This window comes from Anaerococcus sp. AGMB09787 (assembly GCF_022808955.1).
GTDB lineage: Bacteria > Bacillota > Clostridia > Tissierellales > Peptoniphilaceae > Anaerococcus.
The window spans coordinates 1-57,671 of record NZ_JAKZEY010000053.1; the positions used below are offsets into that span (position 1 = coordinate 1).

General features: G+C 30.6%; 58 protein-coding genes and 4 pseudogenes (1 of these 62 running past the window's edge). 12 read left to right on the plus strand and 50 right to left on the minus strand.

The window, feature by feature from the left end; genetic code table 11:
* The 12 genes from MUN42_RS09325 to MUN42_RS09380 form a co-directional block, all read right to left on the minus strand.
* The coding region (locus MUN42_RS09325; RefSeq protein WP_243344583.1) for a phage replisome organizer N-terminal domain-containing protein at positions 1-345 on the minus strand (345 nt) is incomplete at its 3' end.
* 11 nt (positions 346-356) lie between these two features.
* The gene (locus tag MUN42_RS09330) at positions 357-1,259 is read right to left on the minus strand and encodes a recombinase RecT (RefSeq protein WP_243344584.1); all 903 of its coding nucleotides are present in this window, start codon (positions 1,257-1,259) and stop codon (positions 357-359) included.
* Complete coding sequence (locus MUN42_RS09335) at positions 1,252-2,184, minus strand: lambda-exonuclease family protein (RefSeq protein ID WP_243344585.1); 933 nt, start codon at positions 2,182-2,184, stop codon at positions 1,252-1,254. The genes MUN42_RS09330 and MUN42_RS09335 overlap by 8 nt, the downstream gene beginning before the upstream one ends.
* Complete coding sequence (locus MUN42_RS09340) at positions 2,181-2,438, minus strand: hypothetical protein (RefSeq protein WP_243344586.1); 258 nt, start codon at positions 2,436-2,438, stop codon at positions 2,181-2,183. The genes MUN42_RS09335 and MUN42_RS09340 overlap by 4 nt, the downstream gene beginning before the upstream one ends.
* Positions 2,435-2,620 carry a hypothetical protein gene (locus MUN42_RS09345; RefSeq protein WP_243344587.1) on the minus strand — a complete coding sequence of 62 codons (186 nt, stop codon included), beginning with the start codon at positions 2,618-2,620 and terminating at the stop codon, positions 2,435-2,437. Before MUN42_RS09345 ends, MUN42_RS09340 begins: the two co-directional genes overlap by 4 nt.
* 83 nt (positions 2,621-2,703) lie before the next feature.
* Positions 2,704-2,868: a hypothetical protein gene (locus MUN42_RS09350; RefSeq protein ID WP_243344588.1), complete on the minus strand. Its 165-nt coding sequence runs from the start codon at positions 2,866-2,868 to the stop codon at positions 2,704-2,706.
* Between the two features lie 9 nt (positions 2,869-2,877).
* Entirely contained in the window at positions 2,878-3,069 is a 192-nt protein-coding gene (locus MUN42_RS09355; RefSeq protein WP_243344589.1) for a hypothetical protein, read from the minus strand.
* Positions 3,070-3,119: 50 nt separating this feature from the next.
* Complete coding sequence (locus MUN42_RS09360) at positions 3,120-3,281, minus strand: hypothetical protein (RefSeq protein ID WP_243344590.1); 162 nt, start codon at positions 3,279-3,281, stop codon at positions 3,120-3,122.
* Positions 3,271-3,795, minus strand: coding sequence for a hypothetical protein (locus tag MUN42_RS09365; RefSeq protein ID WP_243344591.1), 525 nt, complete (start codon positions 3,793-3,795; stop codon positions 3,271-3,273). Before MUN42_RS09365 ends, MUN42_RS09360 begins: the two co-directional genes overlap by 11 nt.
* A gap of 3 nt (positions 3,796-3,798) precedes the next feature.
* On the minus strand, positions 3,799-4,677 hold the full coding sequence (locus MUN42_RS09370; protein WP_243344592.1) for a DUF3102 domain-containing protein: 879 nt from the start codon (positions 4,675-4,677) through the stop codon (positions 3,799-3,801).
* A gap of 64 nt (positions 4,678-4,741) precedes the next feature.
* Positions 4,742-4,957 (minus strand): helix-turn-helix transcriptional regulator, encoded by a 216-nt coding sequence (locus MUN42_RS09375; RefSeq protein ID WP_347708773.1) that lies wholly within the window; start codon positions 4,955-4,957, stop codon positions 4,742-4,744.
* A 5-nt stretch (positions 4,958-4,962) separates the two neighbouring features.
* The gene (locus tag MUN42_RS09380) at positions 4,963-5,148 is read right to left on the minus strand and encodes a helix-turn-helix transcriptional regulator (protein ID WP_243344594.1); all 186 of its coding nucleotides are present in this window, start codon (positions 5,146-5,148) and stop codon (positions 4,963-4,965) included.
* A 74-nt stretch (positions 5,149-5,222) separates the two neighbouring features.
* Between MUN42_RS09380 and MUN42_RS09385 the strand changes: the two genes are divergently transcribed.
* The gene (locus tag MUN42_RS09385) at positions 5,223-5,456 is read left to right on the plus strand and encodes a DUF2188 domain-containing protein (protein ID WP_243344596.1); all 234 of its coding nucleotides are present in this window, start codon (positions 5,223-5,225) and stop codon (positions 5,454-5,456) included.
* Here the strand turns inward: MUN42_RS09385 and MUN42_RS09390 are convergent.
* Positions 5,453-5,671, minus strand: a complete 219-nt coding sequence (locus MUN42_RS09390; RefSeq protein ID WP_243344598.1) for a hypothetical protein — start codon at positions 5,669-5,671, stop codon at positions 5,453-5,455. The genes MUN42_RS09385 and MUN42_RS09390 overlap by 4 nt on opposite strands.
* On the minus strand, positions 5,652-5,861 hold the full coding sequence (locus MUN42_RS09395; protein WP_243344599.1) for a helix-turn-helix transcriptional regulator: 210 nt from the start codon (positions 5,859-5,861) through the stop codon (positions 5,652-5,654). Before MUN42_RS09395 ends, MUN42_RS09390 begins: the two co-directional genes overlap by 20 nt.
* A 61-nt stretch (positions 5,862-5,922) precedes the next feature.
* Here MUN42_RS09395 and MUN42_RS09400 point away from each other — a divergent pair, with 61 nt between their 5' ends.
* Positions 5,923-6,144: a hypothetical protein gene (locus MUN42_RS09400; RefSeq protein ID WP_243344601.1), complete on the plus strand. Its 222-nt coding sequence runs from the start codon at positions 5,923-5,925 to the stop codon at positions 6,142-6,144.
* Here MUN42_RS09400 and MUN42_RS09405 read toward each other — a convergent pair.
* Both MUN42_RS09405 and MUN42_RS09820 read right to left on the minus strand, forming a co-directional pair.
* The gene (locus MUN42_RS09405; protein ID WP_243344602.1) at positions 6,113-6,442 is read right to left on the minus strand and encodes a hypothetical protein; all 330 of its coding nucleotides are present in this window, start codon (positions 6,440-6,442) and stop codon (positions 6,113-6,115) included. The two genes, MUN42_RS09400 and MUN42_RS09405, sit on opposite strands and share 32 nt — an antisense overlap.
* Positions 6,443-6,591: 149 nt before the next feature.
* Complete coding sequence (locus MUN42_RS09820) at positions 6,592-6,714, minus strand: hypothetical protein (RefSeq protein ID WP_279323827.1); 123 nt, start codon at positions 6,712-6,714, stop codon at positions 6,592-6,594.
* 187 nt (positions 6,715-6,901) lie between these two features.
* On the opposite strand from MUN42_RS09820, the gene MUN42_RS09410 reads away from it, so the two are divergent.
* The 3 genes from MUN42_RS09410 (at position 6,902) to MUN42_RS09420 (ending at position 10,125) form a co-directional block, all read left to right on the plus strand.
* Positions 6,902-7,510, plus strand: coding sequence for an XRE family transcriptional regulator (locus MUN42_RS09410; protein WP_243344603.1), 609 nt, complete (start codon positions 6,902-6,904; stop codon positions 7,508-7,510).
* A gap of 77 nt (positions 7,511-7,587) precedes the next feature.
* On the plus strand, positions 7,588-8,907 hold the full coding sequence (locus MUN42_RS09415; RefSeq protein ID WP_243344604.1) for a DUF4041 domain-containing protein: 1,320 nt from the start codon (positions 7,588-7,590) through the stop codon (positions 8,905-8,907).
* A 507-nt stretch (positions 8,908-9,414) separates the two neighbouring features.
* Positions 9,415-10,125 carry a hypothetical protein gene (locus MUN42_RS09420; RefSeq protein ID WP_243344605.1) on the plus strand — a complete coding sequence of 237 codons (711 nt, stop codon included), beginning with the start codon at positions 9,415-9,417 and terminating at the stop codon, positions 10,123-10,125.
* 271 nt (positions 10,126-10,396) lie between these two features.
* Here the strand turns inward: MUN42_RS09420 and MUN42_RS09425 are convergent.
* From MUN42_RS09425 to MUN42_RS09485, 13 genes and pseudogenes are all read right to left on the minus strand, one after another.
* A pseudogene (locus tag MUN42_RS09425) lies at positions 10,397-10,570 on the minus strand (replication initiator protein A); the annotation flags it as partial.
* A 176-nt stretch (positions 10,571-10,746) separates the two neighbouring features.
* Positions 10,747-11,478, minus strand: a complete 732-nt coding sequence (erm, locus tag MUN42_RS09430) for a 23S ribosomal RNA methyltransferase Erm (RefSeq protein ID WP_166083556.1) — start codon at positions 11,476-11,478, stop codon at positions 10,747-10,749.
* Between the two features lie 116 nt (positions 11,479-11,594).
* Positions 11,595-12,068: a PcfB family protein gene (locus MUN42_RS09435; protein ID WP_243344606.1), complete on the minus strand. Its 474-nt coding sequence runs from the start codon at positions 12,066-12,068 to the stop codon at positions 11,595-11,597.
* A 397-nt stretch (positions 12,069-12,465) separates the two neighbouring features.
* Positions 12,466-14,421 carry a tetracycline resistance ribosomal protection protein Tet(T) gene (gene tet(T) / locus MUN42_RS09440; RefSeq protein ID WP_176269832.1) on the minus strand — a complete coding sequence of 652 codons (1,956 nt, stop codon included), beginning with the start codon at positions 14,419-14,421 and terminating at the stop codon, positions 12,466-12,468.
* Positions 14,422-14,833: 412 nt separating this feature from the next.
* Positions 14,834-16,231, minus strand: a pseudogene (locus MUN42_RS09445) (ISLre2 family transposase).
* Between the two features lie 212 nt (positions 16,232-16,443).
* Positions 16,444-16,863: a hypothetical protein gene (locus tag MUN42_RS09450; RefSeq protein ID WP_070578714.1), complete on the minus strand. Its 420-nt coding sequence runs from the start codon at positions 16,861-16,863 to the stop codon at positions 16,444-16,446.
* Entirely contained in the window at positions 16,850-17,068 is a 219-nt protein-coding gene (locus MUN42_RS09455) for a helix-turn-helix transcriptional regulator (protein ID WP_070578711.1), read from the minus strand. The genes MUN42_RS09450 and MUN42_RS09455 overlap by 14 nt, the downstream gene beginning before the upstream one ends.
* Positions 17,069-17,194: 126 nt before the next feature.
* Complete coding sequence (locus MUN42_RS09460) at positions 17,195-18,688, minus strand: recombinase family protein (RefSeq protein WP_222378472.1); 1,494 nt, start codon at positions 18,686-18,688, stop codon at positions 17,195-17,197.
* Complete coding sequence (locus MUN42_RS09465; RefSeq protein WP_222378474.1) at positions 18,681-20,351, minus strand: recombinase family protein; 1,671 nt, start codon at positions 20,349-20,351, stop codon at positions 18,681-18,683. Before MUN42_RS09465 ends, MUN42_RS09460 begins: the two co-directional genes overlap by 8 nt.
* Entirely contained in the window at positions 20,351-22,021 is a 1,671-nt protein-coding gene (locus MUN42_RS09470) for a recombinase family protein (protein ID WP_222378476.1), read from the minus strand. Before MUN42_RS09470 ends, MUN42_RS09465 begins: the two co-directional genes overlap by 1 nt.
* A gap of 100 nt (positions 22,022-22,121) precedes the next feature.
* The gene (locus tag MUN42_RS09475) at positions 22,122-22,277 is read right to left on the minus strand and encodes a hypothetical protein (protein WP_165628744.1); all 156 of its coding nucleotides are present in this window, start codon (positions 22,275-22,277) and stop codon (positions 22,122-22,124) included.
* A gap of 542 nt (positions 22,278-22,819) precedes the next feature.
* Positions 22,820-23,230, minus strand: a complete 411-nt coding sequence (locus MUN42_RS09480; protein ID WP_222378478.1) for a sigma-70 family RNA polymerase sigma factor — start codon at positions 23,228-23,230, stop codon at positions 22,820-22,822.
* A 269-nt stretch (positions 23,231-23,499) separates the two neighbouring features.
* On the minus strand, positions 23,500-24,021 hold the full coding sequence (locus tag MUN42_RS09485) for a hypothetical protein (protein ID WP_243344607.1): 522 nt from the start codon (positions 24,019-24,021) through the stop codon (positions 23,500-23,502).
* 188 nt (positions 24,022-24,209) lie between these two features.
* Here MUN42_RS09485 and MUN42_RS09490 point away from each other — a divergent pair, with 188 nt between their 5' ends.
* From MUN42_RS09490 to MUN42_RS09515, 6 genes are all read left to right on the plus strand, one after another.
* Positions 24,210-24,611 carry a helix-turn-helix transcriptional regulator gene (locus tag MUN42_RS09490; protein WP_222378480.1) on the plus strand — a complete coding sequence of 134 codons (402 nt, stop codon included), beginning with the start codon at positions 24,210-24,212 and terminating at the stop codon, positions 24,609-24,611.
* 8 nt (positions 24,612-24,619) lie between these two features.
* A complete protein-coding gene (locus MUN42_RS09495; protein WP_041160392.1) occupies positions 24,620-25,168 on the plus strand; it encodes an ImmA/IrrE family metallo-endopeptidase in 549 nt (182 codons plus the stop codon).
* 8 nt (positions 25,169-25,176) lie between these two features.
* Positions 25,177-25,659, plus strand: coding sequence for a hypothetical protein (locus tag MUN42_RS09500; RefSeq protein WP_039121414.1), 483 nt, complete (start codon positions 25,177-25,179; stop codon positions 25,657-25,659).
* Positions 25,652-26,734, plus strand: coding sequence for a virulence RhuM family protein (locus tag MUN42_RS09505; protein WP_243344609.1), 1,083 nt, complete (start codon positions 25,652-25,654; stop codon positions 26,732-26,734). The genes MUN42_RS09500 and MUN42_RS09505 overlap by 8 nt, the downstream gene beginning before the upstream one ends.
* Before the next feature lie 177 nt (positions 26,735-26,911).
* Positions 26,912-27,268: a plasmid mobilization relaxosome protein MobC gene (gene mobC / locus MUN42_RS09510; RefSeq protein ID WP_000013363.1), complete on the plus strand. Its 357-nt coding sequence runs from the start codon at positions 26,912-26,914 to the stop codon at positions 27,266-27,268.
* Position 27,269: 1 nt separating this feature from the next.
* The gene (locus tag MUN42_RS09515) at positions 27,270-28,601 is read left to right on the plus strand and encodes a relaxase/mobilization nuclease domain-containing protein (RefSeq protein ID WP_243344610.1); all 1,332 of its coding nucleotides are present in this window, start codon (positions 27,270-27,272) and stop codon (positions 28,599-28,601) included.
* Between the two features lie 18 nt (positions 28,602-28,619).
* On the opposite strand, the gene MUN42_RS09870 is transcribed toward MUN42_RS09515, so the two are convergent.
* Positions 28,620-29,051 carry an abortive infection family protein gene (locus tag MUN42_RS09870; protein ID WP_222378520.1) on the minus strand — a complete coding sequence of 144 codons (432 nt, stop codon included), beginning with the start codon at positions 29,049-29,051 and terminating at the stop codon, positions 28,620-28,622.
* On the opposite strand from MUN42_RS09870, the pseudogene MUN42_RS09875 reads away from it, so the two are divergent.
* Positions 28,999-29,846, plus strand: a pseudogene (locus MUN42_RS09875) (endonuclease); the annotation flags it as partial. The gene MUN42_RS09870 and the pseudogene MUN42_RS09875 sit on opposite strands and share 53 nt — an antisense overlap.
* Positions 29,847-29,863: 17 nt before the next feature.
* Here the strand turns inward: MUN42_RS09875 and MUN42_RS09535 are convergent.
* The 20 genes and pseudogenes from MUN42_RS09535 to MUN42_RS09625 all read right to left on the minus strand — a co-directional run.
* Positions 29,864-30,466, minus strand: coding sequence for an ABC transporter permease (locus tag MUN42_RS09535; RefSeq protein ID WP_243344613.1), 603 nt, complete (start codon positions 30,464-30,466; stop codon positions 29,864-29,866).
* Positions 30,467-30,670: 204 nt separating this feature from the next.
* Positions 30,671-31,528 carry an aminoglycoside nucleotidyltransferase ANT(6)-Ib gene (locus tag MUN42_RS09540; protein WP_003454325.1) on the minus strand — a complete coding sequence of 286 codons (858 nt, stop codon included), beginning with the start codon at positions 31,526-31,528 and terminating at the stop codon, positions 30,671-30,673.
* Between the two features lie 314 nt (positions 31,529-31,842).
* Positions 31,843-33,765 carry a tetracycline resistance ribosomal protection protein Tet(44) gene (tet(44), locus tag MUN42_RS09545; protein WP_024388620.1) on the minus strand — a complete coding sequence of 641 codons (1,923 nt, stop codon included), beginning with the start codon at positions 33,763-33,765 and terminating at the stop codon, positions 31,843-31,845.
* Positions 33,766-33,814: 49 nt separating this feature from the next.
* On the minus strand, positions 33,815-34,267 hold the full coding sequence (locus MUN42_RS09550; RefSeq protein ID WP_347708774.1) for a PadR family transcriptional regulator: 453 nt from the start codon (positions 34,265-34,267) through the stop codon (positions 33,815-33,817).
* A gap of 86 nt (positions 34,268-34,353) precedes the next feature.
* On the minus strand, positions 34,354-34,665 hold the full coding sequence (locus MUN42_RS09880) for a VOC family protein (protein ID WP_222378521.1): 312 nt from the start codon (positions 34,663-34,665) through the stop codon (positions 34,354-34,356).
* A gap of 12 nt (positions 34,666-34,677) precedes the next feature.
* A pseudogene (locus MUN42_RS09555) lies at positions 34,678-36,177 on the minus strand (hypothetical protein); the annotation flags it as partial.
* 300 nt (positions 36,178-36,477) lie between these two features.
* Positions 36,478-37,134: a DNA-binding protein gene (locus tag MUN42_RS09560; protein ID WP_222378490.1), complete on the minus strand. Its 657-nt coding sequence runs from the start codon at positions 37,132-37,134 to the stop codon at positions 36,478-36,480.
* A 43-nt stretch (positions 37,135-37,177) separates the two neighbouring features.
* Positions 37,178-44,809 (minus strand): DEAD/DEAH box helicase family protein, encoded by a 7,632-nt coding sequence (locus MUN42_RS09565; RefSeq protein ID WP_243344615.1) that lies wholly within the window; start codon positions 44,807-44,809, stop codon positions 37,178-37,180.
* Entirely contained in the window at positions 44,796-45,761 is a 966-nt protein-coding gene (gene dcm / locus MUN42_RS09570) for a DNA (cytosine-5-)-methyltransferase (protein WP_222378494.1), read from the minus strand. Before dcm ends, MUN42_RS09565 begins: the two co-directional genes overlap by 14 nt.
* Positions 45,754-47,475, minus strand: coding sequence for a DNA topoisomerase 3 (locus MUN42_RS09575; protein WP_243344616.1), 1,722 nt, complete (start codon positions 47,473-47,475; stop codon positions 45,754-45,756). Before MUN42_RS09575 ends, dcm begins: the two co-directional genes overlap by 8 nt.
* An 88-nt stretch (positions 47,476-47,563) precedes the next feature.
* Complete coding sequence (locus tag MUN42_RS09580) at positions 47,564-48,547, minus strand: nucleotidyl transferase AbiEii/AbiGii toxin family protein (protein ID WP_222378498.1); 984 nt, start codon at positions 48,545-48,547, stop codon at positions 47,564-47,566.
* Complete coding sequence (locus tag MUN42_RS09585; protein WP_222378499.1) at positions 48,540-49,151, minus strand: DUF6088 family protein; 612 nt, start codon at positions 49,149-49,151, stop codon at positions 48,540-48,542. Before MUN42_RS09585 ends, MUN42_RS09580 begins: the two co-directional genes overlap by 8 nt.
* A 73-nt stretch (positions 49,152-49,224) precedes the next feature.
* Entirely contained in the window at positions 49,225-50,085 is an 861-nt protein-coding gene (locus MUN42_RS09590; RefSeq protein ID WP_222378501.1) for a CD1107 family mobile element protein, read from the minus strand.
* Positions 50,086-50,099: 14 nt separating this feature from the next.
* Entirely contained in the window at positions 50,100-51,683 is a 1,584-nt protein-coding gene (locus tag MUN42_RS09595; protein WP_243344618.1) for a stalk domain-containing protein, read from the minus strand.
* Positions 51,670-51,909, minus strand: coding sequence for a hypothetical protein (locus tag MUN42_RS09600; protein ID WP_001080402.1), 240 nt, complete (start codon positions 51,907-51,909; stop codon positions 51,670-51,672). The genes MUN42_RS09595 and MUN42_RS09600 overlap by 14 nt, the downstream gene beginning before the upstream one ends.
* A 14-nt stretch (positions 51,910-51,923) precedes the next feature.
* A complete protein-coding gene (locus tag MUN42_RS09605) occupies positions 51,924-54,503 on the minus strand; it encodes a C40 family peptidase (protein WP_243344619.1) in 2,580 nt (859 codons plus the stop codon).
* 7 nt (positions 54,504-54,510) lie between these two features.
* The gene (locus tag MUN42_RS09610; RefSeq protein ID WP_279323830.1) at positions 54,511-56,934 is read right to left on the minus strand and encodes a VirB4-like conjugal transfer ATPase, CD1110 family; all 2,424 of its coding nucleotides are present in this window, start codon (positions 56,932-56,934) and stop codon (positions 54,511-54,513) included.
* Entirely contained in the window at positions 56,825-57,235 is a 411-nt protein-coding gene (locus MUN42_RS09615) for a PrgI family protein (RefSeq protein ID WP_243344620.1), read from the minus strand. The genes MUN42_RS09610 and MUN42_RS09615 overlap by 110 nt, the downstream gene beginning before the upstream one ends.
* 1 nt (position 57,236) lies before the next feature.
* The gene (locus MUN42_RS09620; protein WP_243344621.1) at positions 57,237-57,527 is read right to left on the minus strand and encodes a hypothetical protein; all 291 of its coding nucleotides are present in this window, start codon (positions 57,525-57,527) and stop codon (positions 57,237-57,239) included.
* A gap of 9 nt (positions 57,528-57,536) precedes the next feature.
* On the minus strand, positions 57,537-57,671 hold the final stretch of the coding sequence (locus MUN42_RS09625) for a VirB6/TrbL-like conjugal transfer protein, CD1112 family (protein WP_019138740.1). The gene runs 729 nt beyond the window's last position; the window shows 135 of its 864 coding nt (coding positions 730-864); its start codon lies off the right edge, out of view; its stop codon occupies positions 57,537-57,539.

Genomic DNA, 57,671 nt, shown 5'->3' on the forward strand with positions numbered 1-57,671 from the left:
TTCTCTTATCTTATCCATTCCCTCAATATTCTGATGTTTCTCCCAATTAGCTATACTTATAAGCCCGTCTTGGCTAAGATTTATCATTTCGAATTTCTCAAAGGTTTGGAGAGCAAACCTGACAGTATTCAAAGGCTGATTGCATATGGTCGATATCATCTCATCTGTGTAGTTCATATGTTGACCTATATAAACTGCTCCGCCGTCATTAGTCTTGCCAGCTAGGCAAAGAAGCTGGATCCAAATTAAGATTATTGCATCACCTTCTGGCATTGACTTTATAAGTTTTATTTTTTCGTCATCAAAAATATTTACTGATAATTTTATCCAACTTATCCCTGCCAACTAGTAACCTCCTAACCTTCAACTGGCTTAAAGTCATCTCCGAAAAAATCATCTTGAGCAACCTCGGTTTTGTCCTTGATCTCTCCTGTTTCCTTGTCTACATTATCAGGTATATCTTTTTCATTTGAGGATACTTCCTCCGCTTCTACCTCATAGTCGACATCAAAAGTGATTGAGCCGTCATTAGTCTTGTTATACTTATTCATGCTTGTACCATCATAGCTGGTCGCTTGGACTAGGCTCTGACTCTCTGTCGCCTTTGGTGCATACTTCAAAACTTGGATTAAAGCCGACTTCTTTGCCATGGCATCAAAATTTGTTTGCCAAGGCTCATCATTAAAGGTTTTTGAGTAAGTTTGCCCATACTTGTAAGCATCTTCCTTAGACATATAAAAGACGTCTTGACCCCCGTCTTTGGTCTGATAAGTTGCATAGTAGCCTATTACATCTCCACTATCGCCACTTAGACAAGGCTCATGGTCGATCTCTCCAGTACCATAATTTATATGGAACTTCTCATTTTCCCTTACTTCCCTAGCGGTGATTCTTTTAAAAGCCCCTGTGTTATAAGCAAGCTTCAGTAAACCCTGATATCCGATTTGGAAGTTGACCTTGTTCTTGTAAGGGATTAGGTAGGACTCACCCAGAGGAGTGTTAAATTCCAATCCTAGCTGTGCAGAGTTCATTATCGCTGCTAACAATGATTCCCTAGTGCAGTTAAGCAACTTAGGTGTAGTATTTATCGCCGTTAGAGCAGTTCTTACAAACTTATCTACAGGCATATAAGCAGGTAGGGCATTCTCAATTTCTCCTTTCATAGCCATAAGCACTCCCCTTGCTGTATCGACTCTCTTTCTTTCTGGTGAAAGATTTCCTCTTGCTTTTTTCTTTAGTGCGTTTTTTGCATCAGTCATTTGCTACCTCCTTGATGACTAGTCTTCTGTACTCACTTTCATTGCTATATTCTTTGAATAGGTCTGGCTTTTCCTTCTTCAACCTCTTTGAATCAATTCTCCTAGATACTACAGGCTTATATGATACTGACATATATGGAGTCAACCCGTAGTCATTATCTCCTAGTTGTAACTTGATCCCTTGCTCAAATTCCTTATTTTGCTTCTCTAGGCTCTCTATAAGCTTCTTGGTCTCTAGATATGTCCTGTAGCTATCCTCTTCTACTTCAAGGCTTATCTCTTCTTCAATTCCACCCTTGTATCTCTCCTTTAAGGCACTATCAAATTCTTTTGTCCCATCTGGAGCAGGCATCTGACCCGCTAGGACGTAATTCTCCCAAAAATCTATCTCTTGGTCTTTGAGCATTTGGATAACTTCCTCATCTCTTGGAATTTCCCTTACTATAAATTCATTTGAAAAAATCAAGCAGGCTATATAGCACTTTTCAGCTCCAGTTACCATCATATAGTGGTGGCATTGCAACTCATAATTAACAGGAATCGCTCCATTCGCCCACTTATCTTTTGCAAAAGGGCTAGTAGTCTTACACTCAAGAATGGCATTTTCTCCTACGACATCTCTATCAATGTCAGCTAGCAGATAAGGGTATTCCTCATCAACCATCATAAAGTTATTACGTCTTACTTTCTTGCCAGTTTCTTCTGTAAACCTCCTAGCTACATAATCTTCTAAATCTCTTCCCTGCCTCAAAACTTCACTATCTTCATCTTTTGCAAGCTGCCCCGTCTTTTCAAAATACAGGCCTGCCCTACTCTTCCATGGATTAAGACCACAGGCTGCTGCTGCATCTGATCCTCCTATGCCCTTTTGCCTAAGTTTGAGCCAATCTTCCCTGCTGTACTTGCTGATATTAATCTTTTTCAAAATAACCCCCTATAATATTCACTTTTCAAAATCTCATCATCTAGCCTTGCCATCTCATCTAGTCTTTCTTGATAGGCTATATCTTCTGCATCTAGTTCTCCTTCTTCTATATCTTCAATCTCAACATTATCATCAGCATTTTCATTTAAAGCCTTTAAAGCTATATCAAGATCACCATCACAAGCCCTCTCTATCCACCTTAAAGGTATATCAGCCTCACAGTTGTACATAACTCTTGTATATTTTATCTTCATAGCCTTGTCATCCTTACTTTTCTTCTTTCTCTGCCCTCTATCTCAATTTCTATAAGCCTAAGCTTATCTTCCCTATCTGCTTCAGTTTGATTTGCATCTATCCACTTATCTATCAGATAAAGTTGGTCTAGAGTCAAACTTTGTAGATTATCAACAAATTTTTGTTGTCTTTCTATTTTCATTCCTCAATTCTCCTGGTATAATATAAACATAAAAAATATGTTTAATTCGTATAGTCGTTGCTAGTCGCAACGACTAAATTTTTTTATACATGTGCAAGTTCGTTGCCAGTTTCTACTACAAACTTCATAAATTCTTGCTTCTTCCTCTCCTTTTTTAACCTCTCCCAATCTTCGCTCCTCCTAGCGCAAGCCTCGCAAATTACCACTGGTCTAACCCTTTTACTTCTCCTATTTTTCTTATTTCTCATTTCTTCCTCCTAATTAAAAAGTTTCATTGCTCCATCTGACTCCAAAATTCTTTTAAGCCTTGCCTCGTCCACCCAGTAAGTCCACTGACTACTACCCTCTCTTTTAAAAGCTGTTATAAAATCAATTCTGCCATACCTAGCAGCATATCTAAGACTTTGAGCATCCCTGCCTATCAATTTCGCTGCCGTTTCTACATTCATTAACTCCTCCTACACTCCTAAAAATTTATTAACAAAGTAAATCTGACATTCTATTCATCTTTAGCATAAACATAAATTACATCATCATCTTCAATAGTCCCTACACCTTTTATATCTAAAGCATAGTCAGATCCATCAATTATTGCCATGCATATAACTTCATCATTTTCGTTATATTGTTCTAAAAGGCTTATTAAATCTTTAATTTGCATTATTCATCTCCTCTTTTTCTTTTTGAATTTGTTTGTATCTTGCATCAACCTCAGCCTTTGAAATATCTAAGGTACCGCTATCTAAAGCTTCTAGTATAGGTTCATATTGTCTTAACTTTGTAGAACAACCTGACCCATAACCAAAGTTGGCAAGATTTCTATAAGTCCAACTATAAGCAATGTGCATCTTGCTTCTATTTTTGTAATCTTCGCCTAATTCCTTCTTGATCATCTTAGCAACTTTTTTCTTAATAATGTTATCTTGCCAAGACTCTATCCTTTCGTTAAGCTTAGCCTCTTCATCTCTTTTCAAAAGATAGGCTATATTCCTGTCATGCTTAGATAAGCTTATTGCTTGTCTTTGCGACTCCAGGGCAATTTGATTTACCGTTTGAGCTGTACTATTTACAGTTATTGCCATCACCCTAACCAAATCTTCAGTCTTCATTACGTTAATGTCTTTGTCCATCATTGGATTATTTACTAGATTATTTGTTCTTTTTAATTCAGTCATTTTTTAAATCTCCTTTAAATGTTCTTCTATATTTTTATATAATTGTTCGCTAAACTCTCTTAAATACTTTGCTGAATCTAAAAATAGTTTTTTGTTATCTTTAGGTATATCATCTAAATATTCAGTCAAATATAAGAGGCCACCTACTTCTTGTATAAAACCCGCTATCTTATAATGAAAACCTGATACATCTTCAACGATTTTCTTATTAGCCTGTTCACTCTCAAGTTTGCTCATAGCAAGCTTTTCTTTTTCCTTAAGGCTCTGATTAATATCCATAAGCCTTGCTAATTTCTTATTTGCGTTTTCAAGCTGCACCTTTGTAAGTTCATAATCATCTGGCACAACCTCTTTTATCACTTCCTTTTCTATAATCTCAGGTTCGACTTTATTCATTTTTGCTAGTTCCAACTCAGCAGATAGCCTGTTTTTTTCTGTAGAGTATTTTTCTATCTGTCCGTCTTTAAACTCGAGTCCTGCCTTAGCAGCTTCTAACTCGTTTTCTGTTTCTTCCAAGCTCCTTTTATATTTTTTAATCTCAGCTTGAAGTTTCCTTGTAGTCATATCTTCTACATCGTGCTTTTCTATAAAGTCTTGGCGTTCTTCTTCATCTTTTATAGAAGTTAGGGCTAGGGCTTTTGTGAATGTTAAATTCCACAACGTTGTGGAATTTGGAAATTCATCATATATTTTTATTAGTTTTCTAGCTGTTTCTTGACTGTATCCTAAATTATCATCAATCCATGATTTCCACTCTCCATGCTCCACTTGTTCTTTAGCTTGACTTAGCCTTTTTCCAATCTCCCAATAAGAAACCACCGCTTGATTTTCAAAAAACCTAATCTCAGAAACAATCTGATTAAGACTTACTAATTCATTCATTCTTCCTCCTTAAAACTTTTAGTTTCTTTAATAAATTTATAACAACTTTAAGTGTTATTTATAGCTAAAAAAATATCTCATCTACTGTCTTATCAAATAACATTGAATATTTTGCTTTTACCTCATCACTAGGAGTTCTTCGTCCTTGCTCATACATTCCTATAGCTGAAATTGTAATTCCAAACATATCTGCTAATTGCTTTCTGGTCATTCCTCCTGATATTCGCATTCTTTTTAGTTTATTTCCTAATTTTTTATTAACCTTCTCAATAACAACCACCTCCTCTAATCTTCATACAACAACCACCAATCAAATTTGAAATACTCCCCTAACTTCTTAGCCTTATCAACTGGCAAGGCCCTAATCCCTCTTTCATAATTGCCTATAGCTCTATCATTAACCCCTATAATTTTGCCCATCTCTTTCTGACTTAATTTATGCTTATTTCTCAATTCTTTTAGTTTTTCCATGCTATATATAGTGCCCCCTCTTTTTATAACCACAACATGTGGTATAATGTTCAAAATATAGAAAGGAGGTAACTATGTCTGGGAAAAACCAACATATTGTTCCTAACAACGGTAAATGGCAAGTTAAAGGTGCTGGGAACAAGAAAGCTACAAAAACTTTTGACACTCAGAGAGAGGCCGAAAATTTTGGTAGACAAATAGCTAAGAATCAGCATTCGGAATTAATTACCCATAATAGACAAGGTCGTATTAGATCTAAAGACAGCTATGGGAATGACCCTAATCCACCAAAAGATAAAGAAAATTAATTTTCACTAAATTTAACTCTGACCCTATAACCTTCGCTAGGGCATAGAATTTCATTTATTCTAGCGATAACCTTAGGGTCTTTTTCATCAGTTTCAACAATTATTTCTTTAATATCATCTTTTAAATATCCAATTTCCTTATTATCAATATCTTTCTTCATTCCCCCTCCTTTCTTTCTAAATTCAAGGAATTTTTTAATATCTTTTGCTTTCATACAACAACCACCAGTCAAACTTGAAATACTTCCCTAACTTCTTAGCGTGCCTTACAGGCAGTTCCAACATTTCATACTCATACCTTTGATACGAATTAATCCTAATTCCTAAAACCTCCGCCATTTCTCTTTGCGTCTTTCCATTTATCAATCTAAGCTTCCTCAAACCACTACATATAGTGCTTTTCATTTTATAACCTCCAATATATGGTATAATATTAATATAGCTAAAAGAAAGGAGGTCTTTTTTTATGGATATCGATCTTAACCCAACATTTAAACGATCCGTTATGAAACTAGCCAATACTTATCGACCAGGCTTTTCTTTAGATAACAATAATTTTGAAAATGAAGAAGAATTATCTAAAGAATTTGCAAAACTAGTTTGCGATGATTTTTCCAAACAACTTTGTGCAATCTTTGAAAAAGATTTAGTTGAGCTCATTCGTCAAGAGTATTTATCTTCGCATTAAAACTATTTTCACCGAGCTTAAGACTCACCCTCTTAGGCTCTTTTTCCTTAATATCAAGACCAAAACTATCTTCTATCCTCTCCAATCGTTCAAAACCATTATCAAAAACTGCACTATCATTAACCTCTACAATCGAAAAGCCGTCCTCCACGTCCTTAATCCTCTTCTCCAAATCCTCTAAATAATCTCCATCTTCCAACTTATCCAACCTTGCAGATATGAAACTACAATAAGTTTCCAAATCACCTACATTATTTTCTAACTCAACTATTCTCTCTCTTAAAGTCTTTTCTTCCATCTTTCTCTCCTCCTTATCTAAACACCCCTACCAAACTAACCAATATCCCTACAATAGATAGACCCATTATAGTTTTAAGAGCAAGCTCGATTTTCTTCCTATCATCTTTCATATTTTCTTATGATGAGTATAGTTATGATATAGTAGGGCTAAGCCCTAACTATATCTATGATTTTGATGACTAACTCTATTAGTTTTTCTACCAAGCTGATTACCGCAGTTACTAGAGCTAACTTAATGAGTTGGTCATCTTTTTTATTGTCTTCACTCATCATTTCCTCCTTTCTTGTTTTGTTAATCATATTATAACACTTTAAGTGTTTAAGTCAAGTATATTTTTAATTTTTTTATTAAATAATTACTAATCGTTGTTTTTGGTATCTTTTAATCTACACAAAATGTGCTATAATAAAATAAAACAACACTTATTGTGTATCTATACTAAGAAAGGAGAACTGTATGAGTGTAGGTGTTAGATTGAAGCAGCTTAGAAAAAGTTCTGGAAAAACTCAAAGAGATTTAGCAAAATTATTGTATGTTACTGCTTCTAGTATAGGAATGTATGAAAGAGATGAAAGGACACCTAGTCCTGATGTGTTAAAAAAATATGCGGAAATTTTTGATGTCAGTACAGATTACATATTAGGAAATTCAAGGAATTTAAAGAAAGGAGAAGACTATGCAACAATCAACGTCTATGGCTCAATCCCTGCTGGCATCCCCATAGAAGCAATAGAAGACATATCCGATACAGAAGATATATCCTTTAAAGAGTACGACAGAAGCAAAGAATATCTAGGATTAAAAGTAGAGGGAGATTCCATGTATCCCAAATACCTAGATGGCGATACCGTAATTATAGAAAAAACCCCCGACTGCGAAAGTGGTACAGACGCCGCAGTCTACGTCAACGGCTACGAAGCAACCTTAAAAACAGTTATAAAAAACAATAATGGATCAATAACCCTAAAACCAATCAACCCAGAATACCCACCAAAAACATATGGACCAGATGATGAACCTATAAAAATATTAGGAATTGTAAAAGAAATTAGGAGAAAAATATAATACTTCTAACATGTTATTACATTAGTATAGGGAGACTAACTTTAATATAAAATGTAAAAATAAAAAGGAGAAAACAAATGGGAGTATTTGATTTTTTAAATGCAAAAAAATATAAGAAAGATGCAGAAGAGCTACAAAAAGAAATAGAAAGCATAAAAGAAGAATTGAAAGATGTTGATAAAAAAACATCTATAGAATTAAAGCAACATATTTTAGAGAAAGAAAAAGAGATTGAAGAATTAGATAAAAAAATTGAGCTAAAAAATCTTGAACTAAAAAATAAAGATGAAGATATTGAAAAAATTAAAAAAGTTATAAAAGAGAAAAGTAAAGAAATTTTATCTATAGATGAAACTATAGAGCTTCAGACTTATGGCATCTATACACCAAGATATAATCTTGTATCTTCAGAAGAGTATAAAAAAAGACTTGATAAGTTAAGAGATGCCCAAAAAAAACAAATAAAGGATAAAACAGCTGTTAACTTTTTTGACAAACGGACTGTTGACGGTTCTAAAGCTAAAGGTCGAAAAATGACAAATGATAATATTAAGCAAATACTTAGATCTTTTAACAATGAGTGTGAGGCTGCTATCAATAAGGTAAAAGTTAGCAATATAGAAACTGTAGAAAAAAGAATAAGAAATTCTTTTACACAACTCAATAAACTTAATGAATCTAATAGAGTATCTATAAAAACACAATATCTAAATCTAAAAATAGAAGAACTTTATTTATCTTTTGAATATGAGAAAAAAAAGGCAGAAGAAAAAGAAATTCTTAGGGAACAAAGAGAAAAAGAAAAAGAAGAAAAGAAATTACAAAAAGAAATACAAGATAAGAAAAAAATTATTGATAAAGATATTAAGCACTATAAAAATATGATTGATGAACTTAATGAAAAATTAAAATCTATGGAAGGTGAATTAGAAAGAAAAGATATAAATAATCAAATCCTAGATTTAAATACGAAAGTTCAAGAAAAAGAAGAAGAAAAGGAAGAAATGGACTATAGGTCTGCAAATGCGACTGCAGGTTATGTATATATAATTTCAAATGTAGGTTCATTTGGTGATGATGTCGTAAAAATTGGAGTAACAAGACGACTAGATCCGTATGAACGTATAGCAGAACTTTCTAGTGCCTCTGTACCATTTAGATTTGACATCCATGCTTTAATTTTTAGCTATCAAGCTTATGAGTTAGAAACGGCTTTGCATAACAAATTTAATAACAGAAGAGTTAATGCAATTAATCACAGAAAAGAATTTTTCAAAATACCAATAGAAGAAATAAAAGAAGCTTTAAATGAGTATAAAGATTTAACTATAGATTTTACCGAAGTTCCAGATGCAGAAGAATATAGACAAACTCTAAAACTTTATGAAAAAAATTAGAAGAATATTATGTATAAAATAAAATACCCGCAACCTCAAGACTAGATGACTTTATAAAAGGTATTCAGGCACAAGGCTTAATGTATAAAACAAAATAAGGAGGAAGCAAAAATGAAGTGTCCAAAATGTGGAAGTCAAAACGTAGAAAGCCAAATAGTAACAGGCGATGTATTTGAAAAAGAAAAAAACATGGCATAATCTGGTGGATTTTTATAGGATGGTGGTGGACTTTAATTAAATTATTTTTATTTGGCATTTGGTACATCGTCTACTGGATTTTAAAAAAGATTTTTAAACAACCTAAAAAAACAGGAATCTTCACCCAAGGAGCCCACATGTGCAAAGACTGCGGATATACATGGACAACTCCTGCAAAATAACCAAAAAAAAGCACTGGGAAACTCGACAATCCCAGTGCTAAAAAAATACTGTAGACTAGACATTAAACATTGAACAAAATAACTAGTCTACTATAAATGTACCATAGTTAAAAGAAAGGAGCAACAAATGGCAAAAAGAAGAAAATTACCCAACGGGTCTGGCTCCATAGAAAAAGTAGAAAAGAACTCAAATGGTAAAACTAGAGTCCTAAAGTATAGGGCAAGACTACCAGCTACTTATGATGAGTACGGGAAAAAACATCAAAAAGATATAGGCTTTTTTAAGACCTACAACGAAGCTAGGGAAGCTCTACTAAACTATAAAGAGCCTGAACCAGAGGTTACTTTTAAACAACTTTTTGAAAAATACCAAGAATCCAACGCATATAAAAAGCTTACGCCAAGCACTAAAAATAGATATAAGACATCTTTTACTTTCTTTGCACCACTACACAATAAAGATATCCATGATATAAAATACACCGACCTACAATATATCATAGATAAAGTAGAGGCAGATGGATATGACAAAACTTTAAGAAACGGCGAAGTTAAGCACATGACCTATAGCAAGTCCTCAATGGAAAGATTAAAGCATGTGGTAAGTAAAATTTATAGTATAGGAATCAAAAACAACCTTGTAAGCCTAGACTTATCAAAGTACCTAGAAGTAGGAGGCGACCCTATAAGACGTAAGAAAGAAATCTTTACAAGTGATGAAATAAAAGCCTTAGAAAAATCAATCCCTCATAATCCTAATGCTAGGCATATACTGATACTAATCTTTACAGTTATGAGGACAGGAGAGTATCTAAACCCTCTCGTGTCAAGGGTATGATAAATATTTTAATGATTTTTGATTTAAAAATTAAATTGTATTATATAATTGAATCTTTATATTATGCTATAAGTTCAGATTCAATTTTTTCGGTTAAGCTAGCTAGCTTATTAATAATATATGAGTAATCTTCACTGGTCCTTTTAATAAGATATATTGGTGGAGTTTTCATATTAAATTCTTGACCTAAAACTCCTGTTACATTAGGTGAATTTCTATGAGTCATTTGATTCCTGTAATCAGATAAATATCGATGATTGCCCTTCCAAGTTTCATCTACCCAGTTATTCTTATAAGATAAGGTACTCCTTGACAGATACATGGAATAAAGCACCTTAGCATCTATTGATAGGCTTTTAAACGTTTCATCTTCAATAAGAACTATAGGTAAGCGGATAAACCTAAAGCTTTCAGCGTCTCTCCCATAGAAATAATCAAAATCCATTCACTTCACCTCATCTCAATAAAAAAAGACATCTAAAACTTCTCTTAATTAGGCTGATCTTATTGCAATAACGGATGCCTACTTTTAAAACAACCGATTTATTAATAAATATTGAAAATTTTTAGGAAGAATAAAGCGTTCTCTTGTGAAATTAGAGAACGCTTTATTACTTTAATTTACTGAAACAATTTGTAACTATTAAAAATTGAGATAAATTGTTCAATGGAATAATCAGTCAAATTTGTAAGCTTAGCATATTGCTTTGCTCTTCTGAATTGATTATTCGTAAATAAAGATTTGTATTCTTTATTTACCCATTTATACACAAATTTTTTATAGAGCGGATAATCTTTTTTAGCAATTAAAGGGTGATGACGTTTCAAAACAATTAACACAGAATCGACCTTTGGCTTAGGATGAAAGTAGCTTCGTGGTAGATTTTTAATGATCTTAATATCCAATTCAACAGCCAGTAATAATCCTAAAGCACGTTGTAAATTTTTCAGTCGCTTGGCGAACCCTTTTTCAACGATTAAATAACTATATTTTGCATTACTTTCAAAAGCAATCTTCCATACAATATCTGTACTGATATTGTATGGTATATTTCCAAATATTTTATAGTCAGTGTTTTTCGGAAAATCGAACTGCAAGAAATCCATCGTCAATACTTTAGAATTATTTGATGTTTCAATCTTTTGTTGAGAAATCCTTGCTAACTTTTCATCAATTTCAATCGCTAAAACAGATTGACTGATTAAGTCCAATTCTCTAGTGAAATGACCTTTACCTGCTCCAATCTCAATGATTTTGTCCTGTCCTGTAATGTTCGTATTTTTTAGTATATTTTTGACATGATTTTTAGATGTAATAAAATTTTGAGTGTCCTTTGGGTTTTTCTGGTTCATTATAACCTTCTCCTTGCCATTTTTTTCATTATGAATGAGATAAAGTAATATCTACTACTGCGATACTAGTGCACATACTTGAAACCTCCTTACGTAACTGATTATATCATTTCTGTTTACTTTTTAGAATAAAGCTCTATATGTAATTTTTGCACTTTCACCTTAAACTTATTTAAAATATCCCTTGTTGAATTTCTCTTATTTTCTTTCTTTTCATATCTTTCTATAGCTTTTTTAAAGGCTAGATCCATAGCCTTAGTATCTTTTGCCTGGAAGAATACAGAGTATAGTCCTGCCTCCTTATTCTTCATTACAGAAAACCTTACTCCATATCGGTTAAGTTGTTTTTTAAGTTCCTTGACTTCACCTTTTTGTAGTTCAATATTTTCAAGCTGACCTTTTTTAACCATATCCTTAAGTCTCCTTGAATTAGTCTTCCTTTTCTCACTAAGATAGTCAGCAAGTGGTTGGCTTTTTTCAGCTGCATCTTCCATAATCTTTTTAATTGCCTTAAAGATTGCTTTTGCTGAATACTCTGCAACCTTAATCTCAATATTTATAGCCTTATTATTGACTTCGTCATTTACCATGCAGGTAACCTCCTTTCTAGGGAAATAAAAAAAACGGCCCAGACTTTTATATCTGAACCACTAAGATTTATTAAAAGATTTCATGTATTGTTATAATATTAATTATTAACTAGCTCCTCTTTAAATATTTTTGTTAAATGATTTAATGAGTAGTTTACACGATTTGGTTTAAGCCAATCATCTAAAAACATAATAAGCTCTTCCTAAGATCTTAAAGCATCCTCTGCTATAGCATATATATAAAACCTTATTTAGTATCCATAGTTATATACTACCACCATTTCTTGTTTTACGTATTGATGTTTATCCCATGGTTCATTTTTTTGTACATATGGTGAAAACCTTTATAGATATAGGTTTTATCCATATTTAACTGATAATTGCACTTAAGCTCCTTTCAAATTTCACTTTGTTTCTGAAATAAATATCTCAGTCCTTCTTTGCTACTATCATTATCATTATTTCTAATATCATTAGTTATAGACTCACCATTATATATATCATAACCATAAGGCTCAGTAATAAAAATACCTTTCCCATTTGAGTAGGAAAGCAATTCTGCTTGATATGACTTCGATGTATCAACAGGTATCTTTCCACTTAAAGTTGTCTCCTCTCCCTTGGCTATTATATCTTCAATAGAAGCCCTCATCTTTCTAAGATCACTCATAACCCTTCCGCAGAAATCATTTGGAACTTGAACTGTATATTTTAAATAAGGTTCTAATATTTCAGTTCCTGCTTTTCGAAGAGCTTCCCAAAATACATATGGTGTTAAATTCCTAAAGTCAGAGGGGGTACTTACCGGGCTATAGTATAATCCGTAGTCAAAAGTTACCTTTAAGTCTGTAACTTCCCATCCATAAAGCCCTTCTTTACAAGCCTTCTCTACAGCATCTTTTACTGCATTTTGAAATGAATTATTTAAATATCCATAGGACACCTCTGTCTTATATAATAATCCTGACCCTATTGGTAGTGGTTCTATTGACAGTCCAATAGATGCCCAATAAGGATTTGGTGGAACCTCTATATGGATTACTGCTTTAGAGTTTCTCTTAGGTCGTTCTTTATATATTGTTTTCAATTCACCAAATCTAGCATCTATTTTGTATCGGCTTTTAAGTAGTGATTCTATTACTTCCATTTGAATATTTCCAAATAGCTTCAATATGATTTCTCCAGTATCTCCGTTAATTTCACAATCGAGAAATGGGTCTTCTTCAGTTAATTCAAATAGTGCTTCTATCAGTTTGCTTCTTTTGCTTAAATCACAAGGTTTAATTGATGCTCTCAATGCCGGTTGGGCTATCTTTATATCTAAAATCCCGTCATATTTCTTACCAATATAATCACCTATCTTCAGAGAATTAGCATTAGAAATAATAGCAATATCCCCACTATTAACCTGATCTACCTTCACAATTTCACCATTCATAATTGATTCCAGACTTTTTATCTTGAAAGTTTCTTCTGTGCCATTTATATAAACATCTTGACGTGTCCTTATATTCCCACTGAATACTCTTAAGAAAGTCATCTTTCTAGATTTTTCATCCCTATCAATCTTATAAACATACGCTGATAAAAGGTCTTCAGTATTATAGCTCTTGGTAGGAAGATATTTAGTAATGGCAAATAATAGCTCGTCAATTCCAATATTTTTTAAAGCCGAACCATGAAATACAGGATAAAGATTGCAGTTATTAATCTCATCCAAAAATACATCATTATATTCTTTTTCTGCAATGACATCGCCATTTATATATTTTTCTGCTAGATAATCATTTATATCCAGTAACTTCTCTATTATTTGACTTTGAATTACTTTATCATCCCTTACATTTGTCAATTCAAAATCACCTTTATCTTTTATTTTAACTGATTGCATTATTGCAAGATTAGAAGTTAATTTCTCCTGTATTTGAGTGTATATCTCATCCAAACATACTCCCTTTCGATCTATTTTATTCACAAATATAAGTGTTGGTATATTTAATTTCACTAAAGTATTAAAAATCACTTTAGTTTGGACTTGAATTCCTTCTTTTGCTGAAATTACTAAAATAGCTCCATCTAACACTTTCAGAGTTCGCTCAACTTCGGCTATGAAATCCATGTGCCCAGGTGTATCTATGATATTTACCTTTGTATCATTGTAATTAAATGAAACTGTAGACGCCCGTATAGTTATTCCCCTATCTCTTTCAAGTTCCATCGAATCCGTTGTCGTTGTAGCATTATCAACTCTTCCAATTTTATTAATCGCCCCACTTTTATATAATAAACCTTCTGTAACAGTTGTTTTACCTGCATCAACATGTGCTAATATTCCTATATTAATAATTTTCATTTTATACCTCCATAATTATATAAAAAATCCCCTGTGATAAAATACTCTCTTCACAGGGGAACTTATTTTTTATATAACTGCTTAAAGTAAATATGACATATACAATTCGATATAGCATAATCGTGCTATATCTTTAATCTGGTCAATGCCTTATAATACATAAAAATATAAATTTATTATTATGAGAATATTTTTAAATAAAAGTACAATTAACAAGCCATACAAATATTAACTAGTATGGAAAATGTACTTGTTCTATTTTATTAATAGTTATTTAAAAATACTATGCCTCATATGATAAAACTCCTTTAATTAATACTACATATTATAATATTTGTTTTTATTATATTTGTCAAGGAAGATTTGATCCCTGATAGTGTCAAGTTTTTGTTGGTGAAGGAATCCCTTTAATTTATAGACTTTTTAAAAAGTCTGTGTTTAACCACTGTTTCAACCATTTACCTGAACTTTTGTTTAATATTTCTATGTTTGTTCCACCATAATTATTATTATATGATGATTTCTTTGGTTTTGATACTTTTTCGTCTAGTTTTATTATTCTTGTTTCTTTATGTTTTTCTTTTCTTTTTTTCAGGTAGTATTTTTCTAAGTCGCCTCCGTTGTCTTGATATACTCGCATTCTTGACATTTTGTCCATGCCTTCTTCGCTCCATCCTAAGGGGCGTGAGCTTAGTCTACTGGATAGTATATGACTTACTTGGCCTTCTGCACTTATTTTTATTTCTGGATTTTTTATTTTATTTTTTATTCCTTGCCATTGATTTCTTAGGTATTTGTATGCGTTTGTTAGCTGAAGTGTAGTTTCTGTTGATTATTCCATATTTTTAAGTGCTTCTTTATATTGATGGTGATTTGTTGTCTTTATTGCTTCTTCTAATTTTTCTATTTCTAAGATATCTCCTGTTTCTAATAGATATCTATCTGTTATTAGTTTTATATATTTTGATAGGTGGTAGCTGTCTATTATATATTTGCTTTTGGGTATTATTTTTATTCCTGTTTTTATCCAGCTTGCTCCGTCTCCACCTATATAGATGGTTTTTACTTTGTCTATATCATAAGCCTGGTCCAGGTAGTCTAATACGTCATACCATATTTCTTCGGGATCCATTGTTCCTGTAAAGCTTCTTTTTTTTATTGTTTTTCTTCGTTTTTTTGATTCTTTTTCTTTTCCTTCATAGACGCTGATTAGTTTAATTTCTTTATTGCCTTTTGTTTGGGTGGCTACGTGATCTTCGTCTGCTTCTATGTAGACTTCTTCTATTTCTTTTCTTTCTGGAATTTCTAGTTCTAGGTTGTCTATCTTTTCTGTTTCTTTTATTATATTTAGTACTGATTGTCTACTTATTTTGCCGTCTGTCAAGATGTTTACTGCTTCTTGGTAACTCATTTTAGTTGAGTTTTTGTAAAGTTTTGATCTTAAGTTTGTTTCTATTCTTTGGCCTTTTTCTATATCTAAGAGATTGTCTAAAAGATAGATGTAGCTACCGTCTAATTTGTTTTTGTAGTAGGTTCTTTCATATTCTAGCTCCCCAAAACTACACAATATTTTTCTAGAAACTGCTCGTTTATGAATTGTATATTTTTCTCTTATTTCTGCTGATTCTCTTATTGTTTCTTCTAGTTCTTCTAATACATAATTTAGCATATTGCTTGTTACTTGTTTGCCTGTTATTGTTAGTTCTTCAACTATATCAGAAAAATCATATTTGTTGTTTAAGCTATTTATTAGTACTTTTTCTAATTTTTTTGCAATATTTGTTGTTATTTGTTGTATAATGTTATTCATAGGGACTCTCCTTTTAATGTTTTACTTGCTGTATGTGTTCTTAAAAACAGTATAACACATTGGGGATTCCCTATTTTTTATTTTCTTTTTTTACCAACAAATATTTTACACTAACACAAAAAATAATCCTAATAAAATATTTAATATAGGTATTTCTAATACAGAAAAAGAGAGCAACTATTAAGTCACCCTCTAAGTAATGAATTATTAATTTATTCATCATTTCTTTTTACTCTTAACCTATACACATATATTGATGGAATTAAACCAGATATAAATATTATTCCACTTGATATTAATGCATCTACAATGTCATAAGAATTGGTGTTACAGATAAAATATCCAATTACTACCGCTATAACTCCTAGAATTATTAAAGAAACAGCTAATCGATTCTTTGGGTTTTTTGTACTGTTTTCGTGATCAACGCTAATAGTCAAGTTTAAATATTGATTTACAATTCCAGTAATTAAGAATACTAACCATAGTGGATCACTTATAACTTTATCAAAACCAAATCTTATAAATTCATAGCCTAATATTGCTAGTATTCCAAGTGTTTGAACCATAAATACAATACGTAGGTTTTGTAAATTTTGCAATTTCAATCTTTCATCTTTAATTTTCTTCATTTTTACCTCTCTCCTTATCTATCCAAAATAGGTCATCTAATGATTTATTGACTGCATAACATATCTCTAAGCATAGATTAAGTGATGGATTATACTCACCTTTTTCTATTAAGCTAATAGTTTGACGTGTTACTTCTGCTTTATCAGCCAATTCTTGTTGAGTCATACCAGCCTCTAGTCGAGCTAATTTAACACTATTTATCATTTGTTTGCCTCCTTAGAATTATCGTAATATATATCTTCCATTTTGTCAAATATATATTACATTTTGAGGAGAGAGTTAGATACATTTATAATAAAAGAGGGAAACTAACTAGTCACCCTCCCTTTGCTACTTCCATATTATGTTCAACACTTCGTTTCCTTCACAGAATACTGAGTCTATATATTTTTCCATCAATTCTCTGGTAAGTTTAGTGTTGTCTATTACTTCTTTTTCTTCTTTTGCTTTTAGTATTTTTTCTTTTATTGCTTGTATCTCTTCATCTATCGAATTTTTAGAGTCAATGAATTTTTGTCTATTCATCTTGCCTAATTTATACTTTTCAAAATTTTGCATTTTTTTAGCTTCTAGATTTTCGATAGATTTTTCCATAGGTTTAACTTTTACTTTTTCATCCTTGATTGGATCTTCTAGACCATATTTTTCTTTTATTGCTTCAAATACCTGCTCTTCAAGGCTTCCTGCTCTTGAGTTCTTATGTTTTACATTATTACACTTACATATCCTACAAGTAAAATATGTGTGAACTCTTATGCTTCCATCTTTTCGTTTTCTTTTTGATTGAACACATCCTAAAATGTGATTGCAAGTTGGACATTTTGCAAAACCTTGTAGTGGAGATTTCTTTCTCCATTCATAATCGGTATTTTTACCTTTCATAAATAGGTTCTTCTCTTTAATCTTCTGAACTTTTTCAAAGTCTTCTCTAGAAATAATAGCTTCATGATTATTCTCAACTCTTCCCCATTCTTCTTTTGGTTTGAATTTAAAAGAAGATGGATTCAATACTGACTTATCTTGCATATTGAAAGTATAAGTTCCAGTGTAATTTTCATTCGCTAATACATCTATTACATTGCCATTAGTCCAAGTTGGTCTAGGCTTTTTCGCAGTTCTAATAATTGAATACTCAAAATCAAGATTGGTTAGTTCGCTCTTTCTTTTTGATGGTGTCGGAATTTTTTCCTCATTTAATATCTTAGCTATATTTCTTGAAGATATACCATCAAGTGCAAGTTTGAAAATCTTCTTTACTATCCAAGCTGTTTCTTCATCAACTATGATTTTGTGTCTATCATTAGGATCTTTCATGTATCCTAAAGGTGGACTCCAAGCTAAAAATTTTCCTTGTTTTTTAAGTGTAGTCATAGATGACTTTACCTTTTCAGAAATATCTTTTGTGTAGAAATCATATAATAGTCCCTTGAATTGAATATCTAAATCTGTTCCATTTCCTTTTTCTTTGTCACTATCATAGCCATCATTTATGGCGATAAATCTTACTCCTAGGAATGGAAATATATTTTCAAGATAATCTCCAAGTGTTATATAATCTCTCATAAATCTGGACAAATCTTTTACAATTATCGTCTGAATATTATTTTTCTTTACATCTTCCAGCATTCTTTGAAAGGCTGGTCTATTTTCATTTGTTCCAGAATATCCGTCATCAACATATTCTTCTCTTGTGAAGTTTTTAAATTCTTCATTCTTGTCGAGATAATCATTTAGATATGCTCTTTGATTTATGATACTTTCACTTTCATCAGTCTTTATCATATCTTCAACGGATAATCTAATATAAAGAGCAATCTTACTCATCGTCTGTTCCTCCTACCAAATTATCTATATTGAATTTAAAGACTATTTCAAATTCGTGTTTATCATAAACTATTATTTTTTCAATCAAGCTATGGATTAAATCACCTGGTAGCTTTTTCAAATTCTTTGAAGCATATAAATCATTTATCCATTTTATTGATTTTAATCTTTCTTTTTTGAGCTTTGATATATTAACTTCAATTGCTGAAATCTCGTTATCAAATGTAGACATATGACTTTGAGCAATCTCTCTTCTTAATAGATACTCATCTCTATCAACCTTACCTAAACTGTATTCTTCATAGGCTCTTTGAATGATATTTTCTTCATTTAGATTTTTTCTTTTAAGATTTTCAATGTCTTTCTTAAAAGTATCTATTGCGGTATTAAATCTAGCTTTAATTCGATTAACAAATTTTGTCTTGCTAGTTGCCTTCATAATAAACTCAGAAATCTTATCACTAATAGCCTGATCCAAATCTCTTTCCATAATGAATACTGATTTTTCGGGTTTTATACTTCCACTAAATCTCTCATTCTGAAATGAATAGTAAAGTCTATCTTTATTTTTACCATAGATACGAGTTCTTCTATTAAGTTCTTTGCCAGTATTATTGTTGATTACAAGACCTTTAAATCTGTTCTCATAGTCCCTATTTTCAAAATTGTGCATTGGCGAACTGAAAACATGATTTTTCTTTCTCTCTTGTCTTTCTCGTAAGATTCTTTCGTGAACTTCCTTAGAAATGATTGCTTCATGTGCATTCTCACAAATTATATACTGACTTTCGTCTACAAAATGTTGTTTAATTCCTTTTGCAAGATTTTGTTGCTTAACTCCTTGTACTAAAGTCCCCGTATAAGCTGGGTTTGTAAGCATTTTAGAAATTGTCCCTTTATTCCATTCAGGATCATCATCTTGTCTATAAACTCTCCCAGTTTTATAGTAAATCATTCCAGGAGCATAGCCTTTTTCATTAAAATGCTTTGCAACTTCATATTGGCTTTTGCCTTGAAGAGTTAAATCAAACATCTCTTCAACTATAAATCTAACATTTTCATCAATTACAAGCTTTTGACCTTCTTTAGATTTTTTAATCTTGTACCCGTAAGGTGGAACAGATCCAATAAAGTATCCGTTTCTTGCTCTATTGTGTTTTGAAGTCTTTATCTTAACTGAAATATCCTTAGCATACATATCGTTGATAATATTTTTAAGAGTAACCTCAAAAGATTTCTTTGAATCTGTTTCTTTGACTGTGTCCAATTTATCATTAACAGAAATAAATCTAACACCTAGAAATGGAAATACTTTATCAATCAATCTGCCCATTTCGAGATATTCTCTTCCAAGTCTTGATAAATCTCTGATAATGATGCAATTGATTCTTCTATCTCTAATGTCTTGCATCATATTCTGAAATGATGGTCTTTCAAAGTTTGTTCCACTATATTCATAGTCAGTATAAACTTCTAAAACATCTATATTTTCTTTTAATGCATATTCTTTACAAGACAGTATTTGAGTTTCTATTGAGTATGATTTTTCTCTCCACTCTTCTGTTCTTTCGTTAGATAGTCTTGTATAAATTCCGGCCTTAAAGACTTTTCTTTCTGTCTTTTCAATTTTCTTTTCAATATATCTTTTGGAAGTTCTTGCCATTACAAAACACCTCCAGCTAATTGCATTGGAGTCTTATTTTCAAGAGCATTTCCAAATACCTTATTTATTGAAATCAAATTTTTCTTTACTTCGGATTTACTTTCACTTTCTTCTTTTATAAGGTTCTTCAGTAAGTTAACTGTTTCCAAATTATTAAAGACAAAATTAATCTCATTATTTTCTCCGATTTCAATTCTATCTATAAATGATACAATTGTTAGTCTATTTAGACTGCTTAAATCAGTGGGAACAATTTCGGAAACCAAACTGTCCTTGTTTTTCATCTTTTCTTGCAAGTTGGCAAGTATATTTTTCTTTGTAGCAATTTGTTTCTCTATTTCCCTGATTTTAATAAGATAATTTTTTCTAAATCTTTCAAACTCTTCAGAAGTTATAAGCTCATCTTCTAAGTCCATATATAAAGATTGTCTAAGTCTTTCATACTTTCTCTTTTCTGAGTTTAAGCTTTCAAAGTCAATATTAAATGTAACTTTTGATACATCTAACTTATTAACTTGACTTAGTAATTCATTGTATTTTTTTAAATAATCTTTAAGTGCAAAAAGAGTCATATCAAGTAGATAGTCTTCTTTTATACTATGTCTTGTGCAATCTCCTTTGTTATTATAGTGAGAACAAATATAAAAAATATTATATCCATTCTTGGACTTAACCTTTCTTCTAACCATTGAAGATCCACAATCTTTGCAATAAAGCATTCCTGATAAAATATGTGGTATATCTGCTGATTGTTTTACATCTCGGAGCATCATCTTATTAGCCAAAGCATAAATGCTTTTTGAAATAATAGGCTTATGAGAGTCGTTTATTACAATCCAATCTTCTTCATTTACTTCTACTTCTCTCTTAGACTTGTAATTTAGTTTTCTAGTTTTTCCTTGTTCAAGCACTCCTATATAGACCTTATTTGTAATAATCCTATTGACCATTTTTGCGTCCCATTTAGAGTCTTTAACAATAAAACCAGTAGTATGATTATCGCCAGAATTTTCTTTATGCTTAGATGGTGTTACACAACCTATGCTATTTAAAAAATCTGCAATAGCCTTAGACGAATAACCGTCTATCTTCATATTGAAGATTCTTTCAATTATGTGCGAAACTTCTGTATCAACGACTAACTTATGTTTGTTTTTGCTATCCTTCTTATAACCAAAAGGAGCAAATGCACCAATAAATTCACCATTCTTTCTTTTAATTTCTTTTGAAGATTTAACCTTCATAGAAATATCCCTACAATAAGAATCATTAATAAAGTTTCTTATCGGAAGAATTAAGTGTGTATCGCTTACATCTGCATTTTCACTGTCATAGTTATCGTTTACGGATATAAATCTTATACCTTTTTCTGGAAATATCTTTTGAAGATATTTTCCTGATTCGATATAATCTCTCCCGAAACGGGATAAGTCCTTCACAATAATTGTTTTGAACTTCTTTTCTTTAAGATCTTGAATCATCTTCTTGAATTTTGGTCTGTCAAAATTAGATCCTGAAAAGCCATCATCTACATATTCAGCAACAACTTTAAAATCATTGTCCCTTGCATATGATTTGATAATCTGTCTTTGATTTGAAATAGAATTACTTTCTGTGCTATCTCCATCCTCTCTCGATAAACGAAGATACATACAAGCAAATTTTTCCATCACAAAACCTCCTTAATTTGTATTTGGGCAAATAGTCATTAAGGAGTTCTTCTACCACTTATATTTTACCGCACCCAAGTTTTTAAGTCAGCACCCCAGCTTATAGTCTTATACAAGCTCTACATAAATAAAGTTCTACAATATCTAGTAAGTCGAGTGACTCTTTATCACTTTGAGTGTAAGTAATTTTTTTAGAATAATCTTCTTTTGATATTTGCTCTTTAGGTTTACATTTCTTCTTTTCTTTTGTATTCATAGGTTTTACCTCACAATATAAAATTAAAGTTTTTTGACATTGACAAGTGCCTTGGATTAGCAACATAGGAATCTCACCTCCGCCTCTATTCAGGATGAGCCGGCTTCAACCTTAGAAGTATCATTATCCTCACTTTCTTCATAGCGAATAGGGTATCCCTCCCTATATTCAAACTCTTACTTATCGCTCCCTTTCTTCTTCCCTTGCTTTTAGCTTAGCAGTACTTGTTTTGCCGAATTATTCAGCAGAAAGATCTTGGCGGATAGGTTATTACGCTCCAAAAATGATTAATGTCTTGTCTTGGTCTATTCAATTGTTAAGGTTCAAAATTTATCGAGAGCTATTAATCTTTTTAAAATTTGACCATCAGAAAATACTTATCTTGATGAAACAAAATTGTTTAAAATTACCCTCTTATACTTAACAGTGAAAAGAAGTCTTTCTTGGTAACCAATTTTCAAAAATAAATTTGGTTAAATAAAAAGGTCCAATTCCCACTGCATAAATAACAGTGAAAATTAGACCCGTTTGGTAACTGCCATCTAAAAGTCTTCTAATATTTCCTTTAGTTTCTCTAAGACTTTATTACGCCTTTTAATAACGGCTGGATGAGAAATATTCAGTTTAGCAGCTACTTCTCTAATTGTTTCTTCTTTATAAAAAAGACTTTCTATCAAATCCCTTTCAACAGGGTTGAGTTTAGAAATAGCTCTTCTTACTTCTTCAATCATTTCCTTTGTTTCGATAATTTTTTCAACATCAAATTCCAGATCTTCTAAATTTTCTTCAAAATTACCATCATGATTATAGGAACAAAAAAAGAAACAGTTATTTAACCTGTCTCTTCTCATTTGATATTTTTCTTTATTCAATTCACTATGATAAGCAAGATATACTTCCTTGCTAACAACTACTTTCTTTCCTTCTACAAATAAATAATATTCTTTGTCCATTAATTTTTCCTCCTTGTTGACATGAATTTCTTTTGTTTGAAAATAAAATTCACACAAGGAGGGCTTCTAATTCTATGCATATATTCTCCTGGGCATAAAAAAAGACCGAAAGAAAATAAATTCTTTCAGTCAATAAATGCCAATATTAAATTTAGGTGCAGATCACCCATCATGGATATTATATATGCACTTAAGTACACATGAAATTCGTATATGGTACTTTTTTCATTCGGAAATAGTACGCAATAAGTTCGTATTAAATTAATTTATTATATGTTCATTATTTCTTCAATGCTACGACCGTCTTCAAGCTGGTTAATAGCAGTCGGTAAAGTATATCCCCAAATTATTACACCAACCAATGCAATTGCTTCCTTCTTTCTTTGATAATAAACTGTTCTCTCTAAAGATACACTTCTCATACAAGCTTCATCAGTAATCTTTTTTTCAGAAATGTAGTAGTTATAAATAATCTTATGATAGATTTCTCCATACTCTGGATAAACTTTTAGCCTAACACAGGCATCATAAATTATTAAAAGCATAAGCTTACTATCCATTACATTGGAAACTCTATTATTAAACTTTTCTTCAACTTTTTCTGGAGCAAATGTAGAAAGATACAAGTAAGCAGATTCTGAAGTTGATCCATAGTTTTCTTTACTCTCAAACATCATAAAATTTGCCCTGCTATCTACTGCCCAGGTAACTTGTCTATATAAACTTAAAATAAGTTTTGCAGCTGAACTAATTTCTTCAAATTTCAAGTTGCTATCTGCATACATGTTCATTATATTCTTTAAAGTTTTACTTATTCTCAATCTAATCACCCCAATACAACTTATTTACAAGCCTGAATGTTTGTGCTATAATATGAATATAAGTTCAGTTTGTATTATATCTCAAATTGAAGAATAATTCAAGCACTATTGTTCGTGTTAAAAGTTATAAATGCACATTAGTACAGGAGGTTAAAGTTATGGCTTTTGCGGATAGATTAAAGGATTTTCGTGAAAAAGAAAAGTTAAGTCAAGCAGATTTTGCAAAAATGATAGGAATAAGTACAAGAACTCTTGTACATTATGAAGACGGAGAAAGATACCCAAGAGATGTCGAGGTTTACAAAAAAATAGCTGAAGTTATGGACTGTGATTACAATTATCTTCTAGAAGAAAATGATGAGTTTTTAAATAGAGTTTATAACATGGGTGGCAAAAGAGAATTAGAAAAAGCTAGAGCATTAACAGAAGGTCTAAGTTCTTTATTTGCAGGTGGAGAAATATCTGATGAAGATAAAGATGCTGCTTTTGAAGCTATTACTCGTGCTTATTGGGAGGCTAAAAGAGAAAACAAGAAATACGGTCGTAAGAAAAAAGATTAGGTGATTTTATGAGCATGAATCGCTATATATATGATAAGGTTAATCGACTTATAAAAAAATATAAGACACGAGATCCTATCGAATTAATAGAAGCTTTGAATATTAACCTGGTATATCTACCTGAAACAAAAATACTTTTAGGAATGTACCATTATATTCAAAGGAACAGATTTATTTTTATCAGTAGCAACACAAATTTTAATAGAAAAACTATATTAGCACATGAATTAGGTCACGATCAACTTCACAGAGATTATTGTATGAGTGGCGGAGCTTTTCATGACCAAACAGTGCTAAACCCTACAAATAAATTTGAAACTGAAGCTAATATTTTTGCAGCTCATTTATTAATTAGTGATGAAGATGTCTTCGATAATATCAATGATCAAGTTTGTGATTATGAAATCGCTGGAAAGTTAGGTGTAGATATAAATTTACTAAATCTAAAAATTTCTGAGTTAGCAAAAATGGGCAAGTTTAATAAGCCAGTTAATGTTAATATACCTCAGGGAGATTTTCTTAAAAACTATCGCCCTGAACATGATGATTATTATTAGGAGACTCCATGGGAATTTTTATTGCAGGATATATTTTATTAATCCTTTCTGGAGTAGTTTTCTACTATCTCATCTCTACCTACTCTGTAAAAATCTCAGCATTTTTGATTGATTTTATAGTTGTAGGTTTAGGATTTTATATATCCATAAAAGATAAACTAGATAACAAATTGGCTATTCCCCTTTCAATTACAGTAGTAATAATTTATGGAATATTGCTAGTTCTAATAAATCAAAAGCTACCAAAAATCAGTAAGCTTTTAAACTATATAATTGCTTTCATAGGATCATCAGTCGCCCTATGGTTGGCACTTGATTTTATAACAAGCACTCTAGCCGCTTTTAAAATAATAAGTCAAACTTATCATCAATTACCAATCACAAAAAGTATGATGATAAATTCCTTTATACATTATGTAATTGTATTCTTGATTAGTATTCCAGTGTTTAAAGGTAGAATGAAATTTATACTTGGAGGAAATTATGAGTAAAGAAATGGATAAAAACAAAGACGAAAATCATGATAAAAAAGAACTTCAAATTAGATCATCTGCTGCTGAATACTTGACTTTTATTGCAGCTAACGGTGATGACAAGGAAGCTATTGAAATTAGATATGAAGATGAAAATATTTGGTTAACTCAAAAGATGATGGCAGCTCTTTATGATGTCAGTACTGCAGCAATAAATCAGCACTTAAAAAAAATATTTGATGACAATGAATTACAAGAAGAAGCAACTATTAAGAATTTCTTAATAGTTCAAAAAGAAGGTTCTAGAAATGTTTCAAGAGAAACAAAACACTATAATCTGCAAGCAATTATTGCAGTAGGGTTTAAAGTAAATAACGAACGTGCCGTCCAATTTAGAAAGTGGGCAAACCAAATTGTAAAAGATTTTACAATTAAAGGTTGGGCAATGGATGATGAAAGATTAAAAAATTCTGGCACAAAACTTACCAAAGATTATTTCGAAAAATTACTTGTAAAAATTCGTGAAATTAGATTATCTGAGAGAAGATTCTATCAAAAAATCACAGATATTTATGCTACATCTTTAGACTATGATCCATCTGCAAAAGCAACAAAAAGGTTTTTTGCAGCTATTCAAAATAAATTGCACTATGCAATTCATGGAAAAACTGCAGCCGAATTAATTGTAGATAGAGCCAACCACAAAACTAAAAATATGGGACTTACAACTTGGGAAGGATCCCCAGATTCAAAAATTCATAAATATGATGTAGTCGTTGCAAAAAATTATCTAAACGAAGAAGAATTAAATCAAATGCAAAGAATTGTTTCATCATATTTGGATATGGCAGAAATGCAAGCAGAAAGACATATTCCTATGACAATGGAAGATTGGGAAAAAAGATTAAATGGCTTTTTACAATTATGGGATAAAGAGATCTTAAACGATGCAGGAAAAGTGTCTGCAGCTCTTGCAAAAAAGCACGCAGAAAGTGAATTTGAAAAATACAGAATTATACAAGATAGACTCTACAAAAGTGATTTTGATAAGTTCCTAGAACTCGAGGATAATACTAAAGATTTAGAAGAATAACTTAATACACGCTTAACGCTTATAACTTTAATAGCTTTAATAGCAAGCACAGTAAGTGTACGGACACTTACGAAAAAATTAATGGAGCTAACCTTTATGGAATGCTCCATTTTTTAATTTTTACCTTGTTAGGGAGAACCCTAAGACCCCGAAATATATTTTATAAAGGAGAATAAAATGGCAAATAGATTTAGAAATGAAAGAATAGAAATAAAGCTAACTAAAGAAGAAAAGGAAATTTTCGAAAAGAAAATGAAACTTGCTAATTGTAAAACTATGTCCCACTTTCTTAGAAAGTGCGTATTAGAAAAAGAAATTTATGTAGTAGATTTAGAACCATTTAGAAACCTACAATGGTTACTTTCAAATGCTACGAATAATATAAACCAGATTGCAAAAGCTACTAATACAACTGGTGTTATTTACAAGAATGAAATTGAATCAATGAATAAACAGATAGAAAAATTATCAAAAGAAATATGGCAGATCCATTCCCTACTTCTTAATAAATCAAAAGAAAGTTCTGGTGATTAGTATGGCAATTACAAAAATACATCCTATAAAATCAACTCTAAATTTGGCAATAGATTACATTACTAAGAGTGAAAAAACTGATGAAAAAGTCTTGGTATCTTCATTTAAATGTCATCCATCTACTGCCCATATTCAATTTATAAAAACACGAGAAGATAATGATACTAAAGGTACAGTTTTGGCTAGACATTTAATCCAATCTTTTCTACCAGGAGAGGTTGATCATATAAAAGCTCACGAAATTGGAATGGAATTATGTAAGAAAATTTTAAAAGAAGATTATGAATTTGTTATTGCAACTCATATAGATAGAGGGCATATCCATAACCATATTATTTTTAATAATGTTAATTACAAGACTGGTAAATGCTACCAGTCTAACAAAAAAACTTACCATAAAATCAGGTATCAAAGTGACGAATTATGTAAAGAAAATAATCTTTCAGTCATTGATGAATATTATGAAGCTTACAAAAGAAAATATAAAACTGCTGGTAAATCCTGGTATGAATATGACCAAAACAAGAAAGGCAATTCTTGGAAGTCTAAACTACAATTTGATATAGATAGAGTGATTAATAAGTCTAACTCGTGGGAAGAATTTTTAGAAAATATGGAATCTCTTGATTATGAAATTAAGTTTGGTAAACACATTGCTTTTCGTCATAAAGATAAGCAAAGATTTACAAGAACTAAGACTATCGGGGAAGATTATACCGAAGAAAAAATCAAAGAAAGAATAGATTTAGCTATTAAAAATAAAGCTAATCCTATTAAAAAAAGAGTAGGAAATGTTATTGATATATCTACTAATAAAAAAGCTCAATCCTATAAAGGCTACGAAGTCTGGGCAAGAAAACATAATATCAAAACAATGGCTGACTCGATAATTAAGCTTAGAGAGCAAGGAATTAATTCAATCAACCAACTCGATGACTTAATCAAAAAATCTGCTGATGATAGACAAGATTTATTAGATAAAATAAAGAAAATTGTAACTGAAATGAAGAGTTTATCCCAGGATATGGAAAATATAAATATCATAAATAAGTATCGTGAAATCTATAAATACCACAAGAAAAATCCTAATGATAAGCAATTTTCAGAAGAATATTATAGTGAGCTTTCCATCTACAAAATAGCTGCTAAAGAAATCTTAGAAAACTATAAAAAACTACCAAACACAAAAGAAATACTATCAAACCTCGATAAATTGCAAGAAAAAAAGAACACCCTTATGCAAGAGTATTCTTTGAATAAAGAACAATTTTCTGACCTAGTTCAGTATAGGAAAAACTATGAAAATTACTATGGAAAGGAAGTGGAGAGGTAACATCTTCACTTCTTGTTCTTATATCTTTTTACTATTTTCGATTTCTCTAAAAGAATCCCAAAAATATCTAATCAATGTTATGCTAGCACCCACAGAAAGTTCTACATGCTTTTTACTCAAAGCTTTAAAATTCATTTCTCTTCCATGTCCACTTCCATAATGATTTCTAAGATCGTTAATTCCTGAAGCAAGTCCATTTAAACTCCCTATAATTTGCCTTACTATTTTGTCTTCAGTTTCATCAATTATCATGCTTTCATTTGGAATTTTTAAACATCTAAAGGTTTCTTTAACTAATTGTGTTAATTTTAAGTTATCTTTTTTATTCTCTCCTAAATTATTACAAATTTCCTTACAACAACTTTCAAGTAATTCCTTTGATTTTCCTATTGCTTCTGTGGGTTTTAAAACTAAATATAAAACTAATGGAAAATCATATAAAGGATATATGGAATTTAAAAAAGGGACATCTTGTAAATATAGACTTCAAATATCTATTGATCTTGCTATTCAAAAGTCTAATAGCTATGATAATTTTTTAAAAACTATGGAAGAATATGGATACGAAATCAAATTAGGCAAGTACCTATCTTTTCGTCATAAAGAGCAAGGAGAAAAAGGACGATTTATTCGTGCTAAAGAAACTACTCTTGGAAAAGATTATACCAATGAAAAGATCAAGGAAAGAATCAAGAATAATATAAATAAAAAGTTCGTAAAAATTGATTTTGATTCTTCTACGAAAGCATACAAAAAAGTTGACAATCTAATAGACTTAAAAATAATAAAAAGATACAATCTTCTAAAGCTTATGAAATATGGGCAAAGAAGCACAATATGAATACTATGGCTGACACTTTAAATCAACTCAGAAAGTATGGGCTGACATATAATATAGGTCTAGAAAATAAAATTCAAAAAGAAGCCATTAGAAGACATAAAACTTTATATAAAATTAAGGATATAGAAAAAGATTTGAACGAAATCTATACTGTAATTGAAGCTTTAAACACTTTTAATGTGAATAAATCTATTTACGAGATCTATAAATCAAACTCTAAAGCTAAAGAATTTTATGATGAATATAAAAGTAAAAAAGATGTCCTTATGGTAGAATATTTCAATAAGAACATCTTGATATATGACTTGACCAAATTAAGGAAAAATACTAATAAATATATTGATAATGAATTGAATTATTGGGGTGGAGAGTTTTCTATCTGCATCCATAAAGAATTTTCATAATTTTGCAACAGCACCTTTTACTTCAAGTCCTGTCTTCTAAATATGATTTTTGATAATAATAAGAAAAAAAATAATAGCATTATGCCACTCACAAAAGATATAATTTCATTAAATCCATTCATATCAGCATATAGAATATCCCTTATTTGTTGAATTGGAATATAGTTTAATATAAAAATCTTATCAAATAATCCCATAGGCTTTCCATATGCTATTAATAATGCAAATGAAAAAATATATACTATAGATAATGATAATGATCTTGCGATATCTTTAAAAACAAATATAAAGAATACGCAAACTGAATACATTGCACTATTTAATATTATTGAAAAGAATGCTATTTTAACAATATGTACAATATTCAAGTATAAATTTAAATCATATCCAAGACTTAACCCCATTCTAATACATCCAGCTATAGGATATACCAATATCATTAGGTTATAAGCAAACATATAAACAATTATTTTGCTCCAGAAAATACTACTTCTGGAGTTTCCTATATAAACATCATTATTAACCGTTCTATTTTTAAATTCTGCTCCCATAATTGATGTAATAATTATTGTAACTAAAATTACAATTACAGTTGAATCATAAACCATTGCATCTATCACGACACCATTCTTAATACAACAAACTTTTTAGAGTGAATACAATTTAACATATATAATAAGAAAAGTTTTGTAAGTGAATAGGATTTAAAGGCACAAAAATAAGAGCCTTTCGGCTCCTATTATCTTTACCCTATAAATTGTAATTTGTTGCCCTCTTTATAATTTTGATATCCAATTATTTTGTCATCAAATGTTAGAAATGTTTTATCTTTGATATTTTTCTTTTTGTCTTATAACATAATTACTAATATTTTTATCATAATCTGGATATAAATAATTTAAACATTGTGCCACTTCTTTTGATACCATTCTAAAAATTCCCATACATAATTCTAAAGATTTCCACATTTCTGTATATGACCCCATATTATATGTAGCAAGAATTTTCTTCCATAATTCAGGTGAAATATATCGTTCTAAAAATTTATAGTTTTTTCCTAGACTAAAACTATAACCTTGCTCTATTCCAACCTTCCATGAAATCATTCGCAGTAATTCCATACGCACAATATTATTTAAATGGTCGATTGCAAATAAAATTTCCTTTCGACATAATCCTTTCACTACATATGTTACAGTATTCCAAAATTCATTACAGCAATCATCAAAAGAACGTGCTGTCGGATGTTCTATATAATAATCTTCATCTGTAGGTACTGGTATATTAGTAACACGATTATCCTTATCTAATAATAATTTTACTAATTTATCCCAAGTAAAATATTCATCTAAAACTTCTAATGGCAATAATGTCAAATCTATTTTAACTCCGTCCCAAAATAACATAAGATATGAATACCCTTTTTCTTCTTTTGGAAACAATTCCATATCCTCGGGTTTTTGCATAATAAGTCTCTCTCCAAAAACATTAAGCCACTCATCACTATTAATAAAACTCTGCATGTCTGTGACAAAAAAAGTAATATCATAATCTTGAAAATCATCTGGTATAATATTAATATTTGTTCTTGAACCTTCTAAAGTAACCACCCTAATTCTATCATCTGCTTTAGCAAAATTAAGTATAGTATCATATATTTGTTTCTCTGTTCTCATTTTCATATCAACTCACTTTTAAAATTATTATTACTTATATTATAACAGAAAAAAGTAAATTTTCTATTGCCTTAGATTTACCTTAAACATAAAATTATTCTTTAAATTTAACCTTGTATCTATTTTATATTTTTTCCTTTTTGGATTTCCATCAATCCTATAAATGCTATTATTTTTAATATCATAGCTTACAGACCAAATTGTATTAGCATCCTTTCTCTATCATAATCACATCTAAACAGTACAAAAATCTTTTTGATTTCTAAATACTTATCCATATCATCAACTACTTAACAAATTGTAATTTAGCGAATAGTAACTTAATTTTCTTTTTTATTAAACATATGGCGTACTTTATCTATTCGATTATTTGGTCTACGTGATTGAATAACTGGTTCACAAGTAGCAATTTGATAATCTTTTAATTCTGTCAAAAAAACTGCTTGCCCATTTGTATATAGAGTTAAAGTATTACGATATTCATTAATACAACGTACAGGAATATGTCCTGTAAAAATAATTTCATCATTTTTTGATTGACTAGTTTCAATTATTGCACAATGTTTTTGTGCATCATTATATGCACGAGAAAGGTATCCCTGTGGTGTAAAAAGTATAAACGAAAGATATGGCTCTAATAATTGCGTTCCCGCTTTTTTCAATGTTTGTTCAAGTACAATTGGGGCAAGAAAACGAAAATCCGAGGGAGTACTAACAGGGCTATAATAAACACCATATTCAAAACATATTTTACAATCTGTTACTTCCCAGCCATACAAACCTTGCTCCAGTCCATAATTAATACCTTCTCTTACTGCATTTTGGAAACTTTGATTTAAATAACCGAGTGAAACTTTGCTTTCGTACTGTATTCCACTGCCAATTGGAAGTGGAGTTATTGATAATCCAATTGATGCCCAAAATGGATTTGGTGGTACTTCAATATGAATAGTATAATCTGCCTTTTGTAATGGCTTTTCCAAATAAATTACGGTTGGATCTTCGATTCTTATGTTTATGTGATATTTTTCAATCAACAGAGAACAGATAACTTCTAACTGCACTGTTCCTAAAAAAGAAATGACGATTTCATGTGTTATCGTATCAACACAATAACGTAAAAGAGGATCAGTATCTGCAATTTCTGTAAGAGCATCCAATAATTTTTCTCTCTCTTCTATTTTTATCGGTTCAATTCTTGTTCGTAGTATTGGTGCAGTATTGTCATTCCATACATTGCATGGCAAAATCTTTTCATTTCCTATAATATCGTTCAATCTTAATGTATTGTTAGGTATAATAAAAATATCTCCAGAACAAACTATTTTTGTCTGTATCATTTCCCCATTTGAAGGAATATATATTTCTGTAAGTTTCACTTTCTTTTTTTCTGGCAATATAATTGTATCTCGTAAGTGTAATGTTCCACTGTAAAGACGCAAATAAACTAATCTTTGCTTATGGTCTGTATATTCAATTTTAAAAACTCTTCCACATAGTTCTGAACCATTCTCATTCATTTCAGAACAAAAAAGATTTGAAATAGCTTCAATGAGTTGTTGAGTCCCTATATTATTTCTAGCACTTCCATGGTATATAGGAAACAACGAACCTTTTTTAACACACCTATATTCTTCATACGTTAATTCCTGTATAGTCAATTTTTCTCCTGCAATATATTTTTTTAAAAGTTTATCATTTCTGGAAATTACAGGATCCCAATCATCTAAATCAATAATATTTTTAATTGATATTTCTGGAGTTAATGTTACATTTTGCATAACAATAATATCATTTGAAAGTTTTTCTTTGATATTTTGATAAATATTATTTAAGTTAATTCCATCCTGATCTATTTTATTTATAAAAATAATTGTTGGTATATTCATTTTTTGAAGTGCATGGAATAGTATTCGAGTTTGTGCTTGTACACCATCTTTAGCAGAAATTACTAAAATAGCTCCATCAAGAACAGATAAGGAACGATACACTTCTGTTATAAAATCTGTATGTCCAGGAGTATCTACAATATTGATTTTGTAGTCATTCCAATTAAAAGAAGTAACTGCTGCCTGAATTGTGATTCCACGCTGACGTTCTAAAAACATAGTATCTGTCCTTGTTGTTCCCTTATCTACACTGCCTAATTCTAAAATCGCTCCACTTGTATAAAGTAGACTTTCCGTTAAGGTCGTCTTTCCTGCATCTACATGAGCAAGAATACCAATGTTGATTATTTTCATGGAACTTCCCTCCCTACAAATTTATCTTTTAACTTAAAATCAATATTTGCTAATTTTTTTCTTTTAAACTATTCTCAAAATCAATTATCCACTTTTCTAATGTTTCTACTAATGCTAATTGTTGTTTGAACATTTGTTTTCCAACATTAGGAATATGTTGTCTATGAGATTGTCTTTCATTTAGTAATTCTTTTAATTCTAATATCTTTGATTTTATATTAGAAACAAGAATCTGTTTTTGTTCATCATCTACTAAATCTAAATTCGTAATAATAATATTAAAATCCAAATATAGACTAACATCATAATTTGAAATATCATTCATAAGTCTATTAAAATAATCATTACCTTTGTCAGTAATAGTATATACTGCTTTATCTGGCATATTTACCTCTTTCTCTTTATGGCTAACAATATATTCTTTTGATTCTAATTGTAATACTTTCTTATAAATAGACTGTTCACTAATTCTTACCCATCTTGGTATATTACGATATTCTATATTTTTTTAATATCATAAGCACTTTGTGATTTTTGTTTAATAAGTCCTAATAATACCAAATCTATATTTGACATAATCTCTACTCCTTACTTAATATAATCTGTAACGCCAAGTCTATTTCCAAATGGATCTTCAAACTCGACTGCATTACCAGTTCCAATTTTAAAAGGCTCACTCAAAAATTTTATACCATTATTCAACATTTCTTTATAGAAGATTGCAACATCTTCTACTTCAAACCATATTGTAGGCTTTAAATTCTCAAATTTATTTTTGTCTTTTAAAATTATTGCAGGTTCTTCATTTCCAATATTATAAGCAACCATTCCCTTATCAGAAAAATCAAATTTCTTTTTTAACCCCAATATTTCCTCATAATATCTTTTTGCTTCTTCCATATTATCTACAGCTGGAACTTCTATTTTAAATTCTACAAATGATTCATCTAGTTCATTTTGATTATTGTAAAAATCAAAATCAAATTTTCCACCATATTCTTTTAAATTCGATCTTAGAATTTTCAAACCTATATTTCCTTCTAACAATTTTTCTTCGTTTTCTAAATAATCTCCATAATTTTTTATTGTAAGATGAATTTTATCGTTTACCATTTTAAGAGTAATGTCCGTACTATAACCTTTTGAATGTTTTAGTGCATTTATTAATAATTCATTGATACATTTGTAAATCAATTCAGCATAAGGACTGGGTAAATCTATATTTCTATCACATTCAAATTCTATAAGCATTTCATTATCTAAATACATATTTTCTATATCAACTATAAGTCTGCTATATGCGTCATATAAAGAGTTATAATCATTTAACATTGGATTAAATGAATTTATTTCATGACGAATCAAGTCGTTTAACTTATCCAGATTTTCTATAATGTATTTTTTGCCAGATCCTGAAAGATTATCTTCTATCCACCTTCTTATAGCTATTATAATCTGTAGAATGTCATCATGTAAAAATGTCTGTATCCTTAGAGTATTTAGTTTTTCAATTTCTAAATTTCTATGTTTTTCAACATAATAGTTATCCAACATCTCCTCAAAAGTTATATGATTGGATTTTTTATGTTTTTCGAACAAGCTAAATTCCACTAAAAACATAAAAAAACTTAAAGAAAATAGTATCACTCCTGAAAAAGATAATAATATAAAATAGAGCATCAAAGACAAAATTATAAATTCAGGAAATATTTTTTTCAAAGAACGGGAGAAAAATAATAAACCGCTTTTGATTTTTGTCTTACCGATTCTGTACAGCAATATAGATTCTATGAAGATACATGTAAACAGCTGATACTCACTTATAGAAAGAAGACCCTCAGCTTCATACTTCTTGTATATGAAAAAAGCTGTTATAAATAAAGTTTGCAATATTATAATTGTCTTACTTTCATATTTTCGAATATTTTTATCCTTTGAATATAATATGATTGGAGTCAATAATAAAATAATCACAACATAATTAAATATTGAAGATGCCAAATAAGTATTAAAGTTCATCATTATTATTGATATGATAATCCCCATCGTTGTAATTAATGGGATAAACTTATTTCTACTCGATGAGCTTAAAAGATTGAAACTTGCAAATAGTATCAAGCTATAGATTAATAGTTCGATATACTTTCCTATCGAAAGATTTCTTAATATTAAATCTTGTAAAAACATGAAAATAATAAATAATTCAACTACTAAGCTATGAGTCAATATATAATTTTTTTCAGAATTTAACACATATACAATATAAGCTATAAAATTTATAATACTTAGTAAAAATACTATTACAATTCCCATATCTAATGAATACTGATATCTTATGAATGGTGCTATGGGAATAAACAGAACAGCTTGCAGTAAAATATGGATAATTAAAATTAAATTTTGTTTTTTCATCCTGCCCTCCTTTTAAAATTTAAACCAGATAATCTTTATCTATATACAGTTTCATTTTCTTAACTCCTAAAAAGATCCATTAAAATTATACATGAGATTCTGGTATTAATTATAAATTTTAATATATTGTGAATATTTTGTTTTTCTATTTTAACTTCAGCTTTTAATACTATTATAGACGTATTAAGATATATTTACAGCTAACTTTTGCGTATCATAACCAGCGAAATTATATGACGTCATTATACAATCTGTTTCAATATGACAAAAAAATAAAGGCAGTCCGAAGACTGCCGATATTTACCTCTCTGCACCTTTGCTATGGTCTTTCGTATTAGATTTAGTTTTATCGTCTGTCTTAAAGCTTTTTATTTGCCCTAATATGGACTTTTTATCTTTATCTTGACTCTTTACTTGTTCTTTTGCTTTTAAGAGCTTAGAAGATAAAATACGGACATTTTTATGTTCTTTCCCGTTGTTGTCAATGCTTGTTTTTACTTGTCCAAATATTTTAACAAAATCTCCTTGCTTTAAGTTCTCTAAATCTTTTGTCTTATCTCCATAGGCTGAACAATTGGTATAAACTTTATTACCATCGTCATCTTTACAAACAAGAGAAAAGTTGCTTACCTTGAACTTTTCCCCATTTGCATTTTCTCTTTCAAGATTTTCTACTTTGCCAGCTATATTACCCACGAGATTTATGAGGTCATCTTTTTCTTCAAGTTCATTGGTATTTTCAATGAGTTTTCCTTGTTCTTTCATATCATCAATCATATAGTCAAAGTCATCACTTAGTAGACCTGTTGTATCATTGTTCATATATAAGACATAGACTTCTTCAAGTGCCTTTTCATCAGTAACACCCTTTTCTATGTTTACAAGTGCTTTTATAAAATCCTTGTAGTTATTATTCATCATTTCTTCTAAGTTTTCTCTAATATCTTTGTATTCCATAATTTCCTCCTTGCAATGAATAAGGAGAGCCTTTCGCCCTCCTCTACCTTTCTTGTCCTTTTTCACTTTTTTCTTGGTTTTTATCTTTTTCTTCTTCTGATTTGTATTTGGATATTTGTCCCAATATCGATGGTTTCTCTTCTCTTGCGTGAAGATTATTCTCTACATCATAAGTTGATTCAAAGTAATCACTATCTTTAAAATCATTGTCATACCTATCTGGTATTCCATCATTATCAAGATCTTTTGCTAGCGGGTCATAGAAGTTTCCGTCATCATCTATTTCTAGTCCTAGAGCTTGTTTCAAATCTTCTTCATCTACTGATACCAGATCATCAAAACTTGACATCTTTATGGCTTCGGTCATATCTTTAATAGCTTGTGAGTTAGATATATCTTCCTCTACAAAAGATTCTGTTCTAATAGCTACATTATCTACATACTGAGTCCATGTTTTTTCTTCCAAATTTACCTCATATTGAATAGAGTGCTTCCCATCTGGTGTCTCTGTATAGGCAAGTCCTATATGACTTAAATCGGGGTATAATTTGTCAAAGTCTTCATAGCTATTAGATTCTGAAAACTCATAGTTAGAATAATCAACTATCGCCCTCTTTAAATCTTCTAATAATGGTGATTGATTTTCTAATTCCTCTACTTCTCCCATATCTAAAAGTTTATTAATTTCAGCTAGTCTTAGTGTCTTATCCCTTAACTCATCTGCTTTTTCAAATGGTTTAGTTAATTCTACTTTTGCATTTTCTAAAGATTCTTTATAATTTTCAAGGTTTTGATTTAACCTTTCAAGTCTTGAAGGCATTTTTTCAATTGCATTATCAAGCCTTGTTATATTGCCATCAGTAGAGTTTGAAAACTCCCCGAAATATTCTGCTTTTCCTAGAAGTTTAAAGGTATGAGTATTAGTCATAAAGTTATATGAAACTTGTAAGTCTAAATTTCTATATTTACCAATGACCTTGCTATCATTTATCTTTACTTTTTTTATTTCTTCTAATAGCTTCTCTCCAGCTTCTTTCTTATCTAAAATTTTATTTGTCCCAAGACTGATTGAAGTGAATTTGCTATCTCCTTCTCCTAATTTCTCAACACTTGCAATATCTTCTTTAACTGCTTGTATTTCCATTTCAGTTTTTAAAATACTTTGAGGATAAATTTTATTTACCTTATCTTCAAGTTTGTATTTATTAGACTTGTAGTTTGCTTCCAGCATTTTTAGTTTTGTAACTTCATTATCTAAATCCATTTTTTCTTTAATTAAAGGATTTCCAGTAGCTAAAGCCTTAATTTCTGAATAAGATAGGCTTGCCTCATCAACATCTTCTGCAACTCTTACTGGAGTTTTTGAAGTCATAATTTGAGAAATGAATTTTTGCTTATTCTCTATTGTCTGCCACAAATAGGCATCGAAGGTATTTTCTGTTACATATCTAAAGATATTTACCTTATCATTTTCATTACCTTGACGAACAATTCTACCACTTCTTTGCTCTAGGTCAGACGGTCTCCAAGGGACGTCTAAATCATGTAAGGCTATTAGTTTATTTTGTACATTAGTACCTGCTCCCATTTTTAATAATACTCTTACTTCCCCTCTTCTTACCTTAGAGAATAATTCATCTTTTTGTTTGTCTGTATCTGCTTCGTGGATAAAGGCTATTTCTTCTTTAGGTATTCCCATATTCACTAGCTTATTTCTAATATCATCATAGATATTAAATTCTCCATCTCCTTTTGGTGTGGACATATCTGAAAACACTAATTGAGTCGACGAATTTTCTTTTGTCTTATCCCAGATCGAAAAGATATTTTTTACACATACATTTACCTTTGAATTAGGATCATCTGGAAGTAGTGGATTTATTAATCTTTGATCAAGGGCAAGTTTTTTACCATCATTTGTAATCTTTAGCATATTATCTTCTGTTGGTTCTACTTGGTTATTTCTAACTGCGTCTGCTCTTTCTGAAATAGCTTCTAATATTTCTTTTTGTTCCTCGGTAGGTTTTGTTTTAATAACTTCAAAATTTGCTTCTGGTACTGGCAAATTTAACATGTCTGATGTCTTTATATCTGCTACTTCTTTAAACATAGACATCAATTCTGGCAAGTTATAAAACTTTGAAAATCTTGTCTTTTGCCTATATCCAGTGCCTTCTGGGGATAATTCAAATGTGTTTTCTGTTTCTCCAAAAGTAGAAGCCCAGGCATCAAAATGTTCTAATCCTCTTGCCTTTAAATCGTCATATTGAAGGTATCTTTGCATAGTATAAAGCTCTGTCATTGAATTTGATATTGGTGTACCAGTAGCAAAAACAACTCCCTTTCCATCTGTCATTTCATCCATATACCTACATTTCATATACATATCCGAAGACTTAAAGGCTTCACTTTGACCGATACCCGCAACATTTCTCATCTTTGTATGCAAAAATAAGTTTTTGTAATTATGAGCTTCGTCTATAAATAACTTATCTACTCCTAGTTCTTCAAAGGTTATTACATCATCTTTTTTAAAGTCATCATTTAGTTTTTCAAGTCTTACCAGGAGTTTCTTCTTTGTCTTTTCTAGTTGTTTTACTGTGAAATTTTCTCCTCTATTTCTTTTATTCTCATCAATAAAGGAAACTATATCATCTATTTGGTCTTGTATATGTCTTACCTGGTATTCCTTAGACATTGGTATTTTTTCAAATTGAGAGTGTCCTATGATGACTGCATCATATTCTCCTGTTGCAATCCTACCAATAAATCTTTTTCTATTTTTTGGTTGAAAGTCTTTTTTATCGGCCACCATAATATTTGCTGACGGATATAATTGCATGAACTCTCTACCAATTTGAGTAGTTAGATGGTTAGGAACTACAAATAATGACTTACTTGCAAGTCCTAACTTTTTAGATTCCATAGCAGAAGCTACCATTTCAAAAGTTTTTCCTGCTCCTACTACATGGGCAAGTAGTGTATTTCCACCATAAAGAGTCCTTGCTATGACGTTTTTCTGATGTTCTCGAAGTCTGATTTCAGTATTCATTCCATCAAAAGTTAAGTTAGAGCCATCAAATTCTCTATTTCTAATTGAATTGAATTTTTCATTATAAATCTTTTCTAGCCTATATCTTCTATCAGGATCTTCAAATATCCAATTCTTAAATTCTTCTTTAATCAGTTCTTGCTTTTGACTTGCAAGCATGGTTTCTTTTTTGTTTAATACAGATGTCTTAGAACCATCATCATTTATTACTTGGTCAAATACCTTTGTATCTTTTAGATTAAGAGCATTTTCAATTAGCTTATAGGCATTTACTCTACTTGTACCATAAGTCATGTTAGCAAGGTCATTAGTTGAGTCAACACTTTTACCTTCAATATTCCATTCACTTGTGCGTGGCGAGAACCTAACATTTATATTCCACCTATCATAACCAGGTGTTTTTAAAAGATTAAAGGTAAAATCTTCTATATCTTTTTGAGGTATCCAAGTTGCTCCTAACCTTACATTTATATCAGAGGCAGTTAGTTCTTCAGGCATAACTTCTTGTAATTTCTCTCTTTGGTATTTGAGTTTTCCTAACTCGTTTAATAATGTGTCTTTCTTTTCAGAAGGTGCTAAATCTATTACATTTTCAATTTCTCCAATATATGAATTGAGATAGCCAATCTTTTCTCTAATGTTTCCACTTAAATACTCGTCTGCCGATACATATGAAAAATGAAATGAATCGTCATTGTCAAAGTTTTCAAATGGCATTCTGTTATTTATTAAGTCTGTGTCCTTAATGTCTAAAAATATCTCGCCCTCAAGTTCAACAATTAAGGTGTTCCTATCTTTACTTGTGATAGATTCCATATATTCAAAATCTACATATCCTTTTTGTGAAACAGATAAGACTAAGGCTTCAAGGGAAGTATCCACATGGTCTACTACTTTTGCCTTTGTTATTGTTCTTTTTGAAAATATATCACTCTTAGCTTTGAAATTATCCTCATCATCAAGTATTTCTATTGATGAAACCAGTGGAAAGTTTGAGTCTTCCTTTAAGGCTCTAGTATTTGATAAGGAGTTAATAAAGCCATGTTTCTTTGAAAAGTTATCATAGACTTCATTTAACTTTGCTTGTGATTCTTTTATTTCTTCATCAGAAAAATCGTCCTTTTGTTTTTCTATTACATCTTTTAAAGCATTCATTACATCAAGATAATCTTTTATCTTTTCTTTGTTTTTATCTGATATATTCTGCTTAATTAAGACTGAGTTTTCTCTTAGGTAGACTTCTTCATCAATAATAGTGTAGGAAAAATTTTTAACATCATCTGTTGCTGGAAGACTTAATTCTTCATCTTCCAATAGTTCGACCTCTTCATATTTTGAATTTGAAGATATTTCCTTACTTGCAAGATCCATTAAGTCTTTTAACTTTTCATCTTCTTTTTCATCACAAGTAATAGTATTGCCAAATCTTCCAGATACTTCTTTCATATCCCCTAATACCATTTGAGGATTATCTACAAAGTATTTATTATAAGTCAAACCCTTTTTATCAGTTGCTAGATGAATCCAATCATCATCTCTTTCTATAACTGAATCTCTCTTTTTTAAGAAAATAATATCTGAAGTAACTTCTGTACCAGCAAGTCCTTTAAATGTTGTATTAGGTAGCCTCATAGCTCCTAAAAATTCACACCTTGCATTAATATATTTTCTAACAGATTCATCTTTTTTATCCATAGTTCCAGATGAGGTTATGAAGGCAACAATTCCTCCATTTCTTACCTTATCTATTGACTTTGCAAAAAAATAATCGTGAATCAGAAAGTTATTTCTGTTATATTCACGATCGTTTACTTTAAAATCTCCAAAGGGAACATTTCCTATTACCAAGTCAAAGAAATTATTTGAGAAGTTTGTTTCTTCAAAACCTTTAATTTGAATATTAGCTTCAGGATAAAGCTCTCTTGCTATTCTTCCACTAAGGCTATCTTTTTCTACTCCATATACTTTAGAGCCTTGTATTTCACTTGGCATATTACCAATGAAGTTACCAACTCCTGCAGATGGTTCAAGGATATTCCCAGTCTTAAAACCCATATCTGTTAGGGTCTTATATATCCCATCCATTACCTCTCTAGGTGTATAAAACGATGTTAAAGTAGACTCTTTAGCATTCAAATACTCTTCATTCGTTAAATTTTCTTTTAAAATATTTCTTGCTTCAAGCCATTGTCCTCCTTTTTCTTCATCGAAGACATCGGAAAGACCTCCCCAACCCAGATAATCAGCAAGATAAGCTTGTTCATACTCTCTTGGACTCCTATTTTCATTTTCAAGTCTTTTTAGCATTTTAATAGCTTTGATATTTTTATCTAGCTTTTCTGAGGGTGTTAGGTATTCTGAGTAAATATGATTTTTCAAGTCATAATTTCTAGCAAAACTTAGTCTCTCTTTATTAGGTTCATAGCCTAGATCCTTTAAATCTTCTTTACCTCTCAATAAGTTTTCGGCTGATTGTCTTGGTACATTATACCTATCCATCATTTGGTCAATTTCAGGATTGTAGTTATCAATAAAGCTTTCTTGCTCTACTTGTCTTTCAATTTGATTTTCATGCTCAGATAACTTGTATATTTCATAATCTCCACTATCTAAAAGGTCATCAATCTTTCTACTTTCTTCAAATGTTTCACCCTTATATAAAGGAAATTCTTCTCCATTAACTTCTACCTTAGTTCCTGTTTCAATTAAGTTAATTCCATCAAAGGTATTTTCATCTTCTAAAATAAATTCCTTACCAACCTTTACTGCTAGTTTTTCTGATGTTTGACTTAGATTTTCAAATATTTCTTCAAGGTATGAATCGTTTCTATATGGAATTACTTCCGAACCCCTAATCATACCTCCCATATATTCCATATTATCTCTAATGGTTACAGTTTTAAGTCCTCCACTTAGTTCATCAAAATCTGTAATGGTGAAGTCCTTATCTTTATATCTAACCTGATCACCTATCTTAAATTTAGGTTCTATCTTTTTCTTAATTTCTTCTTGTAATGATTTTTCCTCACTTAGTGCAACTTGTTCTTCTAAATATGAAAATTCACGCTCATTTACTTCTTCACCATCACCAAGGTAAATCCTATAATGTTCGACAACTTCGCCGTCTACATAGTGGTCAAAATAAAATTTGAAATATCCGATATAATCATCAGTCATTTCTCCAAATTCATTTTCTCCAAGAGTTTGATTATGGTCTTTAACATCAATATCCTTTTGTCTTAGGACATTTATTAATTCTTTAGTTACTATCTGCCCACTATAATCGGGAACTAATTCATGGTTTTCATTAAATTCTACAATCCAGTAATCTTTTCTATTTTCATTGTTTTTGTCATCAAAAAAAGAAGCTTCATCAGCTTCCTTTTCTTGACTTATTTCATTTTCTAAGCTTCCACGTATTCCTTGATTGCCATTCTCTTCACTGTTGCCATCAAGTTGTTCATCTGTCCTTGGTATTCCTCTGGATTCTCTCTTTTCATCTTCTCTGTCAATCCTTGTGCTTTCATCATCTTGACTTTCTCTCTCTTGATAAAGTCCACTGCCTGATTCTGAATTCCCTTCAGATGGTTCAAAAGTGTTTTCTCCTCGTACATTTTCTGAAGTTTCTTCCAGTTCTCCATGTCCTCGCTCCCTACTAGGTAAGACAGTCTTAGAACTGCGTATGTTGGATTCGGAAATCTCTCCATAAATTCCAGATCCTTCTCCATCATATCCAAGGTTTTCTCTTCGATCTTCATCGCTATTTCCTCTGTCGCTTCCATCTGTGAAAACTCGTCCATCTCTACTTCTTGACCTATCATCTCGTCTATATAAATCATCTTGACCTCCTCTATCTTCATTTATATTTTCTGTATCTCTATTATAGTCGGCAGCGGACCTTTCTGTCAGCAGCCTAGCTCGATCCATTTCCTTAGATTTTTCTATTGTTCTATCTATAATATCTTCGCTAACCCTTGATATTACAAGACCTATCTGTTCTAAAGAAATTGTATTAATCCTAGAAAAATTATTTTTTAAATTTTCCATATCCATAGGATAGACTGTATTAAACCTATTAGCTACCGCATAGGATATTGAGTCTCTCATAAACTTTTCAAAACTCAGTCTATCCTCTATATCTATTCTCAAATCAGCAAGAGCCAAGCTAATATATTCATCTCCATAAATTCGACTTAAAGAAAATATATTTTCATTAAGTGAATCACTAGCTTCAAATGAAGAAGCATTTATTATTTCTTTTAAAGCCTCTTTATGATTTTTGTGATCAAACTGCCATAAGCTAACCTCATTAATATTCCTATCCATTGATGTGGTCTGGCTAATATCAAAAATATATGACACTCTTTGATTTATATCACTTCCAACTAAAATTGGAGTACCCTTTTGACCTCTCATAACAACTCGACCAAAATATTTTTTCCACATATCAAAGGTTGCACAAGCTCTAGCTTCGGGTTCCTTGTTATATATACTTAATTGGCTTGAAAAATCATATTTCTGATTATTGCCTATAACTTTTAAGAGTTTTAAATATTCTTTTTCATCTTGCAAAACTTCATACTTAATTGCTTCTTGTATATTCTTAAAATCATTTACTTGCATTTCCTACCTCCATTCTATGAATTTCTTTTATAATAGCCATTAAAATATCGACCACAATAGAATTGCCGGCCTGCTTATATAGTTTACTTGAAGTGCAATTTTTTCTTCTTGGATGTACTTTCTCTAATTTGTCAATATCACTATCATCAAAACCCATGAGTCTTAGGCATTCTCTTTCTGTTAAATACCTGTAATGACCATTTCCAATATCTATTATTCCAGAATTTGGTACTCTCACCTGTTTTGTAGAAATAGTATAAGAAAAATCTTTAATCACTTTTAGTCGCCCTCTAAAACTGTTATCTATGCCTTTATTTAAAAATTTCAGCATATAAGGTTGGGTCATTGTATAAAGTTCACTTACATCCTTTTCTAAAAATTCACTTAGTGGTCTTGTTTCTTTCCTCTCCAATTTATTAAAAGAAAAGTTATTTGCTCCAAAACATGAAACAACAAATATCCTTTCTCTTTTTTGAGGTATCCCAAAGTCCATTGCATTTAATATTTCATACTTGCTTTCATATCCAAGGTCTTCTAACTCCTTTAGATAAATAAAAAAGGAGTCCCTCATATTTCTATCAAGGACTCCCTTTACATTTTCCCAAATTATCCATTTAGGTTTTTCTTTCATTTCTTTAATTATTCTAATTGTTTCAAATACTAAGCTTGATCTAGTTCCTGAATTCTTTACTCCTCCCTGTTTTTTCCCAATTCTTGAAAAGTCTTGGCAAGGACTTCCATGCATAACTAAGTCTATCTTCTCATGAGGTGCTTTATATCCTAATACTGATTTCTCTTTATAATCTTCTCCATAAAGTGCGTTGTACGATTTAACACAAGCCTTATCTATTTCTACATAATCAACTACTTCATAAGGTATCTTTAAATTAATAAAAGCCTTTCTAATAGCACCTATGCCACCGAAAAGCTCTAATATTTTTACCTTATTCATTTAGATTATTCTTGTACCTATCTACAAGCTCCCTTATACTATCTTCTATTTCTCTTAAAAAGTCTTCTTTATCTACTTCGCCAGAGCTAATCTTTGCAAGTTTCATTTCCCATTCAGATGTTGTTTCTGCTGATTTAAACTTATCCTCTACAATCGATACAAGTCTATTTCCTTTTTCTGTTACAAGTAAATTTTTCTTATCTCTTCTTATAAGGTCCTTATGGATAAGATTTTCAATAATTCCTGCTCTTGTAGCTGGTGTTCCTAAGCCTTTTCTTTCTACTTCTATGTCTTTATCCAGTGATTCAATCCCTGCATTCTCCATAGCCTTTAAAAGTGTATCTTCATTATAATGACTTGTAGCTTTGGTGAATTTCTGAGATATATTTTTAGAAGTTAGTTTAATTTTATCTCCAGTCTTTATATCTGGTAATTCATTTTCTTGTTTTTCTTTTCCATAGCTCTTTAGATACTTTGTATAACCCTCATCGATTACGGTCTTGCCACTTGCATTAAAGTTAAACTTGTCATATTCATATCTGATTTTTCTACTAGATTCCCTTAAGTTATCCGAACATGAAGCAAGTAATTTATTCTTAATTAGATTATAGATTTTGCTTTCTTTATCAGATAAATCTTTGGCTTTTCCAATGCCTGATATAGTAGGAATAATTGCATAGTGGTCTGTAACTTTAGATGAATTAAAAATAGACTTAAAGTTTGATTCATTGATTTTGAAATCTTCTTCAAGTCCTTCTAATAATTCTTTCATAGTACTAACCATATCATCGGTTAAATACCTGCTATCTGTTCTTGGATATGTGATTAGCTTTTTTTCATACAGACCTTGTGCCAGATTTAAAGTGTCATTTGCTGAATATCCAAAATATTTATTTGCTTCTCTTTGTAAGGTAGTTAGATCATAAGGCTTATCTGGTTTTGTGCTTATTTCTTTATCTTCTACCTCTGTAATAACTATTTCATCTTCTAACAGATTTAATAGTTGTTCTGCAACTTCAATTTTATCAATCCTATCTGATACAAGTTTTAATCCTTCATAAGATAGGTCAACTGTATAATATTTTTGCTTCTTAAATAGGTTTATTTCACTATCCCTTTTAGCTATTAAATATAGAGTTGGTGTTTGTACTCTACCAACTGAATATGTTTCCTTGTAAATGCAAGAATAAAGCCTACTTAAATTCATTCCCACCAGCCAATCCGCAATTGCTCTTGCACTTGCTGATCTATATAAGTCTTCAAAATTTTCTCCGTTTTTAAGATTTCTAAAGCCATCTTCAATAGCTTTGTTTTCCATTGAAGATATCCAAAGTCTTTGAATCTTCTTCTTACATTTAGCTTGATTATATACAAGCCTAAAAATAAGTTCTCCCTCTCTTCCAGCATCACAAGCATTTATAACTGTGTCGATATTCTTATCGTTTAAAAGTTTCTTTAAAACTCCATATTGTTTCTTAGTACTTTTAGATACTTCATAAATATATTCTTCTGGAATTATAGGAAGAGTGTCTATCGTCCATTTCTTCCATTTTTCATCTATCTTATCTGGTCTTGCCATTTGAATTAAATGACCTACACACCAAGAAACAATGTATCCATTCCCCTCATAATATCCGTTTTTTATTGTTCTTGCGTGGGTTACTTTTGCAATTGTAACCGCTACACTTGGCTTTTCTGCTATTACTAATTTCATTAATACCTCCATAAATAAAAAAAGAGCGAAAGATTTCTCTCTCGCTCAAAGTTTTTCTCCCGAATATTGTATTATTTTCGGGAGAATTCTACTTATTAATTTCTTTTTCTAGTTCTTTAAGAACTTTTATAATCTCTTCAAATTTTGGATAGTCTCCATAAATCATTTCTGACATAGCCTTATAATCTTTTTCTATTTCAGAAAATCGGTATTTTCTTGGGACTAATTTTAATCTACCATCTAATGCTTCTTCATACCTTGCCCACTTCCTAGGATAAAACTTCATTTTGAATTCAGTTACTTTCTTTAATAACTCCTTATCCTCTAAGGCTCTGTCTTTGAAATCTGAATTTGCTATTTTATATAAGTCATAAAAGTGTCTTGCATACCTATGTGGCATAGGAGAAGATTCTGGTCTATTTGCTTCGTGATGAAGTATTGTTGCCTTTTCCCAAAAAGTTCTCTCTACTGATACTGTTCTTATATTAGTTTTTTCTTTAAAAACATTTGGATAGGCTTCTCCAATTATTGGCAGGATTTCCACTTCAATTGCAGGTGTCCATGCTGCAAGACTTCCTATTTCAAGCCTTATATTTTGTGTTAAATAATTAGATTCAAAAATTTTAGGATATTTACATAAAATTGTTTGTGGATCAAGACTATCAACCCAAAACTCAAAGTCCATGTCATTTAAATCTTCTTCTAAAATTTTTACAAATTCATCTCTTAAAAATTCTTCTGTCTTTTCATTAACTGCTTTGTTGAATTTATCTTGCTTGGTATTTGATCTTTCTATCCATGGTTCTTTTTCTTCGTAACCTAATACTCGCCAATCTAAGATTAAATCTATATCTTCAGAAAATCTTTCAATGAGTCCAAAACATTTTGAAAGTGATGTTCCACCTTTAAAGGTTAAATAACCTTTCCATTTGTTTTCATTAAATAGATAGTCTAAGATAAAAGTAACCCAATAGTCTTTTTCAATTACTGCTTCAGATATATTTTTCTTTCTGGCTGTATTTACTATTAAAACTCTTAAATCGTCCTTGTTCCCTATATAAAACTTATTCATTTTCACCCTCACAAATTTCCCTTATTACTTCATATATCCATGATGGAACTGATTTTGATTCGTTCGCTAGATCTATTCTTTCTTTTTCAGTTAAATTTTCTCTTATCTTTTGTATAACTTCATTAGTTATATTTTCTTTACCTAAAGACTTAATTGCTTGAATAACTGTTGCAGTCTTTAAGGACATATTGGCAATTTCTCCTGGATTTACTTTTTTAAATTCTAAAATGGTATCTCCAATTTTATATTCTTTGTATCTTCCACTAGATATATATTTATAGTGAGTTGGTACTTGTGTTGAAAGTCCTAATAAGTTTAAGGCTGTACTATTATATGGTGCAATATTCCAATTGTATTTTCTTGCTATAGCAAGTGCTAATTCGTGAATTGATACTTCTTCGTACTCTCCAATTAATTCACTATATCTTGGATTGTAATAAAAGCCATCAATGACACGCTTGATTTTATCTTCATCTGATAATCTTTTTAATATTTGTCTAACCGTAGCATTAGATGCAATATCTAAAAAGTCATTTGCAAAAAATACTTTATGTGAGTCAAAATCATTTATTTTATCTGATATTATTTCCATGTATGAACTCATTACAATTCTCCTTTGTCACGGATACTATATCATATTCGTGACAAAAATTCAATTGTACTTAAATTTAATATCCTTATAATAATTTATCGTCTTCATCTAAAGATTCTTCGTGACTTTCTTCATTGTCAGATTCATCTTCTGACTCACTAATATAATCCTCATCATCTTCTTCAAAGTCTTCCAACATTTTATCTTCCTTAGCTTTGACTACCTTAAAATAATATCCTGCTCCTACAACTCCTCCAATTACAAGTGCAACAATTAGAAATGAACCTATTCCGCTTTTCTTTTCTTCTTTTACTGGAACAGTCTTAGGTTCTTCTTTTTTTACTTCCTCTTTCTTAGGTTCTTCAACCTTTATAGTATTTTTGTCTTCTGATTCAATCATATTAAGTAGGTCTTGCTCTCCTACTTCTGTTAATAGCCTTACATTATCTTGATTTGATGAGTGATCCACTATTAGGTGCATAGTTTTTCCACTTTTAGTTTGAAATGTTAAAAATTGTCTTACATCTACTGGATTTTCTTTATCTTTTTCTGTGTCTCCACTTGGTGTAATATCTTTTCCATTCCTATCTACATTTTCAATTACTGAACCTCTTGCCTTATTTTCCTGTGTTGCTAGACTATTTACTGCCTTTGTATTACCACCTTTTACAAGTGGTGTTTTCTTAGGAGGATTATTTGAAGGCATGTTTGATTCACTTGTATTTCCTGGTATTCTTGGAACATCTTGATAAGGAATTTCTTCTTTTGATGGTGTAAAAACATCATCTTTCAACATTTTTTCAAATTCTTCTTTTTGTGGTTCATAGATTGATTCGTTTTGACTTTCAATCTGTCCTTCATTTGTCATCGCAAATGTAGCTTTTGGTACTGTAAATGTAAAAAGGAGTAACGCTATGGCTACTCCTCGTTTAATGCTCTTATTCATTTTTCTATCCTTTCTTATTTTACATTTTTAAATACATAGACTGCTTTTCTAGTATTGTCCCATTCTATTGTTTGGTTTTTACCATCTTTGATATCTCCATGACTTGCTCCAAAAGCTTTGGCAATATTTGAAATTGAAGCATGAATTCTTCCATTTATAATCACTGGCTTAACATCTGAATTGTAGACCTTTCCATCTGAATCTTTCATAACACCAGTATCAATATTTAGTCTTAATGTCTTTTTAGCTAAGATATTATTCTCTTTATTTGAGAAAATGGCTTCACGAGTAGAGTTGTCATACTCAACATTAAAACCTAGAGTATAAGCAATATATCTTACTGGAATCATAGTTCTTCCTTGGTCTACATAAGTTTTTACATCCATATAGACTGTTGTCTTACCATCTTTGTTAATAATGTTATAGAAGTTTTTGTCTACTTGGAAAACTGCGAATTCTTTTTCATCTTTAACTTGTTTTTTGCCTTGTTGTTCCTCTTGCTTTTCCATCTTGCTAAGATCAAATTGATTTAGGATATTCTTGTCATCAGCTTTCAAAAGTTTATCCCACTTCTTATCTTGAGATTTCTTATCTTCTTTCTTTTCTTTGTTTTCTTTTTGGAGTTTTAGAAGTTCATCTAATTTTTTAGATAGGTCCTGGTTTAGATTTTTATCTTTTTCATCTTTGGCTTGTTTCTCAAGTTCTTCTTTTGCTTTTTTATTTGCTTCCTCGATTAACTTCTTTGCTTCTTCAATTTTTTTATCTAATTCTTCTTTTAACTTTTTAATTTCTTCTTCAGAAGATTTTTGTTTTTCTTCTAATTCTTTAATCTTCTCTTCTAATTCTTTTTTTGTATTTTCAGAAGTTTCTTTTAAACTATCAATAGCCTTTTGAAGCTCTTCAATTTTCTTGCAACATTCTGACTTAGAATTTTCTGTTTCTTTCTTTTTAGACTCTAGGTCTTTTATCTTAGTATCTTTTTCATCAAGAGCTTTTTCCAAACCTTTAATTTTATTATCTTTATCCTCAATTTCTTTAGTCTTTTTTGCAAGTTCTCCTTTTAAAGACTCGAGTTTTTCTTGAATTTCTTTGATTTTATTTTCGTTTTTATCGGTCTTTTCTTTCTCAGCTTCTAACTCCCATTTTGTAGATGAATAATCTTCTTTTAGTTTTGCATTTTCATCTTGCAATCTTTTTAATTCATCTTTAAGCTGAGTAATTTCTGCTATTAGTTCATCATTATTAGAACTTTTAAGATTCTCAATTTCTTTATTCAATTGAGCAATCTTATTGTCTTTTTCTCTAATCTCTTCTTCTAACTTAGCTTTTTCTTGTTTTAGTTTCTCTCCATTATCTTTGCAAGATTCTAGCTTTTCCTTTAATTCATCTATCTTTGATTGGTCTTCTTGTTTCTTTTCATTTAAGTCTTTGATTTGATCTTCTAAATCACTAATTTTACTTATAGAACTTTCTATCACTTTTTTACTACCATCTGTATCATCTGCTTTAGCTAGTACATTAGTAGTTGAAGTTGATGTTAAAACTAATAAAAGAGCCATAAAAAAGGCTCTTAGTCTGTTCGTATTAAATTTCTTCATTATGAATGTTCTCCTTTTCTTTTAATTTTTCTTCTCTTTTTCTATCATTGATTTTCTCCATTAATTCTTCCAAGCTAATATTGTTCCTCCTTAGAGTTACAATTATTTCTTCATTTTCAACTTGTATTTCTTCGTCGCAAATTTCCTTGTATTTTGCATTTAAATCTTTTAATTTCTCTTCTATTTTTTTCTTTTTGTTTCTAATACTAATAAGTTTTCTGTTCACATAATATCTCCCTTCTATCTTGGTCTTCCAAAACCATAAAAGTGTGATTTCCAATATTTTGAATTTATTGATGTGTATTGAATTGGATCTCCTGCGTGAATCATCATTCCGTTACCTGCGTATATTCCTACATGAGATATTGGAGTTCCACTGTTATATGTTGAGTGGAAAAATATAATATCTCCAGGTTGAGCTTCACTTGGACTTACTGGATTACAATAGTCTTTGTATATTCTCCATGCAGTTGTTCTTGGCATTCTCTTTACACCAGACTTTGTAAATGACCAACATACAAATCCTGAGCAGTCAAAGTTAGATGGTCCACTTGCTCCAAACACATATCTTTTGCCTATATGTTTTTCTGCTTCATTAAATAAGGCTTTGGCAGTGGCTGAATCAAAAGCAAGACCAGGATTTCCAAAGTTTGGATTATCTACTATTTCTCCTAAGTCCCCATTACCTGCTCCAAAAACATCTCCCATATTTCCCCTAGCTTCAAGAAGAGCTTCATAATGAACTACATTGTCTGGATAATCTTTAAATATTTCCCTAACAACTTCATCCATTTCTTTTTTCTTTAAAGTTACAATTAACTTTTTATATTCATACTCTTCTTTTTCATAGGAAGTATAAGGATTGCCACGACTATCATATCTAGTTCTTGCTACTGTTCTTGTTCTAATTTCAATTTCTTCTTTAAAATCAAGCTTATACATCTTGTCTAAAAGCTCTTTTAAAATTCCTTTTACTTCAGTTGCTGACTTTACTTCTCCACATCTTGAAGTAATATAGGATAAAAGTTCATGGGTATTATGACCAATTTCTCCTTCTTTGTTTATGATATATTCGTCATATCCAGGATGACTTGTTTTTACACTTTCGATTTGTGATTGTAGGTCATATTCCATTGATGAAAATTCTTGATTTACTTCACTTAGAACTGTGTCTTGTGATAGGTATGTTGTTGTCATTACTGAGTTTACTGAATTGCTTAGTCCACTCATACCAACACTTCCACCACCAATCATGATTAATAGCATAAGACCTAGTCCTATTACTACAAATAGAACCATCTTACTTTTTCTTACGATTAGCTCTTTAGAAGCCTTACCTAAACTTAAAATAGCTTTTTTAACTCTATCTACCAGTCTTGTTTCGTGCTTTTTAGCTATCATGCTCTTCATTTGTTTTCTCTGGTAAAACTTCTTAAATCTATTTTTCTTTATATAAGCGTCTGACTCTTTTAAATCTTCCAAGCCACTTTTAAACTCCAACTTGCTTTTTCTCTTTTTTATTTTCTTATCAAGTTTAGATAGCTTTTTTAAGGACTTTTTCTTTTTGTCTAGCTTATACTTCCTTATTCCATGCTGGAGTTTAGAGCTTACATTAGCGGCCTTTTCTCCAGATTCTACACCAGTATTGTCAGATCCTGAACTTAAATAATCTCTCACTAACTCTGATGACTTAGCTCCAGATAATAAGACCCCAGAGGATAGACTTCCTTTAGTTTTATTCTTTAAGATATTATCCTTTAGCTTACTTTTAGACTTTTCAAGCTCTCCAATCTTTTTGTCTGAGATAAAATCTTTAACATCTTGTAATTTCTTAGAATCTTTCGTTGTAACTTTCTTAGCTTCATTTTTTAAGTCATCGATTTTCTTTCGAGTGAATTTATCACTTTCATAATTTTTTCTCTTATAGTAAGTCTTCTTTTTATTAACTTTCTTTTGTTCTGAAGTTTTAAGGCTTGTTTCCTTTTCATCCTTTATAAATTCTTGATTATTGTCATTAAGATCAGGATTATCAAAAGTTTTTTCTGTATCAATTTCGCTTAGCTTATTTTCTTTATCTATTTCATTAGAAATTTTTTCCTTATCTCTAAACTTCTTTTCTTGATAAAGTTTCTGCTTTTGCTTTTTATCGATATTAGTATTACTTTCGTTCTTACTTACTTCATCTTTAACAAGATTATCTTTTCTATATATTCTCTTACTCTTCTTTGCTTCGATAGATTTATCTTCACTTGTCTGGATTCGCTTAGACTCTTTCTCGTTGATTTTGTCTTGGAATTTATCCTTACTATGGATAAGTTTATCCTCATAATTTTTAAGAACTTGTCTTTTACTTGATGCCTTCTTATTGCTTATTGGTTGAGCCTTAGCTGAAATATCATCTGTTGTTAGTTTATTAGAATTAATATTTCTACTGTTATCACTATCAAAATTTACCTTTTTGAAGTCTACATCTAAGTCTTCATCAAGTTTAAAGCTTTCATCTGCCCTTATTTCAAGATTAGCTTGTTTTGTTTCTTCAGCCTTATCCTTATTTTCTAAAACTTCTTTTCTAATTCTTTCCTTGTTTTTAGACTTCTGAAAATCTTTTAGTTTATCTTGTTTTTGATCTTTAGCTAATACATTCTCATGAATAAGTTTAGATTCTTTTTCTGAAATTTTATCTCCGAACCTATCCTTAGTCTTAATTATCTTATTGGTATAATCATCTGAATGAACAAGTTTACTATCCATATTTTTTTCAGGAGCGTCCCTATTTCGTATAATTTTCTTTTGAAAATCTTTTTTTAGTTTTTTATCCATATCACACCTACTTAGCTTCTTCTGGTTTTGTTGTCATTAGCTTATATAACATGGTGTCTTTAGGGAATTTATCTATAAATGGAACAATAGTATTTCCAAAGAATAATAGTCCCTCACCTGCATTTGAATTAGTAATATAGTTTAACTGATAAGGCGATATTTTTAATTTCTTAGCAAGAATATCCCTATCTCCAGATGCTTGATTTAACATTAGAACAAAGTCTGTATTATCAAAGATATTTTCAATTTCCTGACTTGTTAAAAGGTCTTTTACGTTTTGAGTTATGCCTGTTGGAATACCTCCCCATTTTCTAAATCTTTTCCAGATTTCTACTGAATATGAAGCAGTTTGTGGGTCTTTTAATAAAAGGTGGAACTCATCTATATAGTATCTTGTAGACTTGCTTCCTCTATTTAGGGAAACCTTGTTCCAAACTTGGTCTTGAATTACAAGCATACCTATTTTTTTTAGTTGTGTTCCTAGCTCTTTTATATCAAAACAAAGCAGTTGCCTATTTAGATCAACATTTGACCTATTATTAAATACATTAAGACTTCCCTTAACATAAATTTCCATTTCTGTTGCGAGCTTCCTACCAACTCCCTCTTCTTGAGATAGGAGCATATCGTATAAATCTCCTAATATAGGCATATTTTCTGGTTTTGGGTCTTCAAAATACTTTTGATATATCTTTGGTAAACACCTATCTATAACAGATTTTTCTGCAGCAGTAAGACCAGATCCTCCTACTACAAGCTCAAGCATAGACATTATGAAGTTTGCCTTATCCTTTAAAGGTGCGTCCCCATCTCCATAGTTCATATTAATATCTAGTGGATTTAGGTAGTCCTTTGACTTTGCCGAAACTTTAATAACTTCTCCATTAAATTGTTTTACAAGGTTTGAATACTCGCCTTCAGGATCACAAATAATTACATCATCATCTGTTACAAGAATTGCATTTGCCATCTCTCTCTTTGCTGAGAAAGATTTACCAGAACCTGGTGTACCTAATATTAATCCGTTAGGGTTCTTTAGTTTCTTCCTATCTGCCATTATCAAGTTTTGACTAAGGGCATTTAAGCCATAGTACAAAGAATTTGCCGAATCAATAAATAGCTCTTCTGTTGTAAAAGGCATAAATACTGCCGTTGATGATGAAGTTAAAAATCTTTTTATTTCGACTTGGTTAACTCCTAGAGGTAAGACAGAAACAAGTCCTTGTTCTTGTTGATGAGATAATCTTTTTACCTGACAATTATGTCTGTTTGCAATTGATGATATTTGAGCAATAGTGTTTTCTAATTTTTGATTAGTCCTAGCAAAATTCATCATTACTATGGTAACTACAAAGAGCCTTTCATCTCTATTTTGTAAGTCAGATAACATGGACTTAACATCAGCCCCAAAAGTATTTATATCTGAAGGAATAATATCCATATCATATCCTGCACGAACTGCTTTCTTTTGTTCTTCAATTTTCATTCTGTCTAGGTCTGTGTTCTTTCTCTTAATGAGTTTAATTGCTTCTGCTTGTTCAACTACATCTATATGAAAAGCTACATAAATATTGTCATCAATATCTAAAAACTCAGATAACATTCTGTCTGATAACTCGCTTGCAAGTATTTGAAAATGACTTACTGCCCCAATGTATTTGCCAAATTTAAAATTATTTGCTGGTGCAAAATTAAAGATATTGGGAGTTATATGTGATTTTGTAGACTCTTTCTTCTTCAAATCTTTATATGAAAAATCAAAGTTTTTGTCTGGATTTAACATATCGTGAACAAGTCTTAACCTTTCTTCGCCATCAAGACTTTCTGCTCTTACTCCCATAGATTTAAAGTTAGATAAAATATCTACTTCAAGTCTATTTAACTTTGCTCTTGCTTGCTCTAGGTTATCGGCTTCTATTGTAAAGGTTATATACTTCATCTTTTTAAGTCCGTTATTCCCCTTTGCAAGTTGAAGCTTTAACATTTCCCTAAACTCTTTTCTTACATCGTCATAGAAGTCTCCCTTATCAGCAATTTTAATTGCGTCTTGTAGGTCTATATTTCTTCCTAATTGATTTACATATGAAAGTTCAATGTGGACACTTGGATCAAAAGAATTTAAAAAGTTGGCAAACTGGTTAAAGATTAAATCTCTATCTTCTTCCAATGCCAACTGGTAATTTATATCTTGAAATGAAATTGTCTTTGAATAATTTTTTTCATCTAACTGGCAAATGCCCTCTGGTAACATTCTTATATATGGAATTGTATCCTCAACAGTAAATCTCTTTTTCTCTTTCTTTAAAAGTACACTTAGAAGACTATTTGTTGAATCTTTCTTTGTTTTTTGGTTTCTTACTTCCTTTCGGTCTTTTTTTAATTGTTTTTCCCTTAGATTTAAGTCGCTGATTTGCTTTTTTCTTTGCTTCAAGGTATGCCTCCTTTCTTATTCTCTTAGTTGGTTGATAAAACTTATGAAGATAGAAAAATCTAAAATACTTTTCAAAAGTTAAAGTGTCTTTTTCATATAAGGTTATAAAAAAGATTGGCAGGGTTACTATTAGCATTACAATAATTGAAACATCATTAGGTAGATATTTCTTCATAAATAAATAGGTTGGTATGCCAATTAGTCCTGCCACAGAAAAACCTATAAGTTGTCTTTTGGTTAAGTTAAAGGCAACCTTTGTTTTAATCTTGTCCAAATCTTTTGGTATTGGTACATATGCCATTTTAATCTCCCTCTACTTCTTCTTTGGAAAGTTCAAGTATATGGTCATAATTAGATGTTGTTTCTTCTTCTAGGTAGCTAATTCTTTCTTCTAATTCTTCTTGTTTTTCTTCATTTCTGTCATTGTATTCTCCTTGATACATAACAAATTCATTGTGACATCTTCCGAGCATATTTATTCTCCTCTTTAAGTTTCTAATCTCTTCATTTTTTTTCTTCTCTTTTAAGATTTCATAAGTTCCTCCCAATAAAATTCCAATTCCCAATAAAGCACAATTTTTCTTTTTTAACATTTATTCCTCCTAGTGCGTATTCATAATACTTTTTGCAACTGTTCCACTCTTAAACATCATAAGTCCAAGTAATAGAGCATATCCTAATATACTAAACAAGCTTGCGTGGATATCTGTAACCTGTACCGTTCTTATTAAAACGGT

Bases quoted from the DNA above. Each gene is read 5' to 3' on its own strand.
- MUN42_RS09330 (WP_243344584.1), bottom strand. From the start codon at position 1,259: ATGACTGATGCAAAAAACGCACTAAAGAAAAAAGCAAGAGGAAATCTT.
- MUN42_RS09340 (WP_243344586.1), bottom strand. From the start codon at position 2,438: ATGAAGATAAAATATACAAGAGTTATGTACAACTGTGAGGCTGATATA.
- MUN42_RS09345 (WP_243344587.1), bottom strand. From the start codon at position 2,620: ATGAAAATAGAAAGACAACAAAAATTTGTTGATAATCTACAAAGTTTG.
- MUN42_RS09350 (WP_243344588.1), bottom strand. From the start codon at position 2,868: ATGAGAAATAAGAAAAATAGGAGAAGTAAAAGGGTTAGACCAGTGGTA.
- MUN42_RS09355 (WP_243344589.1), bottom strand. From the start codon at position 3,069: ATGAATGTAGAAACGGCAGCGAAATTGATAGGCAGGGATGCTCAAAGT.
- MUN42_RS09360 (WP_243344590.1), bottom strand. From the start codon at position 3,281: ATGCAAATTAAAGATTTAATAAGCCTTTTAGAACAATATAACGAAAAT.
- MUN42_RS09365 (WP_243344591.1), bottom strand. From the start codon at position 3,795: ATGACTGAATTAAAAAGAACAAATAATCTAGTAAATAATCCAATGATG.
- MUN42_RS09370 (WP_243344592.1), bottom strand. From the start codon at position 4,677: ATGAATGAATTAGTAAGTCTTAATCAGATTGTTTCTGAGATTAGGTTT.
- MUN42_RS09380 (WP_243344594.1), bottom strand. From the start codon at position 5,148: ATGGAAAAACTAAAAGAATTGAGAAATAAGCATAAATTAAGTCAGAAA.
- MUN42_RS09385 (WP_243344596.1), top strand. From the start codon at position 5,223: ATGTCTGGGAAAAACCAACATATTGTTCCTAACAACGGTAAATGGCAA.
- MUN42_RS09390 (WP_243344598.1), bottom strand. From the start codon at position 5,671: ATGAAAGCAAAAGATATTAAAAAATTCCTTGAATTTAGAAAGAAAGGA.
- MUN42_RS09395 (WP_243344599.1), bottom strand. From the start codon at position 5,861: ATGAAAAGCACTATATGTAGTGGTTTGAGGAAGCTTAGATTGATAAAT.
- MUN42_RS09400 (WP_243344601.1), top strand. From the start codon at position 5,923: ATGGATATCGATCTTAACCCAACATTTAAACGATCCGTTATGAAACTA.
- MUN42_RS09405 (WP_243344602.1), bottom strand. From the start codon at position 6,442: ATGGAAGAAAAGACTTTAAGAGAGAGAATAGTTGAGTTAGAAAATAAT.
- MUN42_RS09820 (WP_279323827.1), bottom strand. From the start codon at position 6,714: ATGAGTGAAGACAATAAAAAAGATGACCAACTCATTAAGTTAGCTCTA.
- MUN42_RS09410 (WP_243344603.1), top strand. From the start codon at position 6,902: ATGAGTGTAGGTGTTAGATTGAAGCAGCTTAGAAAAAGTTCTGGAAAA.
- MUN42_RS09415 (WP_243344604.1), top strand. From the start codon at position 7,588: ATGGGAGTATTTGATTTTTTAAATGCAAAAAAATATAAGAAAGATGCA.
- MUN42_RS09420 (WP_243344605.1), top strand. From the start codon at position 9,415: ATGGCAAAAAGAAGAAAATTACCCAACGGGTCTGGCTCCATAGAAAAA.
- erm (WP_166083556.1), bottom strand. From the start codon at position 11,478: ATGAACCAGAAAAACCCAAAGGACACTCAAAATTTTATTACATCTAAA.
- MUN42_RS09435 (WP_243344606.1), bottom strand. From the start codon at position 12,068: ATGGTAAATGACGAAGTCAATAATAAGGCTATAAATATTGAGATTAAG.
- MUN42_RS09450 (WP_070578714.1), bottom strand. From the start codon at position 16,863: ATGAAGAAAATTAAAGATGAAAGATTGAAATTGCAAAATTTACAAAAC.
- MUN42_RS09455 (WP_070578711.1), bottom strand. From the start codon at position 17,068: ATGATAAATAGTGTTAAATTAGCTCGACTAGAGGCTGGTATGACTCAA.
- MUN42_RS09460 (WP_222378472.1), bottom strand. From the start codon at position 18,688: ATGAGTAAGATTGCTCTTTATATTAGATTATCCGTTGAAGATATGATA.
- MUN42_RS09465 (WP_222378474.1), bottom strand. From the start codon at position 20,351: ATGGCAAGAACTTCCAAAAGATATATTGAAAAGAAAATTGAAAAGACA.
- MUN42_RS09470 (WP_222378476.1), bottom strand. From the start codon at position 22,021: ATGGAAAAATTTGCTTGTATGTATCTTCGTTTATCGAGAGAGGATGGA.
- MUN42_RS09475 (WP_165628744.1), bottom strand. From the start codon at position 22,277: ATGAATACAAAAGAAAAGAAGAAATGTAAACCTAAAGAGCAAATATCA.
- MUN42_RS09480 (WP_222378478.1), bottom strand. From the start codon at position 23,230: ATGGACAAAGAATATTATTTATTTGTAGAAGGAAAGAAAGTAGTTGTT.
- MUN42_RS09485 (WP_243344607.1), bottom strand. From the start codon at position 24,021: ATGAACATGTATGCAGATAGCAACTTGAAATTTGAAGAAATTAGTTCA.
- MUN42_RS09490 (WP_222378480.1), top strand. From the start codon at position 24,210: ATGGCTTTTGCGGATAGATTAAAGGATTTTCGTGAAAAAGAAAAGTTA.
- MUN42_RS09495 (WP_041160392.1), top strand. From the start codon at position 24,620: ATGAGCATGAATCGCTATATATATGATAAGGTTAATCGACTTATAAAA.
- MUN42_RS09500 (WP_039121414.1), top strand. From the start codon at position 25,177: ATGGGAATTTTTATTGCAGGATATATTTTATTAATCCTTTCTGGAGTA.
- MUN42_RS09505 (WP_243344609.1), top strand. From the start codon at position 25,652: ATGAGTAAAGAAATGGATAAAAACAAAGACGAAAATCATGATAAAAAA.
- mobC (WP_000013363.1), top strand. From the start codon at position 26,912: ATGGCAAATAGATTTAGAAATGAAAGAATAGAAATAAAGCTAACTAAA.
- MUN42_RS09515 (WP_243344610.1), top strand. From the start codon at position 27,270: ATGGCAATTACAAAAATACATCCTATAAAATCAACTCTAAATTTGGCA.
- MUN42_RS09540 (WP_003454325.1), bottom strand. From the start codon at position 31,528: ATGAAAATGAGAACAGAGAAACAAATATATGATACTATACTTAATTTT.
- MUN42_RS09880 (WP_222378521.1), bottom strand. From the start codon at position 34,665: ATGGAAGAAGCAAAAAGATATTATGAGGAAATATTGGGGTTAAAAAAG.
- MUN42_RS09560 (WP_222378490.1), bottom strand. From the start codon at position 37,134: ATGGAATACAAAGATATTAGAGAAAACTTAGAAGAAATGATGAATAAT.
- MUN42_RS09565 (WP_243344615.1), bottom strand. From the start codon at position 44,809: ATGCAAGTAAATGATTTTAAGAATATACAAGAAGCAATTAAGTATGAA.
- dcm (WP_222378494.1), bottom strand. From the start codon at position 45,761: ATGAATAAGGTAAAAATATTAGAGCTTTTCGGTGGCATAGGTGCTATT.
- MUN42_RS09575 (WP_243344616.1), bottom strand. From the start codon at position 47,475: ATGAAATTAGTAATAGCAGAAAAGCCAAGTGTAGCGGTTACAATTGCA.
- MUN42_RS09580 (WP_222378498.1), bottom strand. From the start codon at position 48,547: ATGAATAAGTTTTATATAGGGAACAAGGACGATTTAAGAGTTTTAATA.
- MUN42_RS09585 (WP_222378499.1), bottom strand. From the start codon at position 49,151: ATGAGTTCATACATGGAAATAATATCAGATAAAATAAATGATTTTGAC.
- MUN42_RS09590 (WP_222378501.1), bottom strand. From the start codon at position 50,085: ATGAATAAGAGCATTAAACGAGGAGTAGCCATAGCGTTACTCCTTTTT.
- MUN42_RS09595 (WP_243344618.1), bottom strand. From the start codon at position 51,683: ATGAAGAAATTTAATACGAACAGACTAAGAGCCTTTTTTATGGCTCTT.
- MUN42_RS09605 (WP_243344619.1), bottom strand. From the start codon at position 54,503: ATGGATAAAAAACTAAAAAAAGATTTTCAAAAGAAAATTATACGAAAT.
- MUN42_RS09615 (WP_243344620.1), bottom strand. From the start codon at position 57,235: ATGGCATATGTACCAATACCAAAAGATTTGGACAAGATTAAAACAAAG.
- MUN42_RS09620 (WP_243344621.1), bottom strand. From the start codon at position 57,527: ATGTTAAAAAAGAAAAATTGTGCTTTATTGGGAATTGGAATTTTATTG.